Source organism: Pseudomonas sp. SZ40, assembly GCF_052958135.1.
Map to the genome: position 1 here is coordinate 112,513 of NZ_JBQWIF010000011.1, position 47,940 is coordinate 160,452.

Here is a 47,940-nt window from a genome sequence, read left to right on the forward strand (position 1 = left end):
CCTTCAGTTCGGCCAGGGCCTGCATCCAGCCCAGCCCCTGCAACTGATAGGGACGCAGTTGTGCCGCCAGGCCGTCCGGAGCGCTGACCGTCTGCAGCGTGGTGTGCTGCAGACGCTGGGCGAAATCGCGCAGATCGGCGCCACCCTGCCAGTTCAGCGCCGGGCCCTGCTGCAGGACGTTGAGGCGCGTCGCATCGGCGCGGGGCAGACGCACCCGGGTGCCGATGTCTTCGCCATCACCGATGAACAGCTCACCGAGCGCTGCCAGCAGCGGCTTGAGCCGTGCATAGGGCAGGGCAACGCGACGCTGGCTGTGGGGCAGGGTGACCAGCAGCATTTCTCCATCCTGGCGCTGTGCAAGTGCTTCGCCGGAAAGCAGCCAGGGCGTGCGCCGAATGGCCTGGAGCAGGATGGGCAGCAGGCTGATGCGCTGACCCTCCACTTCGATCCCCAGCTCCAGGTCGAACCAGCCCTGCTCGGGTACCTCGTCGACATCGGCGTACCAGTCGTCGATCTGTGCCAGGTTGTACTGGAAGTCGGGTTGCACCTCGACGCGCCAACCCTCTTCGCGCAAGGCCGGGACCTGCTGCTGCATGAAGGCCAGCCAGGCCGCGTCGCCCTGCAGTTCGAAGTGTTCGCCAGGATGCTGGGCGAGTGCCTCGCTCTGCCGCAGGGCCGTGCGCAGGCCGCCTTCCTCCAGGCGATGACGCAGCTCGGCTTCGCGGGCGCCGTCACGCACGATGCGCAACTGATGGGTCGGGCCCAGGCGATACAGCAGGTCCTTGACCGGTTTGCCAGCGGCGCTGTGGCCCTGATAGTCGAAGGCCAGCGCTGCGCGGTGCTGGGTCTGCTCCAGCATGCGGCCCTTGCGCGCATCGAAGTGCACGCGCACGTGGCTGCCGAGGGTCAGCACCGGTATCGGCGGCACATCGTCGATGCGGGTTTCTTCCATGGGCTTTTCGACGACGATCAACGAGCCAAGGTCCTCGCCGGAACGCTGACGGGCTTCGAGCGTGAGCAGAGCGGCGGCGACGTGCTTGCAGTTGAAGCCAACCGGGCAGCTGCAATGCCCGGTCACCCCCCAGCCCTGGCCGTAGGGGTGCAGGGTGATGCGCTGCTGGTAAGGTCGCTCGCCACTGCCCAGGCAACTGGCGAGCAGGCTGAGATCCTTGAGGCTGAGCAGGCGGCTGAGCCCACGGTTGGCATAGTCCTGACCGCGGCGCAGCGCGCCGTCATCGAAATCGCCGCGCCAGTCGGCCTGCTGCAGGTGCAGGATGTCTGGCATCAGACGAGCTCTCCGGGGTCAAAGGCAGGGTTCGGCATGGCAGGATGAATACGGTGGCAAGCCGCCGATGGTCTCATAGCCTGAGCGGGATTGGCAGCACCTGTGCGGCCAATGCGCCTGCGGCAGGTGCTCTGCCGTGGCACGGTTCATTGCTCTTCGGTCTTGATCGCACCGCGAATGTTCATGGCCGCCAGGCACAGTTGCAGCACGATCAATGCGTAGGCATGACTGTAGAGGCCCCAGGCGATCCACAGCAGGTTGCTGGCCATGAACACCCAGAAACCCAGGTTACGGCGTTGGCGCTGCTTCGATGCGACCAGCCAGGCCGCAGCGACGGTAACCAGCATGGCTGGCCATTGCAGCCAGTCGATGTATTCCATGAATGCGCTCGTTTATCAGCAGGGACTTGAGGTGCGACCCGGCTGGTAGAGGTCTGTTCGACCTTTCAGACCGATTCGTTCTCGCGCTGCGCCTTGTCGGCGTACATCTCGGCGTCTGCCATGCGCAGCAGGTCGCTGGCGGTTTGGCCGTCCTCGGGGGCGATGGCGATACCGATGCTGATGCCGATCTGCAGTGTCTGCTGGTTGAAGGTGATCGGTTCGCTGAGGGCTTCCTCGATACGTTGGCCCAGGCGAATCGCTGCTGCACGGTCGAGGCCGGGGAGCAGGGCGGCGAACTCGTCGCCGCCCAGGCGTGCCGGCATGTCGATGCGCCGCAGCAGACCGCGCAGGCGCCGGGCACTGACCTTGAGCACCTCATCGCCTGCGGCGTGGCCGTAGCGGTCATTGATCTGCTTGAAGTGATCGAGGTCGATCATCATCAGCGCGAACGGTGTGCTGCGGCCTTTGGACGTGAGCGCATTGGCGACGCTGTGATCGAAGAGCCGGCGGTTCGGCAGGTCGGTCAGTGGGTCAAGGTGAGCCAGGGTATTCAGCGGGCGTAGCAGGTGGCGGCTGATCAGCAGCACCACCAGGGCCGACAGCAGCAGACTGGCCAGCAGCAGATAGCGCTGGAAGGTCTCGATGCGCGCGTAGGCAGCCATGGTCTGTCCCAGCGACTTGCCCATGATCAGCAGTACCTCGCTGGCGCCCTGGGCATTGACGTTGCTGAGCGACACCGAACGCATCAGGTATTCGTTGTCGGCGTCTTGCAGCGTCCAGCTTGCGCCATCGATCAGCGCGGCGGGGTTGCCGAGCAGGCGGTCGAAGGTGCTGTTCAGGGTGTCGCCATGCAACTGCCAGGCACCGTTCTCGCCGCGCGAGAGGATGACGAACTCGGTGTCGGTGACCCGCTTCAGATCCTCTGCGAGGTCGTCGTCGATGGCGAAGCCCAGGGTGAGCTCGGCCTGTGGCGTGGGCATGCTCACCACGCTGTGGATCAACTGATAGAGCACGCCACTCTGGCTGCGCAGCAGGGTGATGGGCAACTGCCCGTCGGTACCGCCGGATTGCGCCGCGGCCTTGAGCAGGGGAACGATGTCGGCCTGCTGCAGCTCGCTGGGCACGCTGGCGATCAATTGCCGGTCGAGGCTGTTGAGTACGGCGATATCGGCCTGCAGGCGTCTGCCGTGATTCTGCAGCATGGATTCGATGGTCGCGCGCTCACCGATGGCGATGGCCTCCTTGAGGCCGTAGTCGGCCGCCAGAACGGCGGCGCCCTGACCGAGTTGCCGATGGCGCAGCTCGAGCAACTGGTCGACCACCTGGGCGGTGGTCTCCAGGCTGGTGTTGATGGTTTCTTCGACGATGTTGCGGTTGGTGCGCACACTGACCAGGTAGATGATGACCTGCACCGCCAGGAGTGCGGCGAGCAGCGCCAGAATGATGCGTCGCTCCTGGGTCCTGATGTGCCTGCTGGTTCTCATCGAATGTCCGATCGGGCTGATTTCGTATCGAGTGTAGAGCAGCGATTTGCCCGCAAGTGCCCTCCGCTCACGGCATACGTTTGAAGATTCGCTCGGAGAACAGCATCTGGGCGAGCAGCGGATAGCTCAGGTAGTGCAGCGCGAAGATCACCACACCCATGGGATTGGGGTCGTCCTGCAGCGTCATCATGGTCAGCAGGCCGGCATACAGCAGCGCCAGCATGCCGCCGTACAGCCAGACCAGGCGGCGACGTTCACCGCGGGTTGGTGGGCGGCGCTGCTGCCAGGCGAACAGCAGGGCCATGATCGCCGCCACGCTGGCGGCGATCACCAGGGTGGCCAGCACGCCGCCGAGTTTCACGAAGCTGCGCAGCAGCAGGTTGAGCAGGACGGCTGCGACCACGCCGATCACGGCGTAGCGGGTCATGGCGACGGAAGCATGGGATGGAGGCATGGCGGCACGGCTCGGTGCAAAGGATGAAGCCTGAGTCTCGTCGCTGGAGCCAGGTTCTACAAGGCGCGATCCAGGCCGAAGCGGCGGCTCAGTATGCGATCGAGCAGCGCGCCGGGCAGCAGGGCGGCGAGCAGCGGCAGTGCGCGGCTGCCATTGCCGATGCGGAGCACCCGTGGCCGCTTGCCGCCGTTCACGGCGGCGAACACATTGCGAGCGACGTGGCTGGCAGGGGTCGGATTGTCCTGGGAAGCCATGGCGCGGGCACGGATGCCGTCACGCATGGGCCACCAGGGCGAGCGCTCGCCGATCAGCTGCTCGGCCTGACGGCTGGCGTGAGTGCCGAAGCTCGACTCGATGGCGCCGGGCTGCACCTCCAGCACGCCCACACCGAAAGGCGCCAGCTCCAGGCGCAGGGCATCGCTGAGCGCGTGTACGGCAGCCTTGGAGGCGCAGTAGGCGCCGGCGAACGGGGTGACCAGCACGGCAGAGACACTGCCGATGTTCACCACCAGCCCCTTGTTGCGGCGCAGTAGCGGGAACAGCGCCCGAGTCACGCTGACGATGGCGAACACATTGGTTTCGAACTGTCGGCGCAGCGCCGTGGCGCCGCCATCGAGCAGCGGGCCCATGGCGCCGTAGCCGGCGTTGTTGATCAGTACGTCCAGGCCGCCGATGCGTTGCTCGAGCGTCGCGGCCAGCCGTTCGACTGCGGCGGCGTCGTCCACGTCCAGTTGCACGGCGTTGAAGCCCGCCGCGCTCAGGCGCGCCACGTCTTCCTCCTTGCGGGCGCTGGCCCAGACCTGGTAGCCCTGCTGCGCAAAGGTGTCGGCCAGTGCGCGGCCGATGCCGCTGGAGCAGCCGGTGATCAGAACCGTGGGGTGGCTCATGGGGAATCCTTGTGCTTGTTGTTATCTGGATCTTTTCAGGTGTCGGTCAGCGACTGAACGTACCTTGCAGCTGTTCGGCGCGAAACTCCAACGTGCTGGCGCGGTAGCCGCTACGCAGGGTAGGCAGGGGCAGGCAGGTTTGCCAGTCGGCGCCCGGCAGCAATTCGCCGGGGCCGCTGTAGCGCGGGGTCTCGTAAAGCCGCTGCGCCAGGTTGACGCTGTCGCCCGGGCGATAAGCGGCTACCTGCCAGCGCAACTCCAGCAGGGCGGCTTCGCTGCCGTTGTGCAGGTGCAGGCCCAGCGGGCGATCTGCCGGACAGCTTTGCGGCGTGTAAGCCAGGCGCAGCTCGAGGTGAGCCAGGTGGCGATTCTCGCGGCTCTCCTGCCACAGCACCCAGCTCGAGACCAGCCCCAGGCCGACCAGCGCGGCGAGGGATATGGGCAGGGCCTTGGCCGGGTAGCGGATCAGCAGGATGAACCAGCTGAGCACCAGAATCGCGCCGAAAATCATCGCGGGACCTTGATCGTCGAATGTTGGCCAATCCTACACAAGCGTGGCTGCCTCGGCACGCGCGCAGGGGTTGGCGGATGTTTCCACGTAAGGTTTGTTCCCGTTTCAGCGCGGCCGTGCGTGAAACGGGAACAGCCCCTATCACTCCGGGGCGTGGTCGCGCAGGAATACCAGCTTGTCGGCGCTGGAGTCCTTGGCCGAGAAGCGGTAGCCCTGGTCGTCGAAGTCCTTGAGGTCCTTCGGGTCCTTCAGGCGCTCTCTGATCACGTGGCGAGCCATCAGGCCGCGGGCCTTCTTGGCGTAGAAGCTGATGATCTTGTACTGGCCGTTCTTCAGGTCCTTGAATTCGGTATCGATGATGCGCGCCTTGAGCACCTTGCGCTTGACCGCGCCGAAGTACTCGTTGGAGGCCAGGTTGAGCAGCACGTCGTCGCCCTGCGCCTGCAGCGCTTCGTTCAGCCACTGGCTGATGTGCTCGCCCCAGAAGGCGTAGAGGTCCTTGCCGCGGGCGTTGGCCAGCTTGGTCCCCATCTCCAGGCGATAGGGCATCATCAGGTCCAGCGGGCGCAGCAGACCGTACAGGCCGGAAAGCATGCGCAGGTGCTGCTGGGCGAAATCGAAATCCGCCTCCGCGAAGCTTTGCGCATCCAGGCCGGTGTACACGTCGCCCTTGAAGGCCAGCAGGGCCTGCTTGGCGTTCTGCGTGTCGAAGGCTGGCGTCCAACTGCCGAAGCGTGCGGCATTGAGGCCGGCGAGCTTGTCCGACAGGTGCATCAGCTCGGCGATCTGCGCGGGGGAGAATTCGCGTAGCTGGGCGACGAGTTCCTGGGAGTGGTCGAGGAACTCGGGTTGGGTGAAGCGTGACGTCACCGGCGCGGTGTCGTAATCCAGGGTCTTGGCGGGTGAAATCACCATCAGCATAGGTCGTCTCCTTCAGCGGAGCGCCGATTCTAGCCGATTCGGTGGCAGGAGCAGTTAGCTGGCAGGGAGAGGCAGGATTCGCGGTGGTCGAACTCAGGACTTTAGCGGTGAGTGACGCGAGCGCCAAGCGTCATTCGTCTAAGCGAAAAATAAACTTCAAAAATCTGAAAAGATCATTTTCCTGTCACATTTTTTGGAGTATCAACGAACTGTGGTCTGCAGCGAATCGATCATGATGATCCGCCGTCGCAGGCCGCGCCTTGAAAGACCGCCGAACCCTGCAGACAGGTGGCGGCCCTCGGCCCTCATCGTTTGCACCTCTCCGCCCGGGCGGGGAGTCGGTGGCCCTGTGTGGCGGAGCGCCGTCCTGGCATTCCGTCGCTGGATCCGACAAGAGGTGACGAGTATGGATGACCACGGACGCATCAAGCCCACCGCCCCAACCTTGTACGCCCTCGACACCAATGTCCTGATTCACGATCCCAACGCGCTGCTCAACTTTCAGGAACACCACGTCGCCATTCCGATGACGGTGCTGGAGGAACTCGACAAGCTGAAAACCGGCAAGCAGGGGGTGGCCGCCGAGTGCCGCCAGGCGATCCGTCTGATCGACAAGATCCTCGATGGCGCCAGCCCCGAGGAGGTCGAGCACGGCGTGCCGATCCAGCGTGGCAAGAACGAGCCTCGCGGCTTTCTGTCGATTCTCATGAGCAAGAGTGCGGCGCCCGTCACCTGGCTGCCGGAGGACCTCAACGACAACAAGATCATCAACCAGTTGGTCGAACTGAAATCGCGCCGCCCGGGCACCTCGGTGGTGCTGGTGACCAAGGACATCAACATGCGCCTGAAGGCGCGTGGCTGCGGTCTGGATTCCGAGGATTACCACACCGACCAACTGGTCGATGACATCTCGCTGCTCTCCAAGGGCTATCACAACGTCGAAGGCGCCTTCTGGGATCGTGTCGCCAAGGTCGATACCCGTCAGGGCCATGGCCGCACCTGGCACCGCGTGCAGTTGAGCGAGGAACTGCCGGGGGTCAACGTCAACGAATTCATCATCGACGAGCAGGGTTTCGTCGGCTGGGTCAAGGAGGCCGAGGGTGGCGAACTGCTGATTCTCGATCTGCATCAGGAGCCGCTGCTGCATCAGGAAGCCTGGGGCCTCAAGCCGCGGGACATCTATCAGGCGCTGGCGCTCTATGCGCTGCTCGACCCCGATATCCACCTGGTCAACCTGACCGGCGCCGCCGGCTCCGGCAAGACCATCCTGGCCCTGGCGGCTGCCATCGAACAGACCATGGTCAACAAGCGCTACCGGCGCATCATCGCCACCCGTTCGGTACAGGGGCTGGATCAGGAGATCGGTTTCCTGCCGGGTACCGAGGCCGAGAAGATGGAGCCCTGGCTGGGCGCCATCACCGACAACCTCGAAGCCCTGCACATGGATGACGAGAACACCCACGGTAGCGTCGACTACATCCTGCAGAAGGTGCCGTTGCAGTTCAAATCCCTGAACTACATCCGCGGGCGCAGCTTCCAGCAGAGCCTGATCCTCATCGACGAGTGTCAAAACCTCACCCCGCACCAGATGAAGACCATCATCACCCGCGCCGGCAGTGGTTCCAAGGTGATCTGCCTGGGCAACCTGGCGCAGATCGACACGCCCTATCTGTCGGCACCCAGCTCAGGTCTGACCTACCTCACCGAGCGGTTCAAAGGCTTCGAGCACGGCGTGCACATCACCCTGCAGGGCGTTCCACGCTCGATACTCGCCGAGTACGCGGAAAGCCATATGTAGCGGCAGGCAACCTGTCTCCAGTGGCAGGCGTGACGAGAGCTGCAACCTCGTCACGCTCTTTTGGCTTGAAGCCTGAGGGTTGAGGCTTACAATCTCCGCATCATTCATTCGGAGATTGCCCGTGCTGACCCATCTCGACTCCCAGGGGCGCGCCAATATGGTCGACGTCAGCGACAAGGCGCAGACCGTTCGAGAAGCCGTGGCCGAGGCGCGCGTGCGCATGCGTGCCGAGACGCTGCAGATGATCGTCGACGGCGAACATCCCAAGGGCGACGTTTTCGCCGTAGCGCGTATCGCCGGTATTCAGGCTGCCAAGAAAACCTCGGATCTGATTCCGCTGTGCCACCCGCTGATGCTGACCAGCGTCAAGGTCGAGCTGCAGGCCGACGGTAACGACGCTGTGCTGATTCGCGCCCGCTGCAAACTCACCGGTCAGACCGGGGTGGAAATGGAAGCGCTCACCGCTGCCAGCGTCGCCGCGCTGACGATCTACGACATGTGCAAGGCGGTGGACCGCGGCATGGTCATCGAGCAGGTGCGCCTGCTGGAGAAGGTCGGCGGCAAGAGCGGCCACTTCCTGGCGGATGAGGACGCGCGATGATCAGCGTGCAGTACTTCGCCCGTTATCGCGAAACCCTCGGCCTGGACGCCGAGCAGCTGCAACCCGGCTTTGCCACCCTCGACGAGCTGCGTCAGCACCTGCTGGCGCGCGGCGGGGTGTGGGAAGTGCTCGCCGAGCGTGGGCTGATGTGCGCGCGCAATGAAGAGCTCTGCGCGCTGAGCGAGCCGCTGACCGATGGCGATGCGGTGGCGTTCTTCCCTACGGTTACCGGAGGCTGAGATGGGCATTCGCGTACAGCAGGCGGTTTTCGATCCGGGGCTGGAGACCAATGCCGTGCATGCGGCCAATACCGGTGTCGGTGCGGTGGCCTGTTTCGTGGGTTACGTACGTGATTTCAACGATGGCCGCGACGTGGCGGGGATGTTTCTCGAGCATTTCCCCGGCATGACGGAAAAGGCCCTGGCCGGTATCGAAGCCCAGGCGCGCTCGCGTTGGCCGCTGCTGGGCGTCGAGGTGATTCACCGGGTCGGCCGGCTGGAGCCGGGCGAGCCGATCGTCTTCGTCGGCGTGGCCAGTGCCCATCGCCAGGCGGCGTTCCAGGCCTGCGAGTTCATCATGGACTACCTGAAGACCCAGGCGCCGTTCTGGAAGAAAGAGGACACCGCCGACGGCCCGCGCTGGGTCGAAGGACGGGAGAGCGACCAGGCATCCGCCCGGCGCTGGCGCAGTGGCGACTGAACAGGGCTTCGAACGGCAAGCCTCAGCCGAACTCGATGAACACCTTGAAGAACAGTGGCGCGAACATCGACAGCGCGCCCAGGCCGGTCAGCCAGATGCCCCATTCCTGCTCACGGTTGTTGAAGCCGATTCCCAGCAGCAGAAAGCCGCTGACCAGAATCACGATCATGATGTGGAAAGCGTCCATGGCGATGCCTCCTCTGGAAGTCTTGCCTGCCAGGAGCTGCGCCGCCACGCCAGTCACTGACGCAGCGGCGGCATCCACTTTGAGCGTAGACGAGCGATTACCTTGCCGCGTTGATCCGGCGCAATTCGCGGGATCAATAGTGCTCCAGAGCGTCAGTCGACAGAGCCCGGCGCGGTGCCGCGATCCGGAGCCTTGCGCGGCCTTGCCGATTGACGGCGCAGCGATTTAGTTCGCGGTCGGCGCCTGCCGTGATTAAAATCGCCGCCTGAATTCTCCTGCTACCCAAGGATCCTGTTATGCCCCGTATCGGAACCCCCCTGTCGCCCAGCGCGACCCGTGTGTTGCTGTGTGGCTCGGGTGAGCTCGGCAAGGAAGTGGTGATCGAGCTGCAGCGCCTCGGCGTCGAAGTCATCGCCGTCGACCGTTATGCCAATGCTCCGGCCATGCAGGTGGCGCATCGCAGCCACGTGATCAGCATGCTCGATGGCGCTGCGTTGCGCGCGGTGATCGAACTGGAGAAGCCGCATTACATCGTGCCGGAGATCGAGGCGATCGCCACCGCCACGCTGGTCGAGCTGGAGAACGAAGGCTACACGGTGATTCCCAGCGCCCGTGCCGCGCAACTGACCATGAACCGTGAAGGCATCCGCCGCCTGGCCGCCGAAGAGCTGGGCGTGCCGACCTCGCCGTATCAGTTCGCCGATTCCCTCGAGGAGTTCCAGGCCGCGGTCAGCGCCATCGGGTTCCCCTGCGTGGTCAAGCCGATCATGAGTTCGTCGGGCAAGGGCCAGTCGGTGCTCAAGGGCGCCGATGACGTGCAGAAGGCCTGGGATTACGCCCAGGCTGGTGGCCGTGCCGGCAAGGGCCGGGTGATCGTCGAGGGCTTCATCGACTTCGATTACGAAATCACCCTGCTGACCGTGCGCCACGTCGGTGGCACCACGTTCTGTGCACCGGTCGGGCACCGTCAGGAGAAGGGCGACTACCAGGAGTCCTGGCAGCCCCAGGCGATGAGCCCTGCGGCACGTGCCGAGGCCGAGCGCATCGCTCTGGCCGTGACCGGTTCTCTGGGCGGGCGCGGCCTGTTCGGCGTGGAGCTGTTCGTCAAGGGCGATCAGGTGTGGTTCTGCGAAATTTCCCCGCGCCCTCATGACACCGGCCTGGTTACCCTGATCTCCCAGGACCTGTCCGAGTTCGCTCTGCATGCGCGGGCCATTCTCGGCCTGCCGATCCCGGCGATCCGCCAGTTCGGCCCCTCGGCCTCGGCGGTTATTCTGGTCGAAGGCGAGTCGCAGCAGGTCAGCTTCGGCAACCTGGGCGCAGCGCTCACCGAGCCGGATACCGCACTGCGTCTGTTCGGCAAGCCGGAAGTCAGTGGTCAGCGCCGCATGGGCGTGGCGCTGGCCCGTGACGAGTCGCTGGAGGCCGCACGCGCCAAGGCGCTGCGTTCGGCACAGGCGGTGAGCGTCGAGCTGTAAGGAAAAGGCCAGCGGGAGTATCGCTCCCGCTGGCTGCTTCACCTCTGCCGGGCCTCCCAGGCCCGTACCTCGAGGACCCGGCTGCCGCTGGCCTTGAGGATTTCCAGGCGGTAGCGGCCGACCTGCAGGCATACGGCGCTGTCCGGGATGTTCTCCAGTATTTCGGTCACCAGACCATTGACGGTCTTCGGCCCATCGACCGGCAGGCTCCAGCCCAGGCCGCGATTCACTTCGCGTATGTAGGCGCTGCCCTTGATCGACCAGGTGCCGTCCCCCAGGGGGTGGAATTCGCTCGGGTGGGCGGTTTCCACGGTGCTCAGATCGCCGACGATCTCTTCCAGAATGTCTTCCACGGTGACGATGCCCATGGCTTCGCCATATTCGTCGACGACGATACCGGTGCGGTACTTGTGCTGCTGGAAGTTCACCAGCTGGGTGGCCAGGGTCGTCCCTTCCGGTACGAAGTACGGCGCGTCGCAGGCCAGCAGCAGGCTGCTCTCGTTCAACTCGCCACGGCCCGCCAGGCGCCGCATGTGCAGGATGCCTTCGGTCTGGTTGAGGCTGTCGCGATACACCGGCAGGCGGGTGTGCGAGGCATTGCGGATCTGTTCGGCCAGTGGCGTGCCGCTGTGCAGGTCGATGCCGGTGACCTCGTGGCGCGGAATCATGATGTCGTCGACGTTGACCCGATCCAGCTCGAGCACACCCAGCAGCATGGCGCGTCTCTCGCTGGGCAGTGGCAGGTCATCGGCCTGCAGCGCGCCGCGCAGTTCCTCGAGGCTGAGGTCATCGTGCTGCCCAGGCGCGGGCTTGCCGATTCTGCTGCGCAGCGCCTGGCTGATGCTCAGCAGCAGGCTGGTCAGCGGTGACAGCGCAGCGCTGACCAGTGTCAGCGGGCGGCTTGCCGGGTAGGCGAACAGCGGTGCCGGCAGAATGGCCAGCACGCGCCCCAGCGGATGGGCCAGCATCAGCGCGGCCAGGGTCAACAGGAACGGTGAAATGGCCAGGGTGGCGGTACCGCCCTGACTCAGAGCGAGCAGGGTGGCAGCCACGGAGGCGGCCATGGTGCTGCAGATGGTACCGATGCGCAGGGTGGCGGAGAGGCGTTGCGGTTGGTCCAGCAGGCGAATCAGCCGCGCAGCCGCGCGATGGCCCTGGCGGGCACGGTGGCGCAAGCGATAGCGATTGAGGCTGAACAGCACGGTACGCGCGCAGGTGAAGAATGCGGCGCAGCCCAGCAGCAGAAGTAGTACGGCCACTTGGGCGAGGGGAGAGGGCGTGTCCACGGTCAGATGTGGAGGATGAATTCGCGAACCAGCTTGCTGCCGAAGAATGCCAGCATCAGCAGGCAGAACCCGGCCAGCGTCCAGCGGATCGCCTTGTGCCCGCGCCAGCCAAGCTGGTGGCGACCCCACAGCAGCACGGCGAATACCACCCAGGCGAAGCAGGAGAGGATGGTCTTGTGCACCAGATGCTGGGTGAACAGGTTGTCGATGAAGATCGCTCCGGACAGCAGCGACAGCGAGAGCAGGGCCCAGCCGCACCACAGGAAGCCGAACAGCAGGCTTTCCATGGTCTGCAACGGCGGGAAGTTGCGGATCAGGCCTGAGGGGTGCTTGTGCTTGAGCTGATGATCCTGGACCAGCAGCAACAGCGACTGGAACATGGCGATGGTCAGCATGCCGTACGCCACGATCGACAGCAGGATGTGAGCGAGGATGCCGGGCCCTTCTTCAATCGGCTGGGTGGTACCGCTGGGCATGAACTGGGCGAACAGAACCGTCAGGCCGCCAAGTGGGAAGAGAAACAGCAGCAGGTTTTCCACCGGCATGCGCTGGCTGGCCAGCAGGATCAGCACGATCACCGTGTAGGCGATCAGGCTGGCGGTGTTGAAGAAGTCCAGGGTCAGGCCGGCACTGTTGTGCATCTGCATGAACAGGCTGCCGCCATGGAAGAACAGGGCAATGACGCCAAGAAGCGCCAGCATGCGTTTGCTGGGTGTGCTGCGACGGGTCAGGTGCAGGCCTTGGTAGCTGGCGGCGCCAAAATAGAAAATGGCGGCGGCGAGGCTGGGCAACAGAGGGTGCATAGATCCTGAATGACAAGGCCTGAAAGGCGCTGAGTGTGGCACACAACGGTTGTCGCCAAAAGACCGCAAGTGGTATCAGGTCTCATATGTCGCAGCGGCTCCGACAAAGAAGCCTCGAAAGCGCGGCAGTCTCCGTTATAATCCGCCGTTTGCTGCCAGCCCATCCCGGCCCGACGGCCTGAAAGGAACGCGCATGTTCGAAAATTTAACAGATCGCCTCTCGCAGACCCTGCGTAGCGTCACTGGCAAGGCCAAGCTGACCGAGGACAATATCAAGGACACCCTGCGCGAAGTGCGCATGGCGCTGCTCGAGGCCGACGTGGCGCTGCCCGTGGTCAAGGACTTCGTCGGTCGGGTCAAGGACCGTGCGGTCGGTACCGAGGTGTCGAAGAGCCTGACGCCTGGCCAGGCCTTCGTGAAGATCGTGCGCCTGGAGCTGGAAAGCCTCATGGGGGCGGCCAACGAAGACCTCGACCTGAGCACTACGCCGCCAGCCGTCGTGCTGATGGCCGGTCTGCAGGGCGCGGGCAAGACCACCACCGTCGGCAAGCTGGCGCGCCTGCTCAAGGAGCGCAAGAAGAAGAGCGTGATGGTGGTGTCCGCGGACGTCTACCGTCCGGCAGCGATCAAGCAGCTGGAAACCCTGGCCAACGACATCGGCGTGACGTTCTTTCCGTCCGATATCACCCAGAAGCCGGTGGCCATCGCCGAGGCGGCGATTCGCGAGGCCAAGCTCAAGTACATCGACGTGGTGCTGGTGGATACCGCCGGTCGTCTGGCCATCGATGCCGAGATGATGGCCGAGATCCAGGCGCTGCATGCCGCGGTCAAGCCGGTGGAAACCCTGTTCGTGGTCGATGCCATGACCGGTCAGGATGCCGCCAACACCGCCAAGGCCTTCAATGACGCACTGCCGCTCACCGGCGTGGTGCTCACCAAGGTCGACGGTGATGCCCGGGGTGGTGCCGCACTGTCGGTCCGGGCGATCACCGGCAAGCCGATCAAGTTCATCGGCATGGGCGAGAAGAGCGAAGCGCTCGAGCCTTTCCACCCCGAGCGGATCGCCTCGCGCATCCTCGGCATGGGCGACGTGCTCAGCCTGATCGAGCAGGCTGAGCAGACTCTCGACCGCGACAAGGCCGAGAAGCTCACCAAGAAGCTGAAGAAGGGCAAGGGCTTCGATCTCGAAGACTTCCGTGACCAGCTCGTGCAGATGAAAAGCATGGGTGGCCTCGGCGGCCTGATGGACAAGCTGCCGCAGATGGGTGGCGTCAACCTGTCGCAGATGGGCGGTGCCCAGGGTGCGGCGGAGAAGCAGTTCAAGCAGATGGAGGCGATCATCAACTCCATGACGCCGGCCGAGCGCCGCGACCCGGACGTCATCAGCGGTTCGCGCAAACGTCGCATCGCGCAGGGGTCCGGTACGCAGGTGCAGGACATCGGGCGGTTGATCAAGCAGCACAAGCAGATGCAGAAGATGATGAAGAAATTCAGCGCCAAAGGCGGCATGGCCAAGATGATGCGCGGCATGGGCAGCATGATGCCGGGCGGCGGTATGCCGAAGTTCTGAAGCCTCTGCGCGGGCCTATCGACGGCCGGCGGAAAAAGAGATTTGCAAACAGCCGCATAATCCTTAGAATATGCGGCCTTTCGGGCCTAGGCCCATTTTTGATGTGTGCCTCAAGTTAGCACCGACTACAGGAACGATGTTCACATGGTAACTATTCGTCTCGCTCGTGGCGGCTCCAAAAAGCGCCCCTTCTACCACCTGACCGTGACCAACAGCCGCAATGCGCGCGACGGTCGCTTCGTAGAGCGTATTGGCTTCTTCAATCCGGTCGCTTCGGGTGCTGAAGTCAAGCTGTCCGTGAATCAAGAGCGCGCTACCTACTGGCTGGGCCAGGGCGCACAGCCGTCTGAGCGCGTTGCTCAGCTGCTGAAAGAAGCTGCCAAGGCTGCTGCCTAAGCACTTTATGAGCACGACGCCGGCTCCCGCCGAGGATCTGATGGTTCTTGGCAAGATTGTCTCGGTGCATGGCGTCAAGGGTGAGGTGAAGGTGTTTTCCTTTACCGATCCTCTGGATAACGTGCTCGATTACCCTCGCTGGACGCTGCGGCGCGATGGCGAGGTGAAACAGGTTGAACTGGCTGGTGGACGCTTGCAGGGCAAGGTTCTGGTCGCCAGGCTCAAAGGGCTCGATGATCGTGAGGTTGCGCGTACCTACGCCGGCTTCGAGATCTGCGTTCCCAGAAGCCTGCTGCCCGAGCTGGAAGACGGTGAGTTCTACTGGTATCAGCTGATAGGTCTCAAGGTTATCGATCAGGCGGGGCAATTGCTCGGCAAGATCGACCATCTGTTCGAGACCGGTGCCAATGATGTGATGGTGGTCAAGCCGTGCATCGACAGCCTCGATGATCGCGAGCGTCTGTTGCCTTATACGCAACAGTGCGTGTTGTCGATCAGCCTCGAGGCTGGCGAGATGCGGGTCGACTGGGATGCGGACTTCTGACGCCATGCCGAGCTTGCGCGTCGATGTCATTACGCTATTCCCGGAAATGTTCGCCGCCATCGGCGATTACGGCATTACCAGCCGTGCGGTAAGGCAGGGGCTGTTGCAGCTGACCTGCTGGAACCCACGCAGTTACACCACGGATCGTCATCACACCGTTGACGACCGCCCCTTCGGTGGTGGTCCTGGCATGGTGATGAAGATCAAGCCGCTCGAAGATGCACTGGCTGATGCCAGGCAGGCCAGCGGCGGTCAGGCGAAGGTGATCTACCTTTCGCCACAAGGCCGCCCGCTGACGCAAGCGGCGGTACGCGAGCTGGCGAAGGAGGAGCGTCTGATCCTCATCGCTGGCCGCTACGAAGGCGTCGACGAGCGTTTCATCGAAACGCACGTCGACGAGGAATGGTCGATTGGCGACTACGTCCTGTCCGGCGGTGAGCTGCCGGCCATGGTGCTGATCGATGCGGTGACGCGCCTTTTGCCTGGTGCATTGGGTCATGCAGATTCGGCCGAGGAAGACTCCTTTACGGATGGCTTGCTCGACTGCCCGCACTACACCCGTCCGGAGGTGTATGCGGATAAACGTGTTCCTGAGGTGCTGCTTGGCGGCAACCACGAACACATCCGGCGCTGGCGTTTGCAGCAGTCCCTGGGACGCACCTGGGAACGCCGTGTCGATCTTCTGGATAGCCGCTCGCTTTCTGGGGAAGAGAAAAAGCTGCTGGAGGAATACATCCGCCAGCGGGACGATAACTAAATATCGATGGCCGGCCTGATGGCCCGTCTTAGGAGCGCAGCATGACCAACAAGATCATTCAGCAACTCGAAGCTGAGCAGATGAGCAAAGAGATCCCTACCTTTGCCCCGGGCGACACCGTAATCGTCCAGGTAAAAGTAAAGGAAGGTGACCGTCAGCGTCTGCAGGCGTTCGAAGGTGTGGTAATCGCCAAGCGTAACCGCGGTCTGAACAGCGCTTTCACCGTGCGCAAGATCTCCAGCGGCGTAGGCGTTGAGCGTACTTTCCAGACCTACAGCCCGCTGGTCGACAGCCTGTCCGTCAAGCGTCGTGGTGACGTTCGCAAGGCCAAGCTGTACTACCTCCGCGACCTGTCCGGCAAGGCAGCACGCATCAAGGAGAAGCTGGCTTAAGCCACGCTTCCCTCACGAAAAAAGCAGCCCTGGGCTGCTTTTTTCGTTTCTGGCGTTCGTCGAAGTGGCAGCAACGTGGCGAAAGCAGCCTTTCGTAGTCGGGGGACAATTGGTGGGCTAAAGCCCACCCTACGGCTAGATGCGCGGCTGTAGGGTGGGCTTCAGCCCACCAAACCGAAGGTCCGCTTTCGCCTTGTAGAGTCCTTTCCTGTTGGGTGCGATTTTCGTGTCCAATATGCACACCAACGTTGTGAGCAGGTTCTGAGTAATGACCCCCAGAGAGCAGGAAATTCAGCGGCGTACCGAGCTTTCCGAGACCCGTGTGGCCAAGGCGGTGTTTCCGCCGACCACCAATCATCACAATACCCTGTTTGGTGGTACGGCCATGGCGTGGATGGACGAGGTGTCGTTCATCGCCGCCACCCGTTTCTGTCGGCTGCCGCTGGTCACGGTGTCCTCGGACCGTATCGATTTCAGTCACCCGATTCCGGCCGGTAGCATCGTCGAGCTGGTCGGTCGCGTGAGTGCGGTCGGCAATACCAGCATGAAGGTGCAGGTCGACGTGTTCGTCGAGGACATGTACGGCGCCCGCCGCGAGCTCGCCATCCGTGGTGCCTTCAGCTTCGTGGCGATGGGCGAGGATGGCAAGCCGGTAGCGGTGCTGCCGGGTTTCTGATCGTGCGCGTGCCGCTGGTGCCGCCAAACCTTCCGTTTTGGGGATAACCGATGTCCGCAGTCGACCATCCGCTGATCGAGCGCTTCATCGAGACGCTGTGGCTGGAGAAAGGCTTGTCCGTGCATACCCGGTCTGCGTATCGCAGTGACCTGGCATTGCTCAATGGCTGGCTGCAGGGGCGTGGTGTCGAGCTGCAGGCGGTCGGCCGCGAGGTGTTGCTCGATCACCTGGCCTGGCGCATGAACGAAGGCTACAAGGCGCGCTCCACGGCGCGGCTGATTTCCGGGATGCGCGGCTTCTACCGGTTTCTGCTGCGCGAGGGGGTGATCGAAACCGATCCTACCCTGCAGGTGGACATGCCCCAGCTTGGGCGGCCGTTGCCCAAGTCGCTGTCCGAGGCGGATGTCGAGGCACTGCTGGCGGCCCCCGATCTGGATGACCCCATTGGCCTGCGTGACCGCGCGATGCTCGAGGTGCTGTATGCCTGTGGGTTGCGGGTCAGTGAGCTGATCGGGCTGACGCTCGAACAGGTCAATCTGCGTCAGGGCGTGCTGCGGGTCTTCGGCAAGGGCAGCAAGGAGCGCCTGGTGCCCATGGGTGAAGAGGCGATCGGCTGGGTCGAGCGTTACTGCCGCGAGGCGCGGCCGGCGCTGCTCGGTGGTCGGCCGGGCGATGTGCTGTTTCCCAGTTTGCGCGGCGAGCAGATGACCCGGCAGACCTTCTGGCATCGCATCAAGCATCAGGCCAGGGTGGCCGGCATCGCCAAGTCGCTGTCGCCGCATACGCTGCGGCACGCCTTCGCGACCCATCTGCTCAACCATGGCGCGGACCTGCGCGTGGTGCAGATGCTGCTGGGGCACAGTGATCTGTCCACCACGCAGATCTACACCCACGTGGCGCGGGCTCGTTTGCAGGCCCTGCACGCACAGCACCATCCGCGGGGGTAAGCCGGTTGCGGCAGTTCGCGCTTTGCGTCCCGGCCCTGCGGCCCGCGGCTGCGGTTGTGGTAGTCTTCGTTCTTCCCTTGTCACCCCGTCGCTCGATAGGAGTATTCATGCGTGTGACCCGCATTTTCGCGGCCATGGCCCTTGGCCTGGTCAGCACCCTCGGCCATGCCGCCGACCCGGATCAGACGATTCGCAAGAACCTGCTGTCGATCCAGCCTGATCTGCCGATCGAGGCCATTGCCGAAAGTCCGATGCCCGGCGTCTACCAGGTGCAGCTCAAGGGTGGTCGCCAGCTGTATGCCAGTGCCGACGGGCAGTTCGTCATGCAGGGTTACCTGTTCCAGTTCAAGGACGGGCAGGCCATCAACCTGACCGAGGCTGAAGAGAGTCGCGCCATCGCCAAGCAGATCAACGCCATTCCTGCCAAGGACATGGTGGTGTTCGCGCCCAAGCAGCCGAAAGCGCATATCACCGTGTTCACCGACACCGACTGCGGTTACTGTCAGAAGCTGCACAGCGAAGTGTCCGAGCTCAACAAGCAGGGTATCGAAGTGCGTTACCTGGCCTTCCCGCGTCAGGGGCTGGGCAGCAAGGGTGCGAAGGATCTGGCCAGCGTCTGGTGCTCGAAGGATCGCCAGGCGGCGATGAATCAGGCCAAATCGCGTCAGTCGGTCGCCGAAGCCACCTGCGACAATCCCGTGGCCGAGCAGTATCAGCTAGGGCAGATGATCGGGGTCAATGGCACGCCGGCGATCATTCTGGAAAACGGCAAGATGATTCCGGGCTATCAGCCCGCGGCGCAGTTGGCAAAACTGGCGCTGGAAGCCAAGTGATCTGGCTCGATTGACTATCGAACGGCCGCTTCGTAATGTGCGGCTCTTTTTCCACGGCTGGCGCGTGTTCCAGCCGTTTTACGCAGTGCAGTTGGGGAGTCTAGTGTGAATCCGGTCAAAGTAGGCATCTGTGGGCTGGGTACCGTCGGTGGCGGTACCGTCAATGTGCTCAAGCGCAACGCCGAGGAAATCGCGCGTCGTGCCGGGCGTGGCATCGAGGTGGCGCAGATTGCCACCCGTACACCCAAGCCTCAGTACCAGTCGACCGGCATTAGCATTACCAGCGATGTATTCGCGGTAGCCAGCAACCCCGAAATCGATATCGTCGTGGAGTTGATTGGCGGCTACAGCATCGCCCGTGAGCTGGTGCTCAAGGCCATCGACAACGGCAAGCATGTGGTGACCGCCAACAAGGCGCTGATCGCCGTGCACGGCAACGAGATCTTCGCCCGCGCTCGCGAGAAGGGCGTGATCGTTGCCTTCGAGGCGGCGGTGGCGGGTGGCATCCCGGTGATCAAGGCGATTCGCGAAGGCCTGGCGGCCAACCGTATCAACTGGCTGGCGGGGATCATCAACGGTACCGGCAACTTCATTCTCAGTGAAATGCGCGAGAAAGGCCGTACTTTCGAGGACGTGCTCGCCGAGGCACAGGCGCTGGGCTATGCCGAAGCCGATCCGACCTTCGACGTCGAGGGTATCGACGCGGCCCACAAGCTGACCATTCTGGCGTCCATCGCGTTCGGTATCCCGCTGCAGTTCGACAAGGCCTACACCGAAGGCATCACCAAGCTGACCACTGCTGACGTCAACTACGCCGAAGCCTTGGGCTACCGTATCAAGCACCTGGGCGTCGCACGCCGTACCGAGGCCGGTATCGAGCTGCGCGTGCACCCGACGCTGATTCCGGCCGACCGCCTGATCGCCAACGTCAATGGCGTGATGAACGCGGTGATGGTCAATGGCGATGCCGCTGGCAGCACGCTGTTCTACGGTGCTGGCGCTGGCATGGAGGCGACCGCGTCGGCGGTGGTGGCGGATCTGGTCGATGTTGTGCGTGCCCTGACCACCGACCCGACCAATCGCGTGCCGCACCTGGCCTTCCAGCCGGATTCGCTGTCCGACCATCCGATCCTGTCGATCGCCGACTGCGAAAGCGCCTATTACCTGCGCATTCAGGCCAAGGATCGCCCCGGCGTGCTGGCCCAGGTGGCGAGCATCCTGTCGGAGCGCGGCATCAACATCGAATCGATCATGCAGAAAGAAGTCGAAGAGCAGGATGGCCTGGTGCCGATGATCCTGGTCACGCATCGCGTTGCCGAGCAGCGCATGAACGACGCCATTGCAGCGCTCGAAGCGCTGAGCGACGTGGTCGGCAATGTCGTGCGCATCCGCGTCGAACAACTGAACTGAAAGCAGCTACGGCTGCAAGCTTCAAGCTGCAAGAGGGCCTCTGGGTTCACTGATCGCTTGATGAACTGAACTTGAACACCGCAGCAGGGGAGAAGCGATAAGTCGCGAGCAAGGCACTTGTGCTGTTGCTCGACGCTTGAAGCTTGAAGCTTGCCGCTCGAACCGAAGGTTTGCAGACAATGCGCTATATCAGCACTCGCGGCCAGGCACCGGCCCTGAATTTCGAAGATGTTCTGCTGGCCGGTCTGGCCACTGACGGCGGCCTCTATGTGCCGGAAAACCTGCCGCGCTTCACGCAGGAAGAGATCGCCTCCTGGGCGGGCCTGCCGTATCACGAGCTGGCGTTCCGGGTGATGCGTCCGTTCGTGACCGGCAGCATCCCGGATGCCGATTTCAAGAAGATCCTCGAGGACACGTATGGCGTGTTCGAGCACTCCGCCGTGGCGCCGCTGCGCCAGTTGAACGGCAACGAGTGGGTGCTCGAGCTGTTCCATGGTCCGACCCTGGCGTTCAAGGATTTCGCCCTGCAACTGCTGGGTCGCCTGCTCGATTACGTGCTCGCCAAGCGCAACGAGCGCGTGGTGATCATGGGCGCCACCTCCGGTGATACCGGTTCGGCGGCCATCGAGGGCTGCAAGGCCTGCGACAACGTCGACATCTTCATCATGCACCCGCACAACCGCGTGTCTGAAGTGCAGCGCCGGCAGATGACCACCATCCTGGGCGACAACATTCACAATATCGCCATCGAGGGCAACTTCGATGACTGCCAGGAGATGGTCAAGGCCAGCTTCGCCGACCAGGGTTTCCTCAAGGGCACTCGCCTGGTGGCGGTCAACTCGATCAACTGGGCGCGGATCATGGCCCAGATCGTCTACTACTTCCATGCGGCGCTGCAGCTCGGTGGCCCGGCGCGTTCGGTGGCCTTCTCGGTGCCGACCGGCAACTTCGGCGATATCTTCGCCGGTTATCTGGCGCGCAACATGGGCTTGCCGATCAGCCAGCTGATCGTCGCCACCAACCGCAATGACATCCTGCATCGCTTCATGAGCGGCAATCAGTACGCCAAGGGTGAGCTGTATCCGACCCTGTCACCGTCGATGGACATCATGGTGTCGTCGAACTTCGAGCGCCTGCTGTTCGACCTGCACGGTCGTAATGGTTCGTCGATCGCGGCACTGATGACCGAGTTCCGTCAGACCGGTGGTTTCACCGTCGAGGACGATCGCTGGACCGAGGCCCGCAAGCTGTTCGACTCCCTTGCGGTGAGCGACGAGCAGACCTGCGAAACCATTGCCGAGGTGTACGCCGCCACTGGCGAACTGCTCGACCCGCACACCGCCATTGGCGTGCGTGCTGCTCGCGAATGCCGTCGCAGCCTGGCTGTGCCGATGGTGGTTCTCGGTACGGCGCATCCGGTCAAGTTTCCGGAAGCGGTGGAAAAGGCTGCCGTCGATCAGTCGCCGGCGCTGCCGCCGCACCTGGCCGATCTGTTCGAGCGCGACGAGCGCTGTACCGTACTGGCCAACGACCTGAAGACGGTGCAGGCATTCGTGGCTGCCCACGGTAATCGCGGCAAGCCGCTTTAAGCGATAACGCTGCAAGGCGAAAGGCCGGTCACCTGGTGGTGCCGGCCTTTCGCGTTTTCAGGGGGTTGTCGACTGACTGCTGTGGAAGCGGGCAATGCCCACGATTCGAGCGTATGGCGTGCTCCCAGGAAAGCGGTTCTGTAGCTTTCAGGTCGCAGGTTGGGCTTTAGCCCGCCAAACCACGGCCCGCCTTGCCTGATCGTCGCCAGGCCCTACTGCCGATTGACGGCAGTAATCGGTGCCTGCTGGCACAAGCGCTTGTCCAGTTGCCCGACGTAGGGGTTTGCCCAGCCCATGACGCACCCCATCAGCTGGTTGCGCTGGCGTTCCCACTGCTGCGCCGGGTAGGTCTTGTTCCAGGCGGTGAACAGCTGGCGATTCTGTCTCGACAGCTTGAGCTTGTAGCGGTCGCTCATGTACAGGTAAGTGCGGGCGATCATACCGCGTACTTCCTTGCGCGGCATGACCTTGCGGGCCTTGAAGTCGACCACTGTCGCGCAGGCGCCATACTGGCTGGGCGCCTGGGGTAGCCAGCCGAAGTCGTAGTTGCTGCGATCTCCGTTGACCTCGCCAATCGCCGGTACCAGGTTGTGCAGGTCGGCCTCGGCGCGGCGATAGACGCTGTCGTTCTTGCTGCAGTTCTGCCGGCCGCCGTTTTGCCAGCACTGGCGCTGGTGGCCGATCTGCCAGGCTGGGACGATGTGTTCCCACTCGATCCGGGCGGCCCTGTTGGCATTCTTGCGCGGGGTGTATCCGCAACTTTTCAGGTCGACGCGGTTGCCACTGAAACTGCAGCCGCAGTAGAACTCCACCGACTGACGCTCATAGAGCTTCCAGCCGATTTTCTTGGCCTGGCTGAAGGTTTGCGGTGGTGCGGCGAAGATCGATGTGCAGAGGATGAGGCAGAGCAGGGCGAGGAGGCTGCGGGACGGCATGCGGCTTTCCGAAAAGGGGCGAATCATACCGGTTCGCAGCCGGATGCCAAGGCTAGCCAATTGATGGCGCGGTCATTGCGTCCTGGCTTTTGCACAACTGCGAAAGGGTCGGCGGATTTTTCCTCGCGCAGTCGGTTTAATTGCCGGGATGTCTCCCGCTCCATCCATTCCTTCGCATCATTCCAGGCCTGATCGACGGCCTTAAATTAATTACATGTGATGCATTGATATGTCACATGTAATGTTCTAGTCTGCGTTTCATGGAAAACAAATCCTCAGCTCATTATCAGCGTCTCTTTCGCCAGCGTCTGCGCGAACAGGGGCTGGTGAAAAAGGAAGTCTGGATACTGCCCGAGCATGCCCAGCGGCTCTCGGCGGTCGAACGGAAACTGCGCCAGCCCCAGTCGGAGCTGGCTTCAATGGAGGAGGGGGTGAGCATGCCTCAGGTTTGGACTGCACAAACGTTGTTCGATGCGCTTTCAGGGGCAGAGCCGTTTGCTGATGGCCGCGCTGCCGTCGAGCTGATTCAGGGCGCCGATGCCAGTTTGCACGTGACCATGAAGGACTATGGTGATCTGCCGCTGTTCATTGCGGTATTCGGTGATCAGATCATCGTCGAGGCGCTGCTCTGGCCTGCCAGTGACGTGCGCGATACTGCCGCTTTCAACGAGGAAGTGCTGCGTAGCCACAAGCTTTTTCCGCTCTCCAGCGTCGGCCTCGAAACCCTGCCCGACGGGCAGGCCTGTTACACCATGTTCGGTGCGTTGAGTGCCTCGTCGATCCTGCCCAGCGTGGTGCTGGAGATCGAAACCCTGGCAGACAACGTCATCAAGGCGACCGAAGCCTACGAAGACTTCCTCAAGGCCAGTGCATAAGGAGAAACGCTGATGAACGTCTGGAGCAAATTGCTGACGGCACTGCGTGGCGGTGCCAACGAATTGGGTGAGACGCTGGTCGATGGGCAGGCGCTGCGCATTCTCGATCAGGAAATCCGCGACGCCGATATCGAACTGCGCAAATCCAAGGAAGCCCTGGCCGAGATCATGGCCAAGCAGAAGCTGGCCGCCGAACGTGCCGGTAAATCCGCAGCCAAGGTCGCCGAGTACGAGCAATACGCGCTCAAGGCCCTGGAAGCGGGCAATGAGGCACTGGCCGGTGAAGTGGCCGGCAAGATCGCCAACCTGGAGATCGAGCTGGCCAGCGATCGTGAACAGGCTGATGGCTATGCCGCCAGCGTGGCGCAATTGCGCAAGGCCGTGACCCAGGCCGAGGCCAACATCAAACGTCTGAAGCAGCAGGTGGACACCGTCAAGGCCACCGAAAGCGTGCAGAAGGCGCAGATGGCCGTGGCGCAGCGCTACGGTGGTTCCCAGGCCAAGCTGCACACGGCGGTCGAGTCGCTGGAGCGCATCAAGCAGCAGCAGGCGGAGCGTGCGGCCAAGATGGAAGCCGCGGCCGAGCTTGCCGAGGCGTCCAACCCGGATGACTCGCTGGATGCCAAGCTGCGTGCGGCGGGTATCGTCGCCGACAAGACCAGTGCCGACAGCGTGCTGGCGCGTCTCAAGGACAAGGCCAAGCCCTGATTCATCGGGCCAGCCACGACAGGTGGCTGTGGTACGTCATGAATGGTGGAGCCGATGGGCTCTGCCATGTTTTTCAGGGATAGGAAATCATGGAAATCTTCCTGCAGATCTCGCTGGCTTTCCCCACCGTCATCTTCAGCTTCCTGCTGTGTCTGGCGGTGGTGTATTGGGTCATCGTCGCGTTTGGCCTGATCGAGATCGACGTGCTCGACGTCGAAGCCGACTCAGCACTGGAAGGCCCGGCTGCGGCACTCCTGTCCAAACTCAAGCTGCGTGACGTACCGCTCACCCTGGTGCTGACCCTGCTGTCTTTCTTCGCCTGGTTCATCAGCTACTTCGTCGACCTCTGGGGGCTTGGCCTGTTGCCACTGGAGTGGCTGCGCTACCCACTGGGCGCGCTGGTGGCAGTGGCCGCGTTGTTTCTTGCCGTGCCGCCGACGCGCCTGCTGTGCGCGCCGCTGCGCCCGCTGTTCCTCAAACTGGAAGTGACCAGCAGCAAGAGCGTGCTCGGTCAGACCGCCGTGGTGCGCAGTGGCCGGGTGACCGCCAGCCATGGCGAGGCCATGCTCGAAGACGGTGGTGCCGGCCTGATTCTGCGGGTTCGGGCTGACGAACAGCTGGGCTTCAAGCGTGGCGACCGTGTCGTTTTACTGGAATACCTGGAAGCGCAGCATGCTTACCGGGTGATAACTGAAGAAGAGTTCCGGGGTATCTGATGCGCTGATCAGCGTCTGCCGGGCAGCAGTCCGGCAGGTCGTGATCCAGCTTTCAGCCGGTTCCATCCGCCTCAAAGGAGATTGAGCGCAATGTATAACCTTCCACCGTCGTTGATTCCCGTGCTGGTCGGGGTCGGCCTGGTCGCCCTGCTGATCGTTGGGCTGCTGGCCTTGTTCAAGGCCTTCTACATCAAGGTTCCCCAGGGGACGGCGCTGATCGTCAACGACATGTCGTCGACGCCCAAGGTGCACTTCACCGGAGCGCTGGTTTACCCGGTCATCCACCTCAAGGAGTTCATGAAGATCTCCCTGATCACCCTGGAAGTCGATCGCCGCGCCAAGGACGGGCTGATCTGTCGCGACAACATGCGCGCGGACATCACCGTGGCGTTCTACCTGCGCGTCAACGAGACCCAGGAAGACGTGCTCAAGGTCGCCAAGGCCATCGGCGTCGAGCGTGCCTCCGATCGTGCGGCGGTGAACGAGCTGTTCAACGCCAAGTTCTCCGAAGCCCTGAAGACCGTCGGCAAGCAGTTCGACTTCGTCCAGCTGTTCGAGAACCGTCAGGAATTCCGTGACCGCATCGTCGAGGTGATCGGCAACGACCTCAATGGTTACGTGCTCGAAGACGTGGCCATCGATTACCTGGAGCAGACCGCCAAGAGCTCTCTGGACCCGAGCAACATTCTCGACGCCGAGGGTATCCGCAAGATCACCCAGCTGACCGCTGCGCAGAACGTCATCACCAATGACCTGGAGCGCAACGAAGAACTGGCGATCAAGAAGAAGAACGTCGAAACCCGCGAGGCGACGCTGGCCCTCGAGCGTCAGCAGGCCGATGCCGAAGCGCGCCAGAAACGCGAGATCGAAACCATCCAGGCCCGTGAGCAGGCGGAAACCCTCAAGGTCAAGGAAGAAGAGCGTCTGAAGGCCGAGCAGGCGCGCATCCAGACCCAGCAGGAGCTCGACATCCGCGCCGAGAACCATCAGCGCGAAGTGGAAGTGGCGCAGCAGAACCGCCAGCGTGCGGTGGTCATCGAGGTGGAGAAGGTGACCCGCGCCAAGGATCTGGAAGTGGTGGCCCGCGAGCGCGAAGTCGAACTGCAGCGCATCGAGAAGGAAAAGGCGCTGGAAGAAGAGCGCAAGAACATCGCCAGCGTGGTGCGCGAGCGGGTTGCGGTCGAGAAGACCGTGGCTCAGGAAGAGGAGCGCATCAAGGAAGTCCGTGAGGTTTCCGAAGCCGAGCGCATGAAGCAGGTCACCGTGATCAATGCCCAGGCCGAAGCCGAGCAGGAGCTGGTGCGCCAGGTCAAGCAGGCCGAAGCGGACGAAACCCGTTCCAAGCACAAGGCGGTGGAAATCAACAACCTCGCCCAGGCCGAGCTGGAGGCCGCTGCCAAGAGCGCCGAGGCGAAGAAGAAGCTCGCCGAGGGTATCGAAGCCGAGCGCGCTGCGCCGGGTCTGGCCGATGCGCGGGTGCGTGAAGTCACCGCTGCGGCCAAGGAGAAGGAAGGTCTCGCCGAGGCTCGTGTGCAGGCCGAACGTCTGATTGCCGAAGCCAAGGGCGAGCAGGAGAAGGGCCTGGCCCAGGCTCGTGTGACCGAAGCGCAGGCGGCAGCCAAGGAGAAGGACGGCCTGGCCGATGCCAAGGTGCTGGAAGAGAAGCTCGGCGCGCAGGCACGAGGCGAAGAGCAGCTCGGCGTGGCCAAGGCCAAGGCGACCCAGGATCTGGGCATGGCCGAGGCGCAGGTACTGCTGGAGCGTCTGAACGCCGAAGCGGAAGGCCTGGGCAAGAAGTTCGGTGCCCTCGACGCGCTCAGTGACAACGCCCGTCAGCACGAAGAGTTCCGCATGCAGCTGGAGAAGAGCTTCGAGGAAGCCATGGCGGCCATCGCGGCGAACAAGGAAATCGCCAAGGATCAGGCCGAGGTTCTGGCCACCGCGCTGGCCAAGGCGAAGATCGAGATCGTCGGCGGCGAAGGCGACTTCTTCAACTCGTTCGCCAAGTCGCTGTCGGTGGGCAAGGCCATCGAGGGCGTGGTTGGCAAGAGCCCGGTGGTTCAGGACGTGCTTGCCCGTCTGTTGCAGGGCCGCGTACCGGAAGCCAAGCCCGTGCAGCCGGATACCGAGCAGGCGTGATGCACGATGCATGGGGCGTCGCTGGCGCCCCATGCAACCAACCGCTTCGCGATGGCAGGACCAGGCAAGCCTGCTCCTGCCGCACGTTGCAGATACAGCGTTCAATCACTCTACAAGGAATGTTTCATGTCAGAACCAAGAGACCATCTGGAAATGACCTTTCGTTCGATCCAGTGCTTTGCCGACGACGGCCGCCTGGATGCAGACGAACTGGGCTCGCTGCTGGCGATCGCCGAGCGCGACGGCGTGATCGATGACAACGAGATTCGTGTGCTGACGCGGATCATCGCCCGCATCAAGCCGGAAGAACTCGACCAGCCGATGCGCGACAAGCTCGCCGAAGTCGCCAGGAAGATCGGTGCCTGAGCACCGCTAGAAATCGCTTTTCGCGCCGCCCTCTCGCGGTAGGCGCGCTTTTGCTTGCAGACAGCGCAGATTCAGGAAGACCACGATGTCGGACGCCCAAGCCGAAAACACCCAGCAGGACATTCTCGACAAAGCCGTTGCCGAAGGCGGTGCCTATGAGGTGCTGCACAAGCGCCTGCAGGAGCAGGGGCTGCGCCTGCGGCAAAATACCGAGGCACTGAACGAGCAGCGTCTGCAGGAGTTCGGCAGCAGCCAGATGGAAGTGACCGGTCGGGTTCGCATCCGTACCGAGAACAACTGCATAGCTCGCGATATCGTCCAGGTCGGCGACTGGCTGCTGTTCGGCTACAACGTGTTCCTCGGCCTGAAGAAGGAAACCTCGGTCGCCGACGTGTTCTCGCTCTACCGGCTGGTGGAAGGGCCGGAGGGCTACGAGGCCGAGTCGATCGCCCTCGAGGGCACCTTCCTGGCGCAGAGCGGCTTCGTCAACGACTTCAACGAGCTCTACACCTACTACAAGAACACCCGGCTGCTGCAGCTGGCGATCCGTGACGGCAAGCTGCTGGCGAGCTTCCAGATCGGCGAGCGCATCACCGACATTCGCGTGTTTCGCTGGTCACTGTCGCTCGACGGCAAGGACGTGCGCTACATCGACAACCGCGGCGAACGCGATATCGCGCTTCCGGCGCCGTTCGATTTCGAATGGCAGAAAACCACCCGTGACATGACCGTCAACGGGCGCTTCCCACACTTGAACATCCTCGACACGGTATTCGTCGAGACCATCGGTGGCGACCTGACGATCAAGGTCGAGAACAACACCGAGAAGGGCGAGGGCATCTACCGCGAAGAGGTGGTGGACAAGACCCAGTCGCTGGACGATGCCCAGGTCGAGTTCGCTGCCCTGGGTAGCCTGATTCTGCTGAAGATCCTGCCGTACCGCGAGGAGCAGTGGCGCTATCTGGTGTTCAACCGGCTGACCCGCAAGGTCGAGCGCATCGATGCCATCGGCCTGGCCTGCGTGCAGCTACCCGAAGACCACGGCATCATCTTCCCCGGCGGTTATTACCTGCAGAACGGTGAACACAAAACCTTCGAGCAGTCGATGGCCGGCATGCGCTTCAAGCGCTCGGTGCGTTCGCCCAATGGCGAAGACGTGCAATACATCTTCTACCACCCGGGCGAAGGCCGGGCGGTATTGCTGACCTACAACCTGGTCACCCGGCAGTTGCAGAACCCGATCTTCGGCCACGGCTACGCGCGCCTGGAAGACGGGCGCATGGTGATCTTTTCCGCCGAGGGCGACGAACCGACGCGCATCCACCCCATGCAGATCTGGCAGACGCCATTCTGCAGCGAGGAGTACGCCGCGCGTCAGCCGGCACGCAGCGGTTTCTTCGGGCGAATCGGCAATGCCGAGCTGGTGCGCGGCGTCTCCGACCTGTTCAACCTCAGCCGCGAGATCGACAGCCGCGAAGTCTCGGTGCCGCGCTACACCCTGCTGTGTCAGAACACCCGGCGGCTGTTCGACGTCTATCACTGGCTCAGCGATCCGCAGTGCGCGGGCATGGCACCGTTGCTGCGCGAGATCGCGGCGACCGGCGAGCTGGTACTCGACGAGTTCGAGAAGGTCGAGAGCATTCGCCAGCAGTCGGCCACGGCCATGGCCAGTGCGGAAAGTCGGCAGAAGGCGCTGCTCGAGAGCCTGCGCTCGGAGAGCTGGGACAAGGTCGAGCAGTACGTCGAGGCACTCAACGCCATCACTGCCCAGCGCGGCCAGTTGCTGACCATCCGCGATTATCGCTACATCGACGTGGCGCGTATCGACGCCATGGAGCAGGCGCTGCTCGAAGCCCGCGAGCAGACTGCCGCTGCCACTTCACGCTACCTGGCAGGTGATGCCGCGCTACAGCCGTATCACGACAACCTGCAGGCACTCGATGCCCAGGCGCAGAAAGCCGAGACCGTGGCGCAACTGGCTGAACCCCTGGCAGGGCTGGGCGAGATGGCCGCCAACCTGGACATGCTATCCGGGCTGATGGCTTCGCTGCAGATCGACGATGCCACCGAGCGGACCCGCATCGTCGATGCCATTTCCGAGGTGTACGCCAAGCTCAACCAGGCCAAGGCGCGAGCCGAGCAGCGCCGCAAGGGGCTTGGCTCGACGGAAACCGTGGCGCAGTTCGGCGCCCAGTTCAAGCTGTTCAGCCAGAGCATCACCAACGCCCTGGCGCTGGCCCAGGATCCCGAGCGCTGCGACGAGCAGCTGTCGCGTCTGCTGGTGCAACTTGAAGAACTGGAGAGCCAGTTCGGTGACCACGAGCAGTTTCTCGGCGACATTCTGGCCAAGCGCGAGGAGCTGCTGGAAACCTTCGAGGCCCACAAGCAGACCCTGCTCGACGAGCGTCAGCGCAAGGCTCAGGCCCTGCTCGATGCCGCCCGGCGCATCCTCGACAGCCTGGGCCGGCGCACCGCGCGTTTCGACCAGGCCGAAGAACTGAATGCGTTCTTCGCCGCTGACCCGCTGATTCTCAAGCTGCGTGAACTGGCCGAACGCCTGCGCGAACTCAAGGACAGCGTCAAGGCCGATGATGTCGAGGCGCGTCTGAAGGGCGCCCGGGACCAGGCCGTGCGTGCGCTGCGCGACAAGAGCGAACTGTTCGAAGAGGGCGGTGATGTCATCAAGCTGGGGCCGCGCCACCGCTTCGCCGTCAACACCCAGGAACTGGACCTGACCCTGCTGCCCCGTGGCGACGGGCTGTTCCTGCACCTGACCGGCACCGATTTTCTCGAACCCCTGCACGACCGCGAGCTGGAGGCGTTGCGCGATTACTGGCAGGTGGCGCTGGAGTCGGAATCGGCCGCGTTGTACCGCGGCGAGTTCCTCGCCGGTCTGGTCCTCGACGCCGCCGTGCGTAACGCCGAGGGGCTCAGCCTCGACCTGCTCAAGGCGCAGATGAGTCAGCCCGAGGAACTGATCAAGCGCATCCGCGAGTTCGCGGCACCGCGCTACAAGGAAGGCTACCAGAAGGGCATTCACGACCAGGACGCCATGGCCATCCTGCTCAGGTTGCTGGCGCTGCGCGAAGGCGCCGGGCTGTTGACCTACACGCCTCTGGCCCGTGGTTTCGCATTGTTCTTCTGGAACCGCTGGCGCGAAGACATGGACGCCGCCCACTGGGCCGAGCGCGCCCACACCTGCGCCAACATCCGCAAGCTGTTCGGTCGTGATGAAGGCCTGGTGCAGTTGCGTGCCGAAGTGCTGGCGGCGATGCAGGGGTTCCTGGCACGCCACCCGATGCCGTTCGAGGCGGCGCCGTTGCGCGAGGCTGCCGAGTATCTGGTCGAAGAGCTGGCTGCCGAGCGCGTCGAGTTCGTGGTCAGCAAGTACGCCCGCGATCTGCTCGACGGCCTGCGCCAGCACCTGCAGACCGCACACATGTGGGACGGCTACCTGCAAGCCCAGGAGCGCCTGCGCGGACGACCCGATCAGCGCTGGGCGCTGGCGGAGAACTGGCTGCGTGCCTATTGCGCCGAACAGAGCGCGGCCTCCCAGGCCTATGTACCCGAGGCCGTGGCCCTCGGCCTTATCGATGCCGAGCTGCCGGTTCGTGTCACCGAGGCGGATCTGCAGGTGCGCGTCGACGGCCTGCTCGGCGATCATCCACGCATCGAGCAGGGCGCCCTGGCGTTCGCGCTGGACGATTTCTTCCAGCGTCTGCGTCACCACCGCGAGACGTTCCTGCCGGCTCTGCAGCGTTATCAGGCGCTGCGTCAGGAGGTGGTCAATCGCGAGCGCGATGCGTTGCGCCTGAGCGAGTTCAAGCCACGGCCGCTGTCCTCCTTCGTGCGCAACAAGCTGATCAACGATGTGTACCTGGGTGTCATCGGCGACAACCTGGCCAAGCAGATGGGCACCGCCGGTGAAAGCAAGCGCACCGACCTGATGGGCCTGCTGATGCTCATCTCGCCGCCTGGCTACGGCAAGACCACCCTGATGGAGTACGTGGCTCACCGCCTCGGTCTGATCTTCATGAAGATCAACGGCCCGGCCCTCGGCCACGAAGTGCGGTCCATCGACCCGGCTCAGGCTCCCGACGCCACCTCTCGCCAGGAGCTGGAGAAGCTCAACCTGGCGCTGGAAATGGGCAACAACGTGATGCTCTACGTCGACGACATCCAGCACACCCACCCGGAATTCCTGCAGAAATTCATCTCGCTGTGCGACGGTACCCGGCGCATCGAGGGCGTGTGGAAGGGCCGCACCAAGACCTACGACATGCGCGGCAAGAAGTTCTGCGTGGTGATGTCGGGCAACCCCTATACCGAGTCCGGCGACGTATTCAAGATCCCTGACATGCTGGCCAACCGGGCGGATATCTACAACCTGGGCGATACCCTGGGCGGCATGGAAGAGGCTTTCGCGCTCAGCTACATCGAGAACGGCCTGACGTCCAATCCGGTGCTGGCGCCGCTGGCCACCCGCGATATGGCCGATGTCTATCGCTTCGTCGCCAAGGCCGAAGGCAAGCCGTTCTCCAGCAACGAACTGAGCCACGGTTACAGCGGCGCCGAGGTCAATGAGATCGTCTCCACCCTGCAGCGCCTGATGCAGGTGCGCGACGTGGTGCTCAAGGTCAATCAGCAGTACATCGCCAGTGCTGCCCAGGCCAACGAGTACCGTACCGAGCCCTCGTTCAAGCTGCAGGGCAGCTACCGCAACATGAACAAGATGGCCGAGAAGATCTCCTCGGTGATGAACGACGCCGAGCTGCTGCAACTGATCGCCGATCACTACCAGGGCGAATCGCAGCTGCTGACCACCGGCGCCGAGGAAAACCTGCTCAAGCTCGCCGAGCTGCGTGGCAACCAGACGCCCGAGCAGCTCGAGCGCTGGGCGCAGATCAAGCGCGATTTCATGCGCAACAAGGCCATGGGCGGCAGCGACTCCGACATCGGCGGGCGCGTGGTGGCGCAGCTCAACGATCTGGTCGAGGGGGTGCGTGGCCTGGCTCGCGGCGAGCAGGCTGCGCCCGCGCCTGCCGCCGTGCCCTGGCAGGAGCTGCTGGCTGGCCTGGAACGCTTGCGCGAAGTGCAGCCGAAGGTGGAGGTGGCCGTACAGGCGCAGCCGCAACCCGGCATCCAGGCGCTGCTCGAACGCCTCGCCGATGGCCTGCAAGACGGTGTGGTGCCGCTGATCAATGCCATGGACAAGAAGATCGACATCGATCTGGGGACCCACAAGCGTATGGGCGACATGGCCCAGCAACTGCGTGAGATCGCCCGGATGATGGGGCAGGGCGGCGACACGCCGTGACGCTCTGGCTGTTGCCGCGGCTGAAGTTGTTGTTCGGTATCGCCGCACTGATGGTCGTGCTGCAACTGGTCAACAGCCTGGACGGCTACAGCCTGAACCGCTGGGGGCTGATTCCGCGTGTGCTGGAAGCGCTCCCCGGCGTGCTTCTGGCGCCCTGGCTGCACGGCAGTTGGTTGCACCTGTTCGGCAATCTCAGCGGCTTTCTGGTATTGGGCGCGTTGGCCCTGCTGGAGTCGCGCCGCGAGTTCGTCCGTGCCAGCCTGTTCATCATCGTTGCCAGTGGTCTGCTGGTCTGGCTGTTCGGCCGCCCGGGCATTCATGTCGGCTCCAGTGGCTGGCTGTTCGGGCTGTGGGGGCTGCTGCTCGGGCGCGCCTGGTTCCGTCGCAGCTTCGCGGATCTGCTGCTGGCGGCCCTGGCTCTGGTGCTCTACGGCGGCTTCTTCTTCGGCCTGCTGCCGCAGCAGGGCGTGTCGTTCGAATATCACCTGGCTGGCGCATTGTGCGGCGGACTTTACGCTTCATGGCAGCGGGGCGGGCAAAAGCGCCGCACCCGAAAACGAACTCGGCAGGGTTAAAAATGGATTTCGATCGCCTCGATCAACACCTGCGTGACAGCCTCGCGGACCTCACGCTCAGCAACGATGAGCGAGATGAACTGCGTGAACTGGGCAACGACCTGACGCCTGATCAGGTGCGCTACCTGCGCAACCGCGCCTTCTCTCTGGTGCGCGAGTTGGTCGGCAACCCCGAGGACGCCATGCCGGCCCTGAAATGGCTGGAGCAGGTGATCAAGACCCTGGAGGTGCGCTGCTCGCCGGCCCGTGGCCACGCCAGCGCGCATTTCAGCCCGGGGGAAAGTTGCCGTCAGCGTATTCGCGGCCTATGCCAACAGGCCCGGGAGTCGGTGGATGTGTGCGTCTACACCATTTCCGATGACCAGCTCAGTGACGAGCTGATCGCCGTGCACCGCCGTGGCGTGGCTGTACGGATCATCAGCGACAACGAGAAACGCTTCGATGCCGGCAGCGATATCCAGCGCCTGATCGACCAGGGCGTGCCGCTGCGGATCGACAACAGCCCGTTTCATATGCACCACAAGTTCGCCCTGTTCGACGGGCGCCTGCTGCTCAACGGCAGCTTCAACTGGACGCGCAGCGCCAGTGTCAGCAACGAGGAAAACCTGCTGGTGACCGACGACCCTCATCTGGTCGCCGAGTATGCGCGTGAGTTCGACAGGCTGTGGACTCGCTACCGCCCGGGCTGAGCGGCGGCGCAAGGCGGCTTTGCGAGATCAGCGACGCAACGCTGGCAGAAGCGTCTGCCAGCTGGCTGGCACGTGCCGACGCAGCGCGCTGCTCATGGCGTCCCGGCGTTTCTGGTACAGCAGCCCGAGGCCCATGACGCCCAGGCCGATCAGGCTGACCACCACCGGGAACAGCAGCGAGTCCTCGAACACGTCATGGGCCAGGTAGCCGAGGTAACCCGCCACGCCCAGCGCGCCGAAGACCATGAACAGCGGGCGGCGCAGCAGTACGGCGAGGCCGATCAGGCCCAGATTGATCAGGCAGTAGAGCAGCTTGCCGAACTCGCTGCCGCTGTCCTGCAGGCTCAGGCCGCACCAGAACGCGGTGAGGCCCGCCAGGTAACCCCAGAAGGCGAAATCCTGTTTGCTGCGCCCGTCGACCAGCAGGCTGACGAGCAGCACCAGCAGGCCGAACCAGAGCGAAACGTCACGGCGTTGTTCCCAGGTGATGTACTCGTCATGAAACAGTTCGCTGAGATCCATCGACATGAACCAGAGGGCCACGGCGATCGGCATGACGATGAACGGGAAGGGCATCACGCGCAGCACCAGCAGGCCGACAATGATGGTGGCGACTTCCATGAGCAGCCAACCGCCTTGTACGTAGCGGTAGTAGTCGGCGTAGTCGGTTTGCGTGTCCCCCATGGGCCACAGGCCGAATACACGCTGGGCGGCGAACACCACCAGCGGCACGAGGCTCACCGTCACCGCCGCCAGCAGGCCGCCCGGAATCGGCTGGCCGCGTTGCCACAGGCTGCGGCCACCGAGGAAGAACAGCAGCAGATAGGCAGCGCTGATCAGCAGTAGCGCAGTGTCGCCGATGCTCATCCAGGCTTCGGTCATCAGCCAGCCCATGGCCCCGATGATCAGCAGCGCACCGAAGTAGTAGGCCACATGGGAGAGCTGAAAGCTGGGGCGGCTGTGTGGATCGTGCTGGAGAAAGTCCACCAGGGCCTGATCCTGACCCGGCTGCAGGACGCCGGCCTGGACGGCACGCTTCAGGTCGCTGCTGTCGATCTTGAGTGTCATGAACGAGTCCCTGTAAGGCGTGGCGCTCTGTCGGCCAGTGCGTGCGCCACGCTCTGGTCGGTGGGCCAGGGCGGTGGGCCACCCTGGCGGGCTGGCTGCCGAATGGCGGGCCAGCGTTGCTGTCAGTGTTTGCGCGGTACGGGCTTGAGCAATTCGTCTGGCGGCATTTCGCAGGCGATCTTGCGGCCCATCAGCGCTTCGATGGCCGGCAGCGCGTAGGCGTCGTCTTCGCCGGCGAAGCTGATCGAGGTACCGCTGGTGCCCGCACGACCGGTACGACCAATGCGGTGCACGTAGTCATCCGGCGTTTCCGGCAGGGTGAAGTTGATGACGTGGCTGATGGCATCGACGTGGATGCCTCGGCCCGCCACATCGGTGGCGACCAGCACGCGAATGCTGCCCTCACGGAAGCCTTCGAGCACCTTGATGCGTTTGTGCTGCGGCACGTCGCCGGACATCTGCGCGGCACTGATGCCATCGCGGGTGAGGCGCTCTTCGATGCGCCGTACTTCGTCCTTGCGGTTGGCGAATACCATCACGCGGATCCAGTCGTTCTGAGCGATGAGGTTGTAGAGCAGCTTGTACTTGTCTGCCGAGGCGACGGCATAGACGTGCTGTTCGACGGTATCGCTGGCGACGCTTTCCGGTTCGATCTCGACGATAGCCGGATCGGTGGTCCACTGTTTGGCCAGGTTCATCACGTCTTCGGTGAAGGTGGCGGAAAACAGCAGCGTCTGGCGTTCGCCCTTCATCGGGGTCTGGCGGATGATCTGCCGGACCTGCGGGATGAAGCCCATGTCGAGCATGCGGTCGGCTTCATCGAGCACCATGACCTCGACCATGTCCAGGTGGACTTCACCGCGCTGGTTGAAGTCCAGCAGGCGGCCCGGGGTGGCGACCAGAATGTCGCAGAAGCGTGATTCGAGCAGCTTGAGCTGTTTGTCGAAGTCCATGCCGCCGACGAAGCTCATGACGTTCAGGTCGCTGTACTTGGTCAGTTCGGCCGCATCCTTGGCGATCTGCACCACCAGCTCGCGGGTCGGCGCGATGATCAGGGCCCGCGGCTCGCCCATGTAGCGGTCTTTCGGCGGCGGGGTCTGTTGCAGCTGGGTGATGATCGAAATCAGGAAGGCGGCGGTCTTGCCTGTGCCGGTCTGGGCGCGGCCGATGGCGTCGCGGCCCTTGAGGGTGTAACCCAGTACGCCCGCCTGGATCGGCGTGCAGTAGGGGAAGCCCAGATCATGGATGGCATGCATCAGGTCCGGGGACAGCTTGAAGTCGTGGAAGCGGGTCTTGCCAGGGGCTGGTTCGACCTTGAAATCTTCGAGCTTCCAGGTGTCGACCGGCTTGGGTGCGCGCTCTCGGTGAGGTTTCGCGGGTTTGCTCTGGGGTTTCGGGGCAACGGGAGCCGACGCTTTCGGTGGCCTCGGTGGGCGTTCCTCGCGAGCTGGGCTGGCGGGTGGCGGGGAGGGCTCGATGGTCGGGGAGACTGAGCTGTGTGGCTCATTTTCGGCTTTGCCGAATATTTTTTTGAGTGCTTTGAGCACGGTCATCTCGTCGGTTGATTAAGGAATGAACGACGGCCAGTGTAAAGCAAGACGCGCGCAGGGCGAAGTACCCTGCGGATACCGTAATTGCGGGCTTTGCGATCAGCCTGCCGGCAGGCTGGCGAGCAGCAGGCGATGCACGTTGCCGCCCATGATCGCGGCGATCTCCTCGCGGCTGAAGCCGGCACCGAGCAGGCCCTCGGTCAGCTGGGCGAGCCCGGTCACGTCGAACGGGGCGTGGATGGTGCCGTTGAAGTCGGAGCCCAGGGCCACATGGCGCACGCCCACCAGGTCGGCGGTGTAGCGAATCGCCTTGACGATGGCAGCCACCGAGGTGGCACACACGGCCGTGTCCCAGTAACCGATGCCGATCACCCCGCCGGTGGCGGCAATGGCGCGCAGGTGCCGGTCGCTCAGGTTGCGGGTACCGGGGCAGGTGCCTTCGACGCCGCCGTGGGAGACCAGCAGCGGGCGTTTGGCGATGGCCAGCACATCATCCATCAAGGGGCGCGAGGCGTGAGCCAGATCGATCAGCATGGATTTCTCTTCGAGGCGGGCGATCACCTGCCGGCCCAGCGGTGTCAGGCCACCCTTCGCCAGGCCATGGGCCGAGCCGCCGACCTCGTTGTCGAAGAAGTGAGTCAGGCCAGCCATGCGGAAACCTGCGTCGTAGAGACGGTCGAGGTTATCCAGCTGCCCTTCGAGCGGGTGCAGGCCCTCGGTGGCCAGCAGGGTGGCGACGCGACGCGGGTCCTCGTTCCAGGCCTGCAGGAAGGTGGCCAGGTCGGCTCTGCTCCTGATCAGCACCATGCGACCATCGCTGCCTGCGGTCGCCTCGCGCAGCTTTTCGGCCTGGTAGAGGGCGCGCTGCAGCAGGCTGTTCCAGGTCGCCCGAGGCCAGCGCTGGGCCATGGCGAGCAGCGTGATGGTGTCGCTATCGGCAGCGTTGCTCTCGTAGTTCAGCCCGCGTGGCGATTTGGTCACGGTGGAGAACACCTGAAGGCCGACGCGGCCTTCGAGCATGCGTGGCAGATCCGAGTGCCCGTAACTGTAGCGCTTGAGCAAGTCTCGCTCCCAGAGCAGCGCGTCGTCGTGCAGGTCGGCGATGAACAGGGTGTCGTGCAGGCGGGTGGCGGCCTCTCCGGCAGGGTAGGGCGCAGGTGATTCGACGCTGTTCATGCGTCGGTCGAGGATGCTGGGCAACGTGAAGAACACGCCGGCAGCGACGATCAGGGCAATCGGAGCGATCAGCAGGCGTTTACGCATCGGGAGCATCCACGCAAAGGTATGGGTCCGAACAGCATGCCACGCGGTGACGGCATTTCAGTGACAGAGGCGGTTGCGGCCTTCGTCCTTGGCCCGGTACAGGGCCTTGTCGGCACGGGCGATCAGGCTGGTCAGGCTGTCCTTGGGCTGCATCTGGGTCAGCCCCAGGGAAATCGTCACACCGGGCTGGGCGCCCAGCGGCGAGTAGAAGGCGCCGATTTGCTCCAGGCTCTCGCGCAGACGCTCGGCGATGTCCACTGCCTGTTTCAGGTTCAGCTCAGGCAGCAGCACGACGAATTCCTCACCCCCGAAACGCACCAGGCTGTCACGGGGGCGCAGCTGTCGACGCAGGGTGTGGGCGACCAGGCACAGGGCATAGTCGCCAGCCAGGTGGCCGTGCTGATCGTTGTAATCCTTGAAGTGATCGACATCGAGCATCAGCAGGCTCAGGGGCTGGCAACTGAACAGGCAACGGGTGCGTTCGCGTTCGAACACGTGCTCCAGCCAGCGCCGGTTGAAGGCCCCGGTGAGTTTGTCGACGTTGGCGTTCTGCTCGCTGTCGATCAGTTGCCGATTGCCCTGGCGCATGCGGCTGCACAGCACTTCCAGCAGGTTGTGCATCATCTGCGGCGATTGCTGGAACAGCGTGGTCAGGGCATCACGGTGCAGGCGCAGCACGCTGCTCGGCTCGTTGGCCACCACGTAGGCGCTGGGATGCTCGTTGTCGATGAAGCTGATTTCGCCGGCGCAATCCCCCGAGTGCAGGGTGGTGACCGGCTGATTGTCCAGCGAGCCCAGGTAAACCTTGAGGCTGCCGTTGACGACTATATAGAGGTACTGGTTGCGGTCGAACGGCGAGAGCAGCACTTCGCCGGTGTCCAGATCGCAGGCACGAAAGGAATCCAGCAGCCGGGTCAGGCTGCCGAGTGCAACATTGTTGAACAGGCGCAGTTGCCGGATCTGCTGGAGATCGGTCTGCCATTGGGCTGCCTTCATGGCATCAGCATCCTTGCTCGAAAACGACTAACGATCGGCACCGCTAACGCTCCCTGGGTCAATGACCCCATTCATGGTGAATGGACGGGCCTCATTACCCTGACAGTATCCGTCGGCCCGAGGACTGACAATGCTCTTGCGCCTCGACGACGACAGGCGGCGCGTGGACTGTGACCTGGGTCACAGGCCTGGCCCCGCGCAAACCGGCGTTATAGACGGGCCGCCAGCCAAACGCCGACGTCGCGTATTTCCTCCGGTAACACTTCGTGGCCCATGGGATACTCCTGCCATGTCACGGTGACATCATGCTGCAGCAGCCAGTCGTGGGCGGCGCGGCCCATGGGTGGCAGCACCACGCCGTCCTGATTGCCGTGCAGGCAGTACACCGGTATCGCACGCTGCAGGTCGCTCAGTTGCACCTGCTCGGCAAAGGTCGGGGCGTAGGTGGACAGCGCCAGGACGCCGCCGAGGGGCCCCTGCCAGCGCAGGAAGGCGGTATGCAGCACCACCGCGCCGCCCTGGGAAAAGCCGGCGAGAAAGATGCGGGCCGGGTCGATCCCTTCGTTGCGCTGCGCCTCGATCAGGTCGATCACCTGCTGGGCCGACTGTTCGAGCTGCTCCCGATCGATCGCCCTGGCCGGGCTCATGGCGAGAATGTCGTACCAGCTGGGCATCTCGTAGCCGCCGTTGACGGTGACTGCGCGAGTGGGCGCCTGGGGCAGTACGAAACGGGTGCTGCGCAGCGATTGCTGCAGCGCCTGGGCGACCGGTTGAAAATCGAAGCGGTCTGCACCCAGACCGTGCAGCCAGATGACGCATGAATCGGCGGGAAGTGGGGGCTGCAGTAGCAATGTGTTATCCATGTGTTGCTCCAATATGGGGCCTGTGCGTTATTTTGGTGCGTAACTGTTTTTCGTCACTGTACTGATCCGTGAACAAGATGTCGCAAGATTACAAGTTTGCCCCCTTGACCCGCCTATCTCGCGGGCAAAATCACCGTGTGGTATGGCCTTTGCTATAGAGCCTGAGACTGATGTCGTCGGCCTGGCGTGGTAACACCGCTCCGAGCCGCGGAGCAGACGGGAAAGCCGATTTGATGGGGTTTCCAAAAGGTTCGCCGGGCGCTGCATGCCTGTCGATGTGCAAATTCGCGATCCGTCTCGGGCCCGTTCACCAATGGGCTGGTGCAAGCGTCGATGACCTACTTTTCGAATAGGTCACGGCATTCGCACCGAGGTCTGGTCACCGGTCTACACTGTCGCTGCCTACAGTGACGACATGCCCCAAAAGGGTACGGCGATCCGACTGAGACTCCAACACAACAAAAGCAACCGGAGAATGTTCAATGAAGATGGTTAAAACCACCCTGGCGATGTTGACCGCCGCCGCCGTTCTGGGTGCAGCAGGCATGGCTCATGCCGGTGCTACCCTGGATGCAGTCAAGAAGAAAGGTTTCGTACAGTGCGGCGTCAGCGATGGCCTGCCTGGCTTCTCGGTACCGGATGAGAAGGGCAACTATCAGGGTATCGACGTCGACATCTGCCGCGGTGTGGCCGCAGCGGTGTTCGGTGACGCGACCAAGGTCAAGTACAGCCCGCTGACCGCCAAGGAGCGTTTCACCGCGATCCAGTCCGGTGAAGTCGATGTGCTCTCGCGCAACACCACCTGGACCAGCTCCCGCGACGGCGGCATGGGTCTGGTATTCACCGGCGTGACCTACTACGACGGTATCGGCTTCCTGGTTAACAAGAAGCTGGGCGTTGCCAGTGCCAAGGAACTGGATGGCGCGACCATCTGTATCCAGGCAGGCACCACCACCGAGCTGAACGTCTCCGACTACTTCCGCTCGAACGGCCTGAAGTACACCCCCATCACCTTCGACACCTCCGACGAAAGCGCCAAGTCCCTGGAAGCTGGTCGTTGCGACGTACTGACCTCCGACCAGTCGCAGCTGTACGCACAGCGCATCAAGCTGGGCGCGCCGGATGACTGGGTAGTACTGCCGGAAGTGATCTCCAAGGAGCCGCTGGGCCCGCTGGTTCGTCGTGGCGACGAAGACTGGATGGCTATCGTCAAGTGGACCCTGTTCGCCATGCTCAACTCCGAAGAGCTGGGTGTCGACTCCAAGAACGTCGAAGCCCTGGCCAAGGAAACCAAGAACCCTGACGTAGCCCGTATGCTGGGTGCCGACGGTGAGTATGGCAAGGATCTGAAACTGCCGAAGGACTGGGTCGTCCAGATCGTCAAGCAGGTCGGTAACTACGGCGAAGTCTTCGACCGTAACATCGGCAAGGGCAGCGAGCTGAAAATCGAGCGTGGTCTGAACGCTCTGTGGAACAAAGGCGGTCTGCACTACGCTCCTCCAGTGCGTTGATTGACCTGTCGCCCGGCAGCCGGCTGCCGGGCGATTTTCGTTCCGTTATACCTGGGGCATTCCCATGCAGAAAAACATCGGCGCACCGCAGGGGTTCTCCCTCAGCGATCCACGTGTGCGCGCCTGGCTATTCCAGATCATTACCGTTGTGGCCGTGGTCGCAATGGGGTGGTTCCTGTTCAGCAACACACAGACCAACCTGCAACACCGGGGCATCACGTCCGGCTTCGACTTTCTCGAGCGCAGTGCCGGTTTCGGCATCGCCCAACACCTGATCAGCTATACCGAAGCGGACAGCTATGCCCGCGTCTTCGTCATCGGCCTGCTCAACACGCTGCTGGTGTCCTTCATCGGTATCGTGCTGGCTACCTTCCTCGGCTTCCTCATCGGTATCGCGCGACTGTCGCCGAACTGGATGATCAGCAAGCTGGCGACCGTCTACATCGAGGTGTTCCGCAACATTCCGCCGTTGCTGCAGATTCTCTTCTGGTACTTCGCCGTGCTGCTGCCGCTGCCGGGACCGCGTGCCAGCATCAGCATCGGCGAAAGCTTCTTCCTCAGCAACCGCGGCCTGAACATGCCGGCTGCCGAGGCGACGGGGGCTTTCTGGCCGTTCGTGGCCGGCCTGGTGGTGACCCTGGTCGCCATCGTGCTGATGACCCGCTGGGCCAACAAGCGCTTCGAAGCCACCGGCGTGCCATTCCACAAGTTCTGGGCTGGCCTGGGGCTGGCGATCGTCATTCCCACGCTGTTCGCGCTGGTGTTCGGTAGCCCGCTGCACTGGTCGGTACCGGAGCTCAAGGGCTTCAACTTCGTCGGCGGCTGGGTGATGATCCCGGAACTGCTGGCGCTGACCATCGCGTTGACCGTCTACACCGCGGCCTTCATCGCCGAGAACGTGCGCTCCGGGATCAACTCGGTCAGCCACGGGCAGACCGAAGCCGCTCGCTCGCTGGGGCTGCGCCCGGGCCCGACCCTGCGCAAGGTGATCATTCCCCAGGCCATGCGGGTCATCATTCCGCCGCTGACCAGCCAATACCTGAACCTGGCGAAGAACTCCTCTCTGGCCGCCGGTATCGGTTACCCGGACATGGTGTCGCTGTTCGCCGGTACGGTACTCAACCAGACGGGCCAGGCCATCGAGGTGATTGCCATCACCATGAGCGTGTACCTGGCGATCAGTATCAGCATTTCCCTGCTGATGAACTGGTACAACAAGCGCATCGCGCTGATCGAGCGGTGAGGACCTAGCGCAATGAGCACAACCCATATTTTCAAACCGGATCAGCCGCCACCCAGCTCCAGTGTTGGTGTGGTCGCCTGGATGCGCAGCAATCTGTTCTCCAGCTGGCTCAATACGGCGCTGACCTTCTTCGCCATCTACCTCGTTTGGCTGATGGTGCCGCCGCTGCTCAAGTGGGCGTTCATCGACGCCAACTGGGTGGGCACCACCCGCGCCGACTGCACCAAGGAAGGCGCCTGCTGGGTGTTCATCCAGGCGCGTTTCAGCCAGTTCATGTATGGCTTCTACCCCAGTGAACTGCGCTGGCGCGTGGACCTGACCGCGGTTCTGGCGATCGTCGGTGCGGCACCGCTGTTCATTTCCCGCTTCCCGCGCAAGGCCTTCTATGGCATCGGCTTCCTGGTGATCTACCCGGTGGTTGCCTGGTGCCTGCTGCATGGCGGTGTGTTCGGCCTGGAAACCGTGCCGACCAGCCGTTGGGGCGGCCTGATGCTGACTCTGGTGATCGCCGCGGTAGGTATCGCCGGTGCATTGCCGCTGGGCATTCTGCTGGCTTTGGGGCGCCGCTCCAACATGCCGGCGGTGCGCGTGGTCTGCGTGACGTTCATCGAGTTCTGGCGTGGCGTTCCACTGATCACCGTGCTGTTCATGTCCTCGGTGATGCTGCCGCTGTTCCTGCCCGAGGGCATGAGCTTCGACAAGCTGATGCGGGCGCTGATCGGGGTCATCCTGTTCCAGTCGGCCTACATCGCCGAAGTGGTACGTGGTGGTCTGCAGGCGATTCCCAAGGGGCAATACGAAGCGGCCGGCGCCATGGGCCTGGGCTACTGGCGGATGATGGGTCTGGTGATCCTGCCGCAAGCGCTCAAGCTGGTGATTCCGGGCATCGTCAACACCTTCATCGCCCTGTTCAAGGACACCAGTCTGGTGATCATCATCGGCCTGTTCGACCTGCTCAACAGCGTCAAGCAGGCGGCTGCCGACCCGGCGTGGCTGGGCATGGCGACCGAGGGCTATGTGTTCGCTGCCCTGATTTTCTGGATTTTCTGTTTCGGCATGTCCCGCTACTCCCTCCATCTGGAGCGGAAGCTCGATACCGGCCACAAGCGTTAGGAGTCACTTAGATGAGCGAAGCAAACAAGCAACCCAGCGCCGAGCCGATCATTCAGCTGCAGGGCGTGAACAAGTGGTACGGCCAGTTCCACGTACTCAAGGACATCAACCTCGACGTGCGTCAGGGCGAGCGTATCGTGCTGTGCGGGCCGTCGGGTTCGGGCAAGTCCACCACCATCCGCTGCATCAACCGTCTGGAAGAACACCAGGCCGGTCGCATCGTGGTCGATGGCACCGAACTGACCCGTGACCTCAAGGACATCGAAACCGTGCGCCGCGAAGTGGGCATGGTGTTCCAGCACTTCAACCTGTTCCCGCACCTCACCGTGCTGCAGAACTGCACGCTGGCGCCGATGTGGGTTCGCAAGATGCCCAAGCGCAAGGCGGAGGAAATCGCCATGCACTTCCTCGAGCGCGTGCGCATTCCGGAACAGGCCCACAAGTTCCCGGGGCAACTGTCCGGTGGTCAGCAGCAGCGTGTGGCCATTGCCCGTGCCCTGTGCATGAAGCCGAAGATCATGCTGTTCGATGAGCCGACCTCGGCGCTCGACCCGGAAATGGTCAAGGAAGTACTCGACACCATGATCGGCCTGGCTCAGGACGGCATGACCATGCTCTGCGTGACCCACGAAATGGGCTTCGCCCGTACCGTGGCGGATCGGGTGATCTTCATGGACAAGGGCGAGATCGTCGAACAGGCCGAGCCCAATGCCTTCTTCGACAATCCGCAGAACGAGCGCACCAAGCTGTTCCTCGGGCAGATCCTGCACTGAGAACGAACTTACGAGGCCGCTGCGGCGTAGAAGACGGACTGGATTGCCAGCCCAGTCGGAAAGCCGCTTGCGGCTAACGCGCTTTAGGGCGGCCCCGGAGGAGCGAGCGAAGCGAGTTGTGCTCATGTACGAGCGTACACTCACATGCGAGCCCAGTCCGCTTCCTCGCCTGTATTTGCGGGGCAGCCCAGGCCTTGCAGGACTCTAGCTCGCTGGATCGAAAGCGCGTTCTTGCTAGTAGAAGGGAGCCTCCGCAGGGCTCCCTTTTGCGTTCTGATAAGGGCGTATCAATGGCCGATATGCCCATCGTCGGATCGGCGTTTTGCGGCGATACTCTGCGTATCGCCAAGGAGCTCAGCCATGTCTCACCCGAATGCCGATCTGATCACCCGTTTCTACCAGGCCTTCCAGCAACTGGATGCCGAGCGCATGGCGAGTTGCTATGCGCCTGATGTCAGCTTCAGTGACCCGGCATTCGGCACGCTCACCGGTGACGATGCCGCGGACATGTGGCGCATGCTGACCACCCGGGCCAAGCAGTTCTCCCTGACCTTCAGCGATGTGCAGGCCGATGCCAATGGTGGTAGCGCCAACTGGGTGGCCACTTACCTGTTCAGCCAGACCGGCCGCACCGTGGTGAACCGCATCCAGGCGTCGTTCGTGATTCGTGACGGGCTGATCGTCGAACACCGTGATCAGTTCGATATGTGGCGCTGGTCCGCTCAGGCGCTGGGTTTTCAGGGCATGCTCATCGGCTGGACGCCGCTGCTGAAAAACACCGTGCGCAGGCAGGCCAGGAACGGTCTGCGGCAGTTTCAGGCCTCCCGTGCGTCAGACGGGCAGCACGGCGTAGAGGCGCGCAGCTGAACGGAGTGGTAGGCTTCTCGGTCTGAATGTTCATCGATGAATGGCTGAGTGCATGTAAAGGCTCCGTTCGTTGCGTGAAAGTCCGTCTACCAGAGTATTTCGATCATGAGTGTTATGTCGCTATCACCCAGTAAAGCCAAGGCATGGAGCGTTCACGCGGTAACCGCCAGCGGGGTAATCCTTGGCATGTTGGCGCTGCTCGCGCTGATCGAGGGGAGGGCGGAAAGCTGCCTGCTGTGGCTGGGGCTCGCCTTGTTGGTCGACGGCCTGGACGGCACCCTGGCGCGCAAGTACGACGTCAAGGTGGTACTGCCGCATTTCGACGGTTCGACCCTCGATCTGGTGATCGACTACCTCACCTACGTGTTCATCCCGGCGATCTTCGTCTATCGCTTCATCCCGCTGCCCGAGTACACGCTGCTGCTGTCGGTGGGCATCATTCTGCTGTCGTCGCTGTTCTGCTTCTGCAACGTCAACATGAAGAGCAAGGACAACTACTTCGTCGGCTTCCCGGCGGCGTGGAACGTGGTGGTGGTGTACCTCTATCTGCTGGATTTCGAGCCGTGGGTGACCTTCCTGGTCATCATGGTGCTGGCGGGCCTGACACTGACTCGCATGAAGTTCCTGCACCCGTTCCGGGTCAAGCAGTTCATGCCGTTGAACATCGCCGTGACCATGATCTGGATGTTCGCCTGTGCCGGGTTGATCATCCAGTTCCCGACCCAGCCGGTGTGGCTGCTGGCGCTGTGGGGCCTGTCTTCGGCGTATTTCGTCGGCATGTGCGTGTGGCGCTCTGCCCGCGAATGGTTCGCCTGATCGCCGGCAATGAGCGTTACGCCGGATAAGGTCTGGTTCGTTTACCTGGTGCGCGCCGCCAATGGCGCGCTCTACTGCGGCATCAGTGACGATCCACTGCGCCGTTTCGCCCAGCACCAAAGTGGCAAGGGCGCTCGCTTCTTCTTTTCCAGCCCGGCAGTGGCCCTGGTCTACAGCGAAAGCTGTATCGGCAAGGGCGATGCCCTGCGCCGCGAGCGGGCGATCAAGCGACTGGGCAAAGGCGCCAAGGAAGCGCTGGTGGCCACCGGTAGCCTGATGCATGTCCTTGATGAGCACTCATCAGCCCCAATGGGTTCTGTCTAGTACCAGCAGCAAGCTGAGTTAAGCTGCAGGCCTTACCCGTTCCCGGAGGTCTGCAATGTCTGAGCTCATCTTGCACCATTACCCCACGTCGCCCTTCGCTGAAAAGGCGCGCCTGTTGCTGGGCTTCAAGGACCTGGCCTGGCGCTCGGTGCAGATTCCACCGGTAATGCCCAAGCCGGATCTCACCGCCCTGACGGGAGGTTATCGCAAGACCCCGGTGCTGCAGATCGGTGCCGATATCTATTGCGACACCGCGTTGATCGCGCGTCGTCTCGAAGCCCTTCAGCCGCAGCCGGCGCTGTTGCCGGGCAATCGGGCGTTCGCCATCGCCGCCTTCGCGCAATGGGCCGACTCGGTGGTGTTTCAGCATGCGGTCAGCCTGGTGTTCCAGCCCGAGTCCATCGCCGTGCGTTTCGCCAAGGCACCCCCGGAGTTCGTCCAGACCTTCATCGCCGACCGCGCCAAGCTGTTCGCCGGTGGTCAGGCCAGCCGTTTGCCCGCCGAGCAGGCCAAGCACCAGTGGCCGGCGTTCATGGCACGTCTGCAGGCTCAGTTGGAGGCGAGCGGTGGTGATTTCCTGTTCGGTGAGGCGAGCCTGGCCGATATCGCCATGGCTCACCCGCTGTGGTTCCTGCGTGCGACGCCGGTGACCTCGCCCCTGGTCGATGGCTACCCGGCCGTCGCCGCCTGGCTGGATCGGGTGCTGGCACGTGGGCACGGCAAGCCCGAGCCGTTGAGCAGCGAGGAGGCCATCAGGGTGGCGCGCGAAGCCACGCCATCGCCGCTGCCGGACGAGGTGTTTACTGACCCGAATGGTTTTGTCAGCGGGCAGGCCGTCGCCATCTCGGCGATTGATTACGGCGTGGATGCCGTGGAAGGCGAGCTGCTGTTCGCCGGGGCCGAGGAGTTGATCCTGCGCCGTGAAGATGACCGCGCTGGTGTCGTGCATGTGCACTTCCCGCGGCTTGGATTCTCTATCAAAGGACTTTAAGGGCTAGAGCCAGAGCCAGGACAGTTGTGTATTACTCCTGTGGGAACGGGCCATGCCCGTGAAACGATCACGGGCATGGCCCGTTCCCACAGGTTCTGCGCCATGCTCGCTTTTTGTGTTCTGCCTTTCTTTCGGCTGCTGCGATAGTCGAAAGTATCGGAAGTGGTGACTGTTCTGTGCCTTTGTGGAAGCGGGCCATGCCCGTGAAACGATCACGGGCATGGCCCGTTCCCACAGGTTCTGCGCCATGCTCGCTTTTTGTGTTCTGCCTTTCTTTCGGCTGCTGCGATAGTCGAAAGTATCGGAAGTGGTGACTGTTCTGTGCCTTTGTGGAAGCGGGCCATGCCCGTGAAA

General features: G+C 63.1%; 47 protein-coding genes (1 of these 47 only partly in view). 31 read left to right on the forward strand and 16 right to left on the reverse strand.

Annotated elements, in window-relative coordinates:
• The 7 genes from ACT9T4_RS11485 to yaaA form a co-directional block, all read right to left on the reverse strand.
• Window positions 1-1,285 carry the start of a DEAD/DEAH box helicase gene (locus tag ACT9T4_RS11485; RefSeq protein ID WP_499117028.1) on the reverse strand. 1,349 nt of this gene lie to the left of the window's left edge, so only the first 1,285 of its 2,634 coding nucleotides appear in the window; its start codon is at window positions 1,283-1,285; its stop codon lies beyond the left edge, outside the window.
• 146 nt (window positions 1,286-1,431) lie between these two features.
• A complete protein-coding gene (locus ACT9T4_RS11490) occupies window positions 1,432-1,665 on the reverse strand; it encodes a hypothetical protein (RefSeq protein WP_042555406.1) in 234 nt (77 codons plus the stop codon).
• 65 nt (window positions 1,666-1,730) lie between these two features.
• Entirely contained in the window at window positions 1,731-3,149 is a 1,419-nt protein-coding gene (locus tag ACT9T4_RS11495) for a GGDEF domain-containing protein (protein WP_052493838.1), read from the reverse strand.
• Window positions 3,150-3,216: 67 nt separating this feature from the next.
• On the reverse strand, window positions 3,217-3,603 hold the full coding sequence (locus tag ACT9T4_RS11500; protein WP_042555407.1) for a hypothetical protein: 387 nt from the start codon (window positions 3,601-3,603) through the stop codon (window positions 3,217-3,219).
• 56 nt (window positions 3,604-3,659) lie between these two features.
• Entirely contained in the window at window positions 3,660-4,490 is an 831-nt protein-coding gene (locus ACT9T4_RS11505) for an SDR family oxidoreductase (protein WP_042555408.1), read from the reverse strand.
• Window positions 4,491-4,536: 46 nt separating this feature from the next.
• The gene (locus ACT9T4_RS11510; protein WP_042555409.1) at window positions 4,537-5,001 is read right to left on the reverse strand and encodes a hypothetical protein; all 465 of its coding nucleotides are present in this window, start codon (window positions 4,999-5,001) and stop codon (window positions 4,537-4,539) included.
• 141 nt (window positions 5,002-5,142) lie between these two features.
• Window positions 5,143-5,922, reverse strand: coding sequence for a peroxide stress protein YaaA (gene yaaA, locus ACT9T4_RS11515; RefSeq protein WP_042555410.1), 780 nt, complete (start codon window positions 5,920-5,922; stop codon window positions 5,143-5,145).
• A gap of 406 nt (window positions 5,923-6,328) precedes the next feature.
• On the opposite strand from yaaA, the gene ACT9T4_RS11520 reads away from it, so the two are divergent.
• From ACT9T4_RS11520 to moaE, 4 genes are all read left to right on the forward strand, one after another.
• Entirely contained in the window at window positions 6,329-7,720 is a 1,392-nt protein-coding gene (locus ACT9T4_RS11520; protein WP_042555411.1) for a PhoH family protein, read from the forward strand.
• A gap of 121 nt (window positions 7,721-7,841) precedes the next feature.
• Window positions 7,842-8,321 carry a cyclic pyranopterin monophosphate synthase MoaC gene (gene moaC / locus ACT9T4_RS11525; RefSeq protein WP_042555412.1) on the forward strand — a complete coding sequence of 160 codons (480 nt, stop codon included), beginning with the start codon at window positions 7,842-7,844 and terminating at the stop codon, window positions 8,319-8,321.
• Window positions 8,318-8,560, forward strand: a complete 243-nt coding sequence (locus ACT9T4_RS11530) for a MoaD/ThiS family protein (RefSeq protein WP_499117033.1) — start codon at window positions 8,318-8,320, stop codon at window positions 8,558-8,560. Before moaC ends, ACT9T4_RS11530 begins: the two co-directional genes overlap by 4 nt.
• A gap of 1 nt (window position 8,561) precedes the next feature.
• The gene (moaE, locus tag ACT9T4_RS11535) at window positions 8,562-9,020 is read left to right on the forward strand and encodes a molybdopterin synthase catalytic subunit MoaE (protein ID WP_499117035.1); all 459 of its coding nucleotides are present in this window, start codon (window positions 8,562-8,564) and stop codon (window positions 9,018-9,020) included.
• 22 nt (window positions 9,021-9,042) lie between these two features.
• Here the strand turns inward: moaE and ACT9T4_RS11540 are convergent, their stop codons facing one another.
• Window positions 9,043-9,207 carry a hypothetical protein gene (locus tag ACT9T4_RS11540; RefSeq protein WP_179538964.1) on the reverse strand — a complete coding sequence of 55 codons (165 nt, stop codon included), beginning with the start codon at window positions 9,205-9,207 and terminating at the stop codon, window positions 9,043-9,045.
• A 296-nt stretch (window positions 9,208-9,503) separates the two neighbouring features.
• Between ACT9T4_RS11540 and purT the strand changes: the two genes are divergently transcribed.
• On the forward strand, window positions 9,504-10,685 hold the full coding sequence (gene purT, locus ACT9T4_RS11545; protein ID WP_042555415.1) for a formate-dependent phosphoribosylglycinamide formyltransferase: 1,182 nt from the start codon (window positions 9,504-9,506) through the stop codon (window positions 10,683-10,685).
• Window positions 10,686-10,723: 38 nt separating this feature from the next.
• On the opposite strand, the gene ACT9T4_RS11550 is transcribed toward purT, so the two are convergent.
• Both ACT9T4_RS11550 and ACT9T4_RS11555 read right to left on the reverse strand, forming a co-directional pair.
• Window positions 10,724-11,971, reverse strand: a complete 1,248-nt coding sequence (locus ACT9T4_RS11550; protein WP_042555416.1) for a CNNM domain-containing protein — start codon at window positions 11,969-11,971, stop codon at window positions 10,724-10,726.
• 2 nt (window positions 11,972-11,973) lie between these two features.
• Window positions 11,974-12,774 (reverse strand): cytochrome C assembly family protein, encoded by an 801-nt coding sequence (locus ACT9T4_RS11555; RefSeq protein WP_042555417.1) that lies wholly within the window; start codon window positions 12,772-12,774, stop codon window positions 11,974-11,976.
• Window positions 12,775-12,967: 193 nt separating this feature from the next.
• Here ACT9T4_RS11555 and ffh point away from each other — a divergent pair, with 193 nt between their 5' ends.
• The 10 genes from ffh (at window position 12,968) to thrC (ending at window position 21,888) form a co-directional block, all read left to right on the forward strand.
• Window positions 12,968-14,344 (forward strand): signal recognition particle protein, encoded by a 1,377-nt coding sequence (ffh, locus tag ACT9T4_RS11560; protein WP_042555418.1) that lies wholly within the window; start codon window positions 12,968-12,970, stop codon window positions 14,342-14,344.
• A 144-nt stretch (window positions 14,345-14,488) separates the two neighbouring features.
• On the forward strand, window positions 14,489-14,740 hold the full coding sequence (gene rpsP / locus ACT9T4_RS11565; protein WP_499117038.1) for a 30S ribosomal protein S16: 252 nt from the start codon (window positions 14,489-14,491) through the stop codon (window positions 14,738-14,740).
• Window positions 14,741-14,747: 7 nt separating this feature from the next.
• A complete protein-coding gene (gene rimM / locus ACT9T4_RS11570) occupies window positions 14,748-15,284 on the forward strand; it encodes a ribosome maturation factor RimM (protein WP_042555420.1) in 537 nt (178 codons plus the stop codon).
• Window positions 15,285-15,288: 4 nt separating this feature from the next.
• A complete protein-coding gene (trmD, locus tag ACT9T4_RS11575; RefSeq protein ID WP_499117040.1) occupies window positions 15,289-16,041 on the forward strand; it encodes a tRNA (guanosine(37)-N1)-methyltransferase TrmD in 753 nt (250 codons plus the stop codon).
• Window positions 16,042-16,082: 41 nt separating this feature from the next.
• Window positions 16,083-16,433 (forward strand): 50S ribosomal protein L19, encoded by a 351-nt coding sequence (rplS, locus tag ACT9T4_RS11580; protein ID WP_042555422.1) that lies wholly within the window; start codon window positions 16,083-16,085, stop codon window positions 16,431-16,433.
• Between the two features lie 268 nt (window positions 16,434-16,701).
• Entirely contained in the window at window positions 16,702-17,109 is a 408-nt protein-coding gene (locus tag ACT9T4_RS11585; RefSeq protein WP_042555423.1) for an acyl-CoA thioesterase, read from the forward strand.
• Between the two features lie 50 nt (window positions 17,110-17,159).
• Window positions 17,160-18,056, forward strand: a complete 897-nt coding sequence (xerD, locus tag ACT9T4_RS11590) for a site-specific tyrosine recombinase XerD (RefSeq protein WP_042555424.1) — start codon at window positions 17,160-17,162, stop codon at window positions 18,054-18,056.
• A gap of 107 nt (window positions 18,057-18,163) precedes the next feature.
• The gene (locus tag ACT9T4_RS11595; RefSeq protein WP_499117043.1) at window positions 18,164-18,889 is read left to right on the forward strand and encodes a DsbC family protein; all 726 of its coding nucleotides are present in this window, start codon (window positions 18,164-18,166) and stop codon (window positions 18,887-18,889) included.
• A 105-nt stretch (window positions 18,890-18,994) separates the two neighbouring features.
• A complete protein-coding gene (locus tag ACT9T4_RS11600; RefSeq protein WP_499117044.1) occupies window positions 18,995-20,299 on the forward strand; it encodes a homoserine dehydrogenase in 1,305 nt (434 codons plus the stop codon).
• Window positions 20,300-20,478: 179 nt separating this feature from the next.
• On the forward strand, window positions 20,479-21,888 hold the full coding sequence (gene thrC, locus ACT9T4_RS11605; RefSeq protein ID WP_179538963.1) for a threonine synthase: 1,410 nt from the start codon (window positions 20,479-20,481) through the stop codon (window positions 21,886-21,888).
• A gap of 212 nt (window positions 21,889-22,100) precedes the next feature.
• Here thrC and ACT9T4_RS11610 read toward each other — a convergent pair whose 3' ends face one another.
• Complete coding sequence (locus ACT9T4_RS11610) at window positions 22,101-22,823, reverse strand: endonuclease (protein ID WP_042555428.1); 723 nt, start codon at window positions 22,821-22,823, stop codon at window positions 22,101-22,103.
• Between the two features lie 260 nt (window positions 22,824-23,083).
• On the opposite strand from ACT9T4_RS11610, the gene bacA reads away from it, so the two are divergent.
• From bacA to ACT9T4_RS11650, 8 genes are all read left to right on the forward strand, one after another.
• Window positions 23,084-23,698 carry a biofilm formation regulator BacA gene (gene bacA, locus ACT9T4_RS11615; protein WP_499117046.1) on the forward strand — a complete coding sequence of 205 codons (615 nt, stop codon included), beginning with the start codon at window positions 23,084-23,086 and terminating at the stop codon, window positions 23,696-23,698.
• Window positions 23,699-23,710: 12 nt separating this feature from the next.
• Window positions 23,711-24,406, forward strand: coding sequence for a PspA/IM30 family protein (locus ACT9T4_RS11620; protein ID WP_499117048.1), 696 nt, complete (start codon window positions 23,711-23,713; stop codon window positions 24,404-24,406).
• A gap of 89 nt (window positions 24,407-24,495) precedes the next feature.
• Entirely contained in the window at window positions 24,496-25,122 is a 627-nt protein-coding gene (locus tag ACT9T4_RS11625; RefSeq protein ID WP_499117050.1) for a hypothetical protein, read from the forward strand.
• Between the two features lie 90 nt (window positions 25,123-25,212).
• Entirely contained in the window at window positions 25,213-27,261 is a 2,049-nt protein-coding gene (locus ACT9T4_RS11630) for a flotillin family protein (protein ID WP_042555432.1), read from the forward strand.
• A gap of 126 nt (window positions 27,262-27,387) precedes the next feature.
• Window positions 27,388-27,627, forward strand: a complete 240-nt coding sequence (locus ACT9T4_RS11635) for a hypothetical protein (RefSeq protein WP_042555433.1) — start codon at window positions 27,388-27,390, stop codon at window positions 27,625-27,627.
• An 85-nt stretch (window positions 27,628-27,712) separates the two neighbouring features.
• On the forward strand, window positions 27,713-32,944 hold the full coding sequence (locus tag ACT9T4_RS11640) for a DNA repair ATPase (RefSeq protein WP_499117052.1): 5,232 nt from the start codon (window positions 27,713-27,715) through the stop codon (window positions 32,942-32,944).
• Complete coding sequence (locus ACT9T4_RS11645) at window positions 32,941-33,519, forward strand: rhomboid family intramembrane serine protease (protein ID WP_264650072.1); 579 nt, start codon at window positions 32,941-32,943, stop codon at window positions 33,517-33,519. The genes ACT9T4_RS11640 and ACT9T4_RS11645 overlap by 4 nt, the downstream gene beginning before the upstream one ends.
• Window positions 33,520-33,521: 2 nt before the next feature.
• Complete coding sequence (locus ACT9T4_RS11650) at window positions 33,522-34,208, forward strand: phospholipase D-like domain-containing protein (RefSeq protein ID WP_042555435.1); 687 nt, start codon at window positions 33,522-33,524, stop codon at window positions 34,206-34,208.
• 27 nt (window positions 34,209-34,235) lie between these two features.
• Here ACT9T4_RS11650 and ACT9T4_RS11655 read toward each other — a convergent pair whose 3' ends face one another.
• The 5 genes from ACT9T4_RS11655 to ACT9T4_RS11675 form a co-directional block, all read right to left on the reverse strand.
• A complete protein-coding gene (locus ACT9T4_RS11655; protein WP_499117055.1) occupies window positions 34,236-35,276 on the reverse strand; it encodes a DUF2157 domain-containing protein in 1,041 nt (346 codons plus the stop codon).
• A 122-nt stretch (window positions 35,277-35,398) separates the two neighbouring features.
• Window positions 35,399-36,823, reverse strand: a complete 1,425-nt coding sequence (rhlB, locus tag ACT9T4_RS11660; RefSeq protein ID WP_499117056.1) for an ATP-dependent RNA helicase RhlB — start codon at window positions 36,821-36,823, stop codon at window positions 35,399-35,401.
• A gap of 102 nt (window positions 36,824-36,925) precedes the next feature.
• Window positions 36,926-38,089 carry a dipeptidase gene (locus ACT9T4_RS11665; protein WP_499117058.1) on the reverse strand — a complete coding sequence of 388 codons (1,164 nt, stop codon included), beginning with the start codon at window positions 38,087-38,089 and terminating at the stop codon, window positions 36,926-36,928.
• A gap of 57 nt (window positions 38,090-38,146) precedes the next feature.
• Entirely contained in the window at window positions 38,147-39,085 is a 939-nt protein-coding gene (locus ACT9T4_RS11670; protein ID WP_179538955.1) for a GGDEF domain-containing protein, read from the reverse strand.
• Between the two features lie 209 nt (window positions 39,086-39,294).
• Entirely contained in the window at window positions 39,295-39,948 is a 654-nt protein-coding gene (locus ACT9T4_RS11675) for an alpha/beta hydrolase (protein ID WP_499117060.1), read from the reverse strand.
• Window positions 39,949-40,430: 482 nt separating this feature from the next.
• Here ACT9T4_RS11675 and ACT9T4_RS11680 point away from each other — a divergent pair, with 482 nt between their 5' ends.
• The 8 genes from ACT9T4_RS11680 (at window position 40,431) to ACT9T4_RS11715 (ending at window position 47,586) form a co-directional block, all read left to right on the forward strand.
• Window positions 40,431-41,459 carry an amino acid ABC transporter substrate-binding protein gene (locus ACT9T4_RS11680; protein WP_042555440.1) on the forward strand — a complete coding sequence of 343 codons (1,029 nt, stop codon included), beginning with the start codon at window positions 40,431-40,433 and terminating at the stop codon, window positions 41,457-41,459.
• A 64-nt stretch (window positions 41,460-41,523) separates the two neighbouring features.
• A complete protein-coding gene (locus ACT9T4_RS11685) occupies window positions 41,524-42,702 on the forward strand; it encodes an amino acid ABC transporter permease (RefSeq protein WP_042555441.1) in 1,179 nt (392 codons plus the stop codon).
• Between the two features lie 12 nt (window positions 42,703-42,714).
• Entirely contained in the window at window positions 42,715-43,815 is a 1,101-nt protein-coding gene (locus ACT9T4_RS11690) for an amino acid ABC transporter permease (protein WP_042555442.1), read from the forward strand.
• Between the two features lie 11 nt (window positions 43,816-43,826).
• On the forward strand, window positions 43,827-44,588 hold the full coding sequence (locus ACT9T4_RS11695) for an amino acid ABC transporter ATP-binding protein (protein WP_042555443.1): 762 nt from the start codon (window positions 43,827-43,829) through the stop codon (window positions 44,586-44,588).
• A 360-nt stretch (window positions 44,589-44,948) separates the two neighbouring features.
• Window positions 44,949-45,455: a nuclear transport factor 2 family protein gene (locus ACT9T4_RS11700; RefSeq protein ID WP_042556422.1), complete on the forward strand. Its 507-nt coding sequence runs from the start codon at window positions 44,949-44,951 to the stop codon at window positions 45,453-45,455.
• Window positions 45,456-45,560: 105 nt separating this feature from the next.
• Window positions 45,561-46,271, forward strand: coding sequence for a phosphatidylcholine synthase (gene pcsA / locus ACT9T4_RS11705; RefSeq protein WP_042556421.1), 711 nt, complete (start codon window positions 45,561-45,563; stop codon window positions 46,269-46,271).
• A 9-nt stretch (window positions 46,272-46,280) separates the two neighbouring features.
• A complete protein-coding gene (locus ACT9T4_RS11710) occupies window positions 46,281-46,595 on the forward strand; it encodes a GIY-YIG nuclease family protein (RefSeq protein WP_042556420.1) in 315 nt (104 codons plus the stop codon).
• A gap of 55 nt (window positions 46,596-46,650) precedes the next feature.
• On the forward strand, window positions 46,651-47,586 hold the full coding sequence (locus ACT9T4_RS11715; RefSeq protein ID WP_499117064.1) for a glutathione S-transferase family protein: 936 nt from the start codon (window positions 46,651-46,653) through the stop codon (window positions 47,584-47,586).
• Window positions 47,587-47,940 lie beyond the last annotated feature (354 nt).

Excerpts from the sequence above, each read along its gene's own strand:
- ACT9T4_RS11490 (WP_042555406.1), bottom strand. The coding sequence starts at position 1,665 with ATGGAATACATCGACTGGCTGCAATGGCCAGCCATGCTGGTTACCGTC.
- ACT9T4_RS11495 (WP_052493838.1), bottom strand. The coding sequence starts at position 3,149 with ATGAGAACCAGCAGGCACATCAGGACCCAGGAGCGACGCATCATTCTG.
- ACT9T4_RS11500 (WP_042555407.1), bottom strand. The coding sequence starts at position 3,603 with ATGCCTCCATCCCATGCTTCCGTCGCCATGACCCGCTACGCCGTGATC.
- ACT9T4_RS11505 (WP_042555408.1), bottom strand. The coding sequence starts at position 4,490 with ATGAGCCACCCCACGGTTCTGATCACCGGCTGCTCCAGCGGCATCGGC.
- ACT9T4_RS11510 (WP_042555409.1), bottom strand. The coding sequence starts at position 5,001 with ATGATTTTCGGCGCGATTCTGGTGCTCAGCTGGTTCATCCTGCTGATC.
- yaaA (WP_042555410.1), bottom strand. The coding sequence starts at position 5,922 with ATGCTGATGGTGATTTCACCCGCCAAGACCCTGGATTACGACACCGCG.
- ACT9T4_RS11520 (WP_042555411.1), top strand. The coding sequence starts at position 6,329 with ATGGATGACCACGGACGCATCAAGCCCACCGCCCCAACCTTGTACGCC.
- ACT9T4_RS11530 (WP_499117033.1), top strand. The coding sequence starts at position 8,318 with ATGATCAGCGTGCAGTACTTCGCCCGTTATCGCGAAACCCTCGGCCTG.
- moaE (WP_499117035.1), top strand. The coding sequence starts at position 8,562 with ATGGGCATTCGCGTACAGCAGGCGGTTTTCGATCCGGGGCTGGAGACC.
- ACT9T4_RS11540 (WP_179538964.1), bottom strand. The coding sequence starts at position 9,207 with ATGGACGCTTTCCACATCATGATCGTGATTCTGGTCAGCGGCTTTCTG.
- purT (WP_042555415.1), top strand. The coding sequence starts at position 9,504 with ATGCCCCGTATCGGAACCCCCCTGTCGCCCAGCGCGACCCGTGTGTTG.
- ACT9T4_RS11555 (WP_042555417.1), bottom strand. The coding sequence starts at position 12,774 with ATGCACCCTCTGTTGCCCAGCCTCGCCGCCGCCATTTTCTATTTTGGC.
- ffh (WP_042555418.1), top strand. The coding sequence starts at position 12,968 with ATGTTCGAAAATTTAACAGATCGCCTCTCGCAGACCCTGCGTAGCGTC.
- rpsP (WP_499117038.1), top strand. The coding sequence starts at position 14,489 with ATGGTAACTATTCGTCTCGCTCGTGGCGGCTCCAAAAAGCGCCCCTTC.
- rimM (WP_042555420.1), top strand. The coding sequence starts at position 14,748 with ATGAGCACGACGCCGGCTCCCGCCGAGGATCTGATGGTTCTTGGCAAG.
- trmD (WP_499117040.1), top strand. The coding sequence starts at position 15,289 with ATGCCGAGCTTGCGCGTCGATGTCATTACGCTATTCCCGGAAATGTTC.
- rplS (WP_042555422.1), top strand. The coding sequence starts at position 16,083 with ATGACCAACAAGATCATTCAGCAACTCGAAGCTGAGCAGATGAGCAAA.
- ACT9T4_RS11585 (WP_042555423.1), top strand. The coding sequence starts at position 16,702 with ATGACCCCCAGAGAGCAGGAAATTCAGCGGCGTACCGAGCTTTCCGAG.
- xerD (WP_042555424.1), top strand. The coding sequence starts at position 17,160 with ATGTCCGCAGTCGACCATCCGCTGATCGAGCGCTTCATCGAGACGCTG.
- ACT9T4_RS11595 (WP_499117043.1), top strand. The coding sequence starts at position 18,164 with ATGCGTGTGACCCGCATTTTCGCGGCCATGGCCCTTGGCCTGGTCAGC.
- thrC (WP_179538963.1), top strand. The coding sequence starts at position 20,479 with ATGCGCTATATCAGCACTCGCGGCCAGGCACCGGCCCTGAATTTCGAA.
- ACT9T4_RS11610 (WP_042555428.1), bottom strand. The coding sequence starts at position 22,823 with ATGCCGTCCCGCAGCCTCCTCGCCCTGCTCTGCCTCATCCTCTGCACA.
- bacA (WP_499117046.1), top strand. The coding sequence starts at position 23,084 with ATGGAAAACAAATCCTCAGCTCATTATCAGCGTCTCTTTCGCCAGCGT.
- ACT9T4_RS11620 (WP_499117048.1), top strand. The coding sequence starts at position 23,711 with ATGAACGTCTGGAGCAAATTGCTGACGGCACTGCGTGGCGGTGCCAAC.
- ACT9T4_RS11625 (WP_499117050.1), top strand. The coding sequence starts at position 24,496 with ATGGAAATCTTCCTGCAGATCTCGCTGGCTTTCCCCACCGTCATCTTC.
- ACT9T4_RS11630 (WP_042555432.1), top strand. The coding sequence starts at position 25,213 with ATGTATAACCTTCCACCGTCGTTGATTCCCGTGCTGGTCGGGGTCGGC.
- ACT9T4_RS11635 (WP_042555433.1), top strand. The coding sequence starts at position 27,388 with ATGTCAGAACCAAGAGACCATCTGGAAATGACCTTTCGTTCGATCCAG.
- ACT9T4_RS11640 (WP_499117052.1), top strand. The coding sequence starts at position 27,713 with ATGTCGGACGCCCAAGCCGAAAACACCCAGCAGGACATTCTCGACAAA.
- ACT9T4_RS11650 (WP_042555435.1), top strand. The coding sequence starts at position 33,522 with ATGGATTTCGATCGCCTCGATCAACACCTGCGTGACAGCCTCGCGGAC.
- ACT9T4_RS11655 (WP_499117055.1), bottom strand. The coding sequence starts at position 35,276 with ATGACACTCAAGATCGACAGCAGCGACCTGAAGCGTGCCGTCCAGGCC.
- ACT9T4_RS11665 (WP_499117058.1), bottom strand. The coding sequence starts at position 38,089 with ATGCGTAAACGCCTGCTGATCGCTCCGATTGCCCTGATCGTCGCTGCC.
- ACT9T4_RS11670 (WP_179538955.1), bottom strand. The coding sequence starts at position 39,085 with ATGAAGGCAGCCCAATGGCAGACCGATCTCCAGCAGATCCGGCAACTG.
- ACT9T4_RS11675 (WP_499117060.1), bottom strand. The coding sequence starts at position 39,948 with ATGGATAACACATTGCTACTGCAGCCCCCACTTCCCGCCGATTCATGC.
- ACT9T4_RS11680 (WP_042555440.1), top strand. The coding sequence starts at position 40,431 with ATGAAGATGGTTAAAACCACCCTGGCGATGTTGACCGCCGCCGCCGTT.
- ACT9T4_RS11685 (WP_042555441.1), top strand. The coding sequence starts at position 41,524 with ATGCAGAAAAACATCGGCGCACCGCAGGGGTTCTCCCTCAGCGATCCA.
- ACT9T4_RS11690 (WP_042555442.1), top strand. The coding sequence starts at position 42,715 with ATGAGCACAACCCATATTTTCAAACCGGATCAGCCGCCACCCAGCTCC.
- ACT9T4_RS11695 (WP_042555443.1), top strand. The coding sequence starts at position 43,827 with ATGAGCGAAGCAAACAAGCAACCCAGCGCCGAGCCGATCATTCAGCTG.
- ACT9T4_RS11700 (WP_042556422.1), top strand. The coding sequence starts at position 44,949 with ATGTCTCACCCGAATGCCGATCTGATCACCCGTTTCTACCAGGCCTTC.
- pcsA (WP_042556421.1), top strand. The coding sequence starts at position 45,561 with ATGAGTGTTATGTCGCTATCACCCAGTAAAGCCAAGGCATGGAGCGTT.
- ACT9T4_RS11710 (WP_042556420.1), top strand. The coding sequence starts at position 46,281 with ATGAGCGTTACGCCGGATAAGGTCTGGTTCGTTTACCTGGTGCGCGCC.
- ACT9T4_RS11715 (WP_499117064.1), top strand. The coding sequence starts at position 46,651 with ATGTCTGAGCTCATCTTGCACCATTACCCCACGTCGCCCTTCGCTGAA.